Origin of the sequence: Sphingobacterium sp. NGMCC 1.201703 (genome assembly GCF_047784615.1) — a bacterium.
In the GTDB taxonomy this organism is placed as follows: Bacteria; Bacteroidota; Bacteroidia; order Sphingobacteriales; family Sphingobacteriaceae; genus Sphingobacterium.
On record NZ_JBLOHD010000010.1, the window covers coordinates 1 to 57,671 of the forward strand.

Sequence of the window (57,671 nt, forward strand, 5' to 3'; positions counted from 1 at the left end):
AGGTCGGTGCCTTTTTTTACACGGAAGCCCTTGCTGGAAACAGTCAAGGGCTTCTTTCGTTTGCATACTTTTGCTCCTGCTTTTCTGCGGGCAGCCAACAGGGCTGGATGGAATGTTCCGTACAGTCACATTATTCCTGCATTTTCTTCTGCTGTCTAACTCACTCTCTTGCACTGTTAATGTTATGGTAGTTTTACTGGTCGTTCTGGTATTGAGATTATTGGTATTGACGATGATGATAGCAAACAGAAAAAATGGCACAAAGCGGTAGAACCAGATGAAATTGGTATTTGGAAACATGTTCTTGGGGACTAAAGTTCGCTGGTAAGAACTTTTACAAATGTCAGGATGTGACAGAAGGTTATGGCGTAAGTTCGCTTGCAACAAAAATTTTGATCGATCCGCAAGGAATTATTATTGGTCGGAAAGCTAATGGAAGTGATGGCGCCGATGCCGAACTGGATGCTAAGTTAGTTGAGGTTTTGAAATAATATCTTACCTAATATCACCAAGCAGGCTGTAGCAATGTACTTTAGGATTATGGATAATAAGCACGAACAAGGGCGCCTACATAAGTCTTGCAGGCCCCTTTCTTTATTTTTCCGATTTAGATCTGATTTCGTTTTGAATCCGACAGGCACGGATGTTGGGCTTATGGGCTGATAATTGCAGCACAATCTAGCAATGGCTAAGATGTTAAAATTTGTACGAATCTTGTTAGATTAAAAGGCTTGACCATGACCCCATCAAACTGATGTATCTGCCCTTGAGGGCTCTGTACGCTAACCTGTGATTCATCCGATGTTAATGCAATTACTTTATTGTTTGGACCATGGATTGTGTTTTCTTCTTTGACCAAATTCAAAATATCCCAGCCGCTGGGACCATTCATATTAAGATCAGTGATAACTATATCGCTGCCATTGTTTTGAAGATACGCCATTGCTTGCTGCGAATCCTGGAAAATCTTTACATCTTTAAATTTTTGCAATGCTTGCTTAACAAATAGGTTATTGATCGGGTTATCATCAATCACCACAATGCGTAAATCCTCAGGTAGATTATCCTGTGTGGCAGCCTGTTTTAAGCTTTTCTTTTCATCAGCAATAGGAATGATCAATGTAAATGTCGATCCACTACCTTGTTTGCTTGCTACACTTAATGTTCCATTGAGCTGTTCCGCCATAAGCTTGGAAATATGCAACCCCAGTCCAAAACTATTTTTGGACCTGAGATCAGTCATGTAATATTGTTCAAAAATATGTTCCTGATCTTTAACCGAAATACCTTTTCCAGTATCTATAACCTCTATCTGCAAAGTTTTCTTTCCATCCCGGTTGATGAATGCCCTAATCTCGATCTGCCCCTTGTCCGTATATTTAATGGCGTTGCTCAGGAGATTCGATACGATCTGACGCAGACGATAGGCACCACTTTTGATTAAGGTATCGCGTTCAATTGCAATATTGCTGATCAATTTGAGGCCCTTTTTTTCAGCTTGGCTTTGTTGCATCTTTATCAGATTGGCAAGCAAGCTGGCCGGCGAAAAATATTCTTCCTTAATCTCCAGCATTCCTGATTCTAATTTACCCAGATTGAGTATATCTTCGACAGTATCATTGATGACATGAATATCCTGTGTAATGGAATCCAATAGTGCAGGACTAACGCGATTGTTGGACGTATTGTTCTTTAAAAGATCTATAACGCTGACCAACGAATTGACAGGGGTGCGCACATCATGACTTACATTGGCTAGTATGCTGGTTTTCTCTTTGGCGGTACGTAATGCATAATCCCTTGCGGCTGTGATTTTACGCTCATAAATGATGGTATTATAGTGATAGGACAGAATTAGTGTCACCATAATAATCATCAAAATGATTGAGGCAATAACCTGTTTCCCAAAAATGGCGGAGTTTTTCTTATAGAGCGTGAAATCCTGTATTTCGGCCGCCCGCAAGGACTCGTCTTCTTGCGTTTTTATCTTTAATAGGGCAGTACTGATTGTATTAAAAAGAGCATAATTTGACTGCAGAAGCTGCCTTTCCTTTTCTTGAAGCGCGACAAAAGAACGACGGATTTTGCTGAAATCTTGTTTATAAAATGACTCATTCTGTTCAATTAATGTCTGTATCTGGCTGTGAATTGCCTTGATCTGATTAACATTAAATTGTTGTTCAAGCCTGTCTGATACTAAGGTGTCATTTTTGGCTTTGAAAATCCGGGAGAACAATTTTTCCTTTTTTCTGACGATCGTATCTTTTTTATGAACTGTTAACGCGGTATCGCGTAATATTTTGCTGACAACTGAATCCGCGTTGATCCGATTGGTTGTCGGACGTAATGTTCGGCTGGTTTTCGTTAACAAAGAAAGGGAATCCTTTGCTAGGAAAATCATATTATCAACGGATTGCTTAATACGGGCGAATTCATCAGAGAGATGTATATTTTGTTCCAGTGGTGCATTGGTTGAAAACGAAATCCCTTTTTTTGAAGAAAGAGTCGACAGCGAATCGATGTAAAAACGAAGGCTGTCTAAGCTTTTTGTATAATTTGTCAAGTTTTCAGCGCTGAAATCTACCGTGTATGAACGGAATGCATTCCCTGCAGCATTATAAGACGCAAACAACTCATAAAACAAACTTGTTAGCTGATTTTTGGAGCTGTAGGCTTTATTTAGACGGGCTTCTGTTTTTTGATATTCAATATATTGGTAGGTAAATATCGAGCCGATATACACCAAAGAAAGAATCAGAAAAGCGATTAAAACTGTCCTGAAAATAAATATTTTTTTATTATTTTTCACGTTGTACTTCTTTCAACCAATAAATTAACTATAGCCTCTTTGTTTCGTTTGGAAATCAAATTTAAGACTTAAAAATGAAAGCTGTTGAATATCACTGTCAAATAATAGCTACTTTTTGAAAAACTTACACAATCGTTTGATTGAAGAAGCAGGTCTGTAGTTACGATTTTTATTTTCTATTTTACAGATGGAAACCTAAAAATGGGGCAAATTTTGACCCGAATTAATTCATCTTCATTAAAAGAGCAAATTGTAAAACTGATGAAAAAACTATTTATTTCAGCAATATTGTCATTGATTATCGGACAGATAAGTCAGGCGCAATCTATTGTGAATATCATTCCAAAACCACAGGAGATCACTTACGGCAAAGGTGTATTCCAATTAGATAATCTGACAACCATAAGCTTTAAAAATTGTAGCGTTAAAGATGTGGGCCTGTTTATTCAGCAATTACGGCAGGCTAGCCATTATCCGATGATAGAAAAAAAGCAGTCAAGCAATACTATTGAGTTTATTTTGGATAAAAAATTGAATGTTCCCAGTGATGAAGGTTATCATTTGGATGTATCGGCTAAAAAAGTAACTGTTAAAGCAAAGACCGCACATGGTCTTTTCAATGCCTCACAATCCTTGCGTCAGATTCTGCCTTCCGCAATCGAAGCAAATAATGAGACCAATCGTGAAACTGCTTGGTCTATCCCGGCAGTTGCGATCAAAGATTATCCCCGATACCACTGGCGAGGCTATATGAAAGACGTAAGCCGTACATTTTATTCAATAAACACCGTCAAGAAATATCTGGATGTAATGGCTTTGTATAAAATGAATACTTTTCATTGGCATTTGACAGATGACCAGGGATGGCGCATCGAAATAAAGAAATATCCAAAGTTAACAGCTGAAAATACAACTGTCTTCCATCGTACGGAGAAGCAACCGGCTGAACGTAGTGGTTTTTATACACAGGATCAAATTAAGGAAGTGATTCAGTATGCGAAAGAACGAAATATTACCATTGTTCCTGAAATTGATGTCCCGGGGCACTCCTGGCCAACAATATTGGCTTATCCCACATTGGGGGTAAACAAAAATTCTTATCCCAATCATATCTTTCCTTTTGTATCATCCTGGGGCTATTGGGGTAACCAGTTTACACCAAATACACTTGATCCTACAAAAGAGACGACCTATCAGTTTTTGGATGATGTGTTTACGGAGATTGCCGCGCTATTTCCGGGAAGCTATATTCATTTTGGAGGAGATGAGGTTCGTCATGATCTGTGGGAAAAAGAACCCCACGTGCAGGAATTTATGAAACAACATCAGATTACGGATGTCAAAGCATTACAAAGTTATTTTGTACAGCGTGTATCAGCTATTATTGTTCAGAAAGGGAAAAAGCCGATCGGTTGGAATGATATTTTGGCCGATGCTAAGAACCTGCCCAAGAATACCGCAATTATGAGCTGGCTAGGAGAGGAGGCAATAAAAGAGGCTACCAAAGACGGATTTAAGGCGGTGGCAACACCGGCTTCACACTTGTATTTTGATATTACCCAAGCAGACCGCAACGATGGAACAATGACGGATCTAGCTTATCCGCAGATTAATTCTTTGGAAAGGGTTTATAATTTCGATCCATCAAATGGGCTGACAGCCCTGGAGGATCAATTGCTGCTCGGTGTGCAGGGGAATATGTGGTCAGCGCTCGCCCAGGATGTCAAGGATATGAACGTGCAGAATTTTCCGCGCTTGTTGGCAGTCGCTGAAATAGGATGGGCTGCCAAGTCAAACAAAGATTATGTAGAGTTCTGTCGTAGACTGGAAGCCAATCTCCCTCGCCTGGATTCCATGCGGATTGATTATTATCATTCTGGGGGCTATATTGCAGGTACTTGGACAAGTAATGACATACGGGAGGAGTATGGTACACTAACCTTTGATGTAACCAAAAAGGTCTACGACAACGGCCGGGCACAAGCCGGTTTTTTCTTCACAGAGGGCAAGAATTTTCTGGAGATTGATGCTGTCCAACTGCTGCAAGATGGTCATATTATTGATGAGGATGGACATCATGCCCTTGCGGATAAATTTAGAGGGACGAATAAGGTTAAACCCTTTTATTACAATTTCACTGTTAAAGACTATAATCCGAATGCAAAATATGAAATCAAAGCTCGGGTTAGAGGAGCCGGTGGCGTAGATTCAAAAGGTAATTTTACATTTAATCTGTCACCAACTCTTCCTTTCAGCAAAACGGAGAAAAGATAGTCTATAGTATCCTACAGCTCCTTAAGCAAAAGCAGCTACTCCAATAGCTGCTTTTGTGGTTAAAAATATCCCTACTACTGCCTGAAATCTCCTGTTTTCTGAAGAACTAATCCCTAATATACACCGTTTTTTACCAAAAATAACCGCTTATATTCCAATAACCTGTTGGTAAAATATTAAAAATAAGCTATTTTTCAGTTTGTTTTGTTCAATTTCATTTTTATTTTCGGATTCTTTTATTTAATTTCCTATCAAAATCAACTGTCTTTTGTTATTTTTTTACAAAAGATGAAAAAACCAGTAAACCTTTAGTAATTGTTTGTAAACTATTATCTAAAAACCTCCATCTTAATTATGAAAAAGAATTATCTTTTTTACAGCAAAGCCAGACCTTTAAGTCTTTTAGGTCTTGGTCTTCTATGCTCGTCCCCTAATCTATTTGCGAGCAATCTGAAATCGAAATTGAGCTATTTTCATGTTGAACAACAGCAAATTTCGGGTTATGTAAAGAACGAAAAAGGCGAGCCGCTTGCTGGTGCCACCATTACAGTAAAAGGTACTACGATTCAGACCTCAACTGATGCCAACGGTAGCTTTTCCATTCGTGCCAAACAGGGCGATTTTTTGGTGATCAATTATCAAGGGTATGCGCGGCAAGAAGTCGTGGTGAGTAGCGGAACGCTCGCTGTGACGATGATTGGCAGTACCGAGTCCCTAGAAGAAGTGGTTATCGTGGGTTACGGTAAGCAAAAGAAAGGCAATCTAACCGGAGCGGTCGCAGCGGTGAACTCTGAACAACTGAAAAATATCTCGCCATCTAATCTGTCCAATACTTTGGCCGGAAGGGCGGCTGGTGTCAATGTGACCAATACCTCAGGGATGGCCGGAGCTTCCTCCTCCTTACGTATCCGTGGAGCCGCTGTAGAACCTTTGTATGTGATTGATGGGGTGGTGCGCGACAAAGCTGCTTTTGACGCCCTGGAAGCCAATGAAGTCGATCAGATGAGTTTCCTGAAAGACGCTGGAACTGCCGCTGTTTATGGGACTAGAGCCGGTAACGGTGTTGTACTGGTGACGACAAAAAAAGGAACAGCCCAAGCAGCGGTGTTTAATGTCCAGAGTAATTATTCCTTTAGTTCACCCACACAGACTTTATTGGCCAATTTGACTACCGCTACGGATGAACTGATCTATCAGAATCGGGTTTCTCAATTCCGTTGGGAACAGGGAAAGAAAACTGACCCCTGGGTGGCTCCAAATGGACAACGCGAATTTGATTATTTTAAGGATAAAAACTATAATACCAATGATGTGATCTGGCGAAATCCTTTCAGCCATAGGCAATCGATCGCCGTTAACGGTGGTGGCGACAGGATTACTTATTATGCCTTATTGAGCTATCGTAAAGAAAACGGATCTTATAAATCGTTGGACCATGAGAAATTTAATATTCGCAGCAATATTTCCGCAAAAATCAGTGATGCATTTAGCATGGATTTTAATATTTCAGCCAATCAGACCAACTCCAACAGGTTCTTCTGGCCATTTAGTACATCCGCCAGTGATGATGATTTTGATGTCTCCGATTTTTATCGCGTTACATTCAACTGGCCCAAGATGTATCCATTTTATCTGACCGCAGACGGCACTCCAAGCAATACTCCAACAGCTTATCCAGTACAGACACCAATGGGAAGCTGGCAGGCCTGGAATGTGATCGACCAGGTTATTGGCGACCGGTATATCGACCGTAAGGTGCGCCAGGTAAATCCCATTATGACACTTAATTTAAAATTGGATAAGTTGCTTGAAGGCCTGTCAACAAAATTGGTGGGAAGCTATGTTGCGGAAGATTATATGCGTAAGCGCTATATGAGTTTCCAGAAAAATTATACATTCACCTCCTTGAATCCTAATGGAAACCGTTTTATCCCAGCACCACCGTCTGAAGATCGGATAAACGTATTCACTTTTAGCCAAGCACAACCTTTTATGGACTACAATCCACAGCGGAAATGGCAGTATCAAGTGGATTGGTTCCTCAACTATAACCGCAAGTTTGGCAAGCATACAGTGGATGGCCTCGTGGTTTATGAACAGTTTAAATCGGGGAATACCAACATTACTTCGCGGGCAGAAAACCCAATTATTCCATTGGACCAGATGTACATCTATCCGACAGACAGAAGCATGCGGTCGACAGATGCTTTTGAATTAATGGACGCACGCCGAGGGGTGATCGGTCGGGCCAACTATAACTATGCGGATAAGTATATTGCTGAGTTTTCTTTCCGTTACGACGGCTCGCCTCTATTCCCGAATGATAAGCGCTGGGGATTTTTTCCTTCCATGTCCCTAGGTTGGCGTATGTCGGATGAGAACTTCTTTTCGTCCATCAAAAATACGGTCAGTGATCTAAAACTACGGGCATCGTACGGTAGCTCGGGCAACTTTGTGGATGTGGAAGGCTATTCGATATTGCCCTATTCGTATATGGAGAAATATAGTTCGATCATCACTTCACGCACAGGAAGCAGAACACCTGTACCGGGCTATATTTTTGGGGATAGTTACTACACCGGGGTAACGTACCTGGACAACCCGACCACAAACCTCACCTGGACAAAATCAAAGAGTTACAACGTTGGGATAGACTTTGGTTTCGTCCAGAATAAACTGACCGGTAGTGTGGATGGATTTATTCGCAAAGAGACTGATATTCTCGGTACGAGGGGAATCAAGGTTCCTGATAATTACGGCCGGGGATTGGCTCCCGAAAACTATGCGGCCCGAAGCTTTCGAGGAGGTGAACTTTCCCTCAACTGGAGTGACCGGATTGGCGAGGTTTCGTATGGCTTGAATGCGAATATGGGCTATGCAAAAGACCGCTGGGATATTTTTGACGAGGAACCTTCTTACGCTGTTGGCGGAAGTCAAAATTTCCGCTCCAAAGTGGGAAGGCCTGAAAACCGTATTGTTGGTTTAGAAGCTTCAGGATTGGTTCGTACACAAGCCGAAGCGGACGCATTGAAAGCAAAAGGATTTAAGACCTATGGTCGTGACCCTTATCCGGGGATGATTCTGTATAAAGATATCCGTGGACAAAATTACGTAAACCAGCCTGATGGCATTATCGATGACAATGATATGCAATTACTGTCGGAAAATAACACACCGCGCATTAATTATGGATTTGGATTTAACGCAAGCTGGAAAGGTGTATATGTCTCTGCTTTATTTCAGGGCGTACTGGCATATGACCGGGTGATCAGTAATCAGGAAGGGGCTGGAATGCGCCAGCATGGGGATACTTTTAGACCTTATTATCCGATCTGGACATCGGATGTCTGGACACCGGATAATACAGATGCCAAGTACCCAAGGCCAGTCGGCTATAACTGGCAGGAATCGGGGGCTACTTCGTCAACTTTCTGGATCCGAAATGGAGCTTATATGCGACTAAGGGATTTAAATATTTCGTATACGCTGCCGCAGGCCATGATGGAGAAAATCAAAATGAAGAGCGTCAACGTATTCTTAAATGGTACCAATCTATTCGTTTTTTCACCGATGAAGGAATTCCACGATCCGGAGCAAAAAATGTACGATTCCTATCCGGTGATGAAAACGTTCACATTGGGCTTAGATGTTAAATTTTAATTGATTTTAATGATGAAAAAGATATTTTATCCGCTGGTTGCCCTGTTGCTGACAACGGCTTCCTGCAAAAATGTACTGGATATTGAGGATCTCAATTCGGTAAACGAAGATAAGGTCTGGAACGACCCCAATCTAGTTAATGCATATTTGGCTAATTTATATACCTTATTCGGCAATTGGAACAGTGGTGCTGACAATAATTCGCAGCAGCTAGCGGGGATCAACTTTCCCCTCAATGCGGTGACGGTCAATAACTCGGCCTATAAAGCCTGGGACTATACAACCATGCGCAAGATCAATACAGCTATTCAAAAGGTATCAGCAAGCACAGGCTTAAATGATCCAGCGAAGAAATCGGTCTTGGGGCAGGCACTTTTTATGCGTGCCTATATGTATTTCAATATGGTCAAACATCACGGCGGTGTGCCCTATATCACAAAGCCTCAGGACCTGGAAAGTGATGAATTGAAAGTTCCGCGCAACAGCACCAAGGAATGCTTTGATTTCATTGTAAAAGATCTGGATGAGGCGCTGAGCTATTTGCCGATGACCATTGGGAAGGGTACGGCAGATTATGGACGTATTGACGGTAATTTTGCCCTAGCTTTTAAAGCTAAAGTATTGTTGTATAAAGCATCACCACAATTTAATCCTTCCAACCCATATGGAAATGCCTATTGGGCGGAAGCTAATGCAGTGAATAAAAAAGCTTATGAACAGCTAAAAGCTCAGGGATATAACCTGACTGCTGATTACTACAATATCGCCTTGGTAGAGAAAGGACCTGAGGTGGTTTTTGCAGTCATAAACTCCTATCCCAATAAGATTGCTAACTGGGATAATGGGGTACGGCCGGGCTCCGAAAGCCGTGGAACGGCCAGTGCAGTCCCGACCTGGGATTTTGTGAAAGAATTTCCAATGAAAGATGGTAAACTGTATACTGATCCTACGGGTAAATACCATAAAACGGAGGAACAGTTCTTACAAAGTTATTGGGAAAACCGTGATCCCCGTTTTGACAAGTCTATTGTATGGAATGGTAAGGTTTATGAGGTTTCGGGCAAAACAGGGAAAAGACAATATACTTCACTGGGTATTGCGGATGCGCTGGACAATTTCGGCGAAAACCCGAAAGCTGGAACAACATCTTCTAACAGGGATCGGTACACTGGCTTTTTTATCCTGAAGAATTCAAAACTTTCACTGCGACAAACGCAGGTAGAGACCCAATACGATGTGGATTTTGTACTGATGCGTTATGCGGAGGTGCTATTGAATTATGCCGAAACAGCTAATGAAACAGGGGATTTGGCTACAGCAATGTTGCTGTTAAAACAGATCCGGATGCGTGCAGGCATCGAGCCGGGTGGGGACAACAGTTATGGAATTACCGCAAATAACAAAGCCGAAATGCGGGAAGCGATATTGGCTGAAAGAAACATTGAGTTCTGCTTCGAAGGGCACCGTTTTTGGGACTTGCGTCGTTTGCGTAAGCTTGACGTACTGAACAATAAAACCAAACAGGGCGTTGAAGCAATCGCGATCAATGCCAACGGAACTGATATGGATCTAAAAACGGCAGCAGATTTAGCAAAAAATTATCAGCTAAAGGAAAATCAGTTTAAATATAATGTGCTGCAGGTTCCTAGCACCGGAAATAAAGTCAATCTGGTACCAGATACTTATTATTTCTTCCCGATTGCGCAATCTGTAATCGACAAGAACCCGAATATCAAACAAAATAAAGACTGGGGCGGGGAATTTAATCCTACCTTAGAGTAGCGTATTTGCCGATTACTATACGTATATAAAAACTTAACGGGATGTCCATTGCTGGACATCCCGTTTATGTTAAGCTATATCGTATATAGCGCTTACTTTAGTTCAATCATTTTTTGTTTTTCTTCCTCCTGTTTATCCTCTTGTAAGATGGCTAGCTGGAGGCTGCAGACCAAAGTAAGAATAATAAGGACCACAAATGCTACCGGAAAGATAATGCCAATGATCACCGCCAGCAGTAATGATATGTTTAGGTATTCCTGTCCATTTTTGGAAGAAACCTTTAATCGCGAGCTTTTAAATGAATCAAAAAGATCTTGAAAAGCCTTTGTGATCGTTTTGCTGTTGATGCTGAATGTTGTTTTAGTTGCCATGATGTTTATTTTTTAATGTTTTTATTTCTTATTTGATAACTCAAAGGTAGGGGGGATTTGCTGAAGGAGGGATAGCCTTTAGGCTAATCAGGAAAGAATCTCGGTGAACACTCGGCTTATGTCGGTCAATGGTTTTCCAATTATTGTATACAAGCTAATGGGACTCCGGTGGAGACAGCCTGATGATCGGGTAAGCCGAAACCCTTATTACATAAAAAAACAACACTAGTACAGGGAATAGTGTTGCTTTTCTTTTTTATCTAGCTCTTTATTAAAGTCCTACGTGCTCCGTTTTGGATTTGGTCGGTCCTGTTGCATCTTGTTTGTAAGATGGATCGTAATTCCAGTGAATACTATCCGTCAATACTTTTCCGTCTTTTAGTATGATCTTCGCTTCTACTGTGTTTGCACCTTTTGCAAGTTTGACATTGTCGAAAATGTAATGCACATCGGTTTGCCCCTTTTTTACAGCTTTGATAATGTTGCCATTGACTGTTAGGGTTGGTTCGCCTCTATTGGAATAGATCGTTACCGGAGTAATTTCATTTCCACGATTGATCATACGGCGTTGAGTGATATACAATACCGGATCTTTGCTCCAATTCGCTTTGTACCAGTAAAATCCGTCTTTTTTCAATTTTCTGTCAAAAGAAACCAATCCTTTATAATTTCTTGGATTCACGTTCAGCGCTGTAATTGGTGTGGCAAAGTCAAACGTATTCCAAACATAGGATCCCAGAAAAATTGGGCTTTTTGAGATCACACCCCAATGGACTTCGTGGAATTTTGTCGCATATTCTTCAGGAAAGAACGATGGGTTGCTCCATTGGTTCCCGAAATTGCCTACCTCTTCGGCCTGATCTTCGGGGACTGCTTCTGCACCGTACTCAGAGAAGATAATCTTGTAGTCTTTGAACTCTTTACTTATACGTTGCGCCCAAGTGGCTACATCGTCATCTTTATCCGATTTGTTTTCCAGTTCGCCGTTATACCAGCCGAAATAATGGTTGATGCCTTGTACATCGGCATTGTTGTTAACCGGATGGTCAATCACATTATAGCCACTGACGGATACGGTATAACGGTCTGGGTCTTCGGATTTAGCCAGATCATTTAGTTTGGTCGTGAGTTCTACGGTATAGGCAGATGGGGAGTAAACTTCGTTATGCATTCCCCAGATATAGATGGAAGGGTGATTGAAGTTTTGACGAATCAGTTCCTTCAGCTGTTGCTGGGCATTGTTATCCTCAAATGTGGTCACGCGATTTACAAATGGGATTTCGGCCCAGATGACAAGCCCGATACTATCGCATTTGGAATAGAAATATTCGGACTGCTGATAGTGTGCCAAACGGATGGAAGTGGCTCCCATTTCTTTGATAATCGATAGGTCTTCGTCGTGGTCGGCATTGCTCAAGGCTGAGCCTTTGCCCCAACGATCCTGATGCCGGCATACACCATATAAGGGATACTTGATGTCATTTAAAAAGAAACCTTGGCCAGTACGTAATTCAAATTTGCGTATGCCTAAAGCTGTCGTCACCTCATCAATGAGCTGACCATTTTTTTTGATCTGAGTCACTACACGATAGAGATAAGGATCATCCAATCCTTGCCATAAATGCGGATTTTTGACCGCAATTTGTTGTGATAATACCTGACGGCCCTGTGGCGGCAATGTATAAGCCGTTTGTTGTTTTGCTTTTACGGTTCCATCTTTTTCAAAAATGGTCGTTAATAGTTCGATAGGTTGTATTTTTCCGGACTTGTTATCAATTTTTATTTTTAAGGCTATATCAGCTGCTTTCTTCGAAACATTTTGCTGAGTGATATAGATCCCTGTGGAGGCAAAGTCATTCACTGCAACATGAATGTCATCAGTAACAATAAGTTCAACAGGACGATAAATACCACCGTACATGGGGAATAGCGTGTGGTTGACTGGGATCACCTGTGGACTGGCTTCATTATTAACCTTGACCAGCAGTTCGTTTTCTATTCCGGGTTGCAACATATTGGTTAATTCAAACACAAAAGCTGAATAACCACCCTGATGCCGGCCGACAAAATTGTAGTTGCCATTTCGTTGCGAATTATCGTAGGTAACATCATTTTTCCCTGTTTTGGCAGGGAGCGGTCTATTATTTAAGTAAACTTCGGTATTGGTATTTACCCCTTCAAATCGGATGAAAACACGCTTACCTTTCCAATCTGATCCGGGGACAAATGTTTTGCGGTAATACGCATCACCGGTATAAAAGCGTTCGTTTTTTCCGAGGCTACCGGGTTTGATCTCGGCTGTCTGCATGTCTGTTGCATTCCAGGTATGGGGTAGGGTAACCAATTGCCACTTTCCATCGAATGTCTGGTTATAGTCTAATGCCGAGCTGGAAAATGGACCTTTTTTAAACGACCAGTTTGCATTGAATGGAATGACTGTTCTGGCTTGCAGATGCAGTATTGTTATTCCAATAAAGAAGAGCGTATAAAAAATCCTTTTAATCATATGGTTTTTAACTTAGGGTATTTGTTTCGTTTTCAAATATAACCAACAAAAACACAATGCCTAATCCACTTATTTTTCGAAAGATAGTTAGTTGAAAATAAATTTATTATATGTAATTTATTTTTCTCTTACCATTATTTTAATTTCTTTATTAGCCTATTTGTAGGATGTACACTACAACGTTTTCGAGAATTGCGCAAACGATTGTCTGGATTTGACCTGGGGTAATAACTTAATAATTTCTTTACAATTGTATTGCGCAGAGCTACAATTAGAATCGATTAAACACAGTAACTATTTGGTTTGGTTTAAGGGATACAGCAAACTCAGAATCGAAAATAAAAGTTTTATAATAATGTAGCCAAATGATGCTTAAATAATTAATTTTAACACCTTCTAACCAAGGTAAAGTCTTCATTCATGACATGAAACGTAAATTAGTATTTATTATAGCCTACTTACTCATTCAAAATGTGACAGCACAAATTGCAATTATTCCACAGCCTTTAGAATTTAAAATGGGGCCGGGAGAGTTGAGGCTGGAGGGTAATTTTGGAGTTACTGGAGATGCGGTGTTTAAATCGTCTTTGCACTATTTTCAGAAGCTGATGTTGAGCCGTTTTGGAATTTCAACTTACACTTCTTTGGAAAAGGATGCAAAAATGATTGTAAAGCTTGATAGCAAATTACAGCATGAAGCATATCGTCTAAAGATCGACAGCAAAAGTATTGAAATAGATGCTTCCGATCGATCGGGTATTGTTAATGCAATTGCTAGTTTGGAACAATTGCTTTCCTGTGCTGAAAGAAAAGGGGAGGCATTCCTATTACCTGCATTGAATATCGAAGACAAACCACAATTTGCCTGGCGCGGGTTTATGCTGGACGAATCGCGCCATTTTTTCGGTAAGGAGAAAGTGAAATCTCTACTGGATTGGATGGCTTTTTATAAGTTGAATAAGTTCCATTGGCATCTGACCGATGAACCGGCATGGCGTTTAAGTATACAAAAATATCCCTGGTTAACCCAGGTTGGCGGGATAGGCAATTATCTTGATCCTTATGCCTCGGTACAGTATTATAGTCAGGCGGATATCAGTGAAATCATTGCTTATGCAGCCGAAAGGAATATTGAGGTTATTCCTGAAATTGATATGCCGGGCCACGCTACAGCGGCCAATCGTGCATATCCTTTCCTGTCCGGTGGTGGCAATGAAAAACATCCTGATTTTACATTCCATCCCGCTAAAAATACAACATATACATTTTTGACCGATGTTTTGCGAGAAGTGAAAACACTTTTTCCTTCACCCTATATTCATTTGGGCGGAGATGAGGTGGCCTTTGGCAGTGATGCATGGGATAATGATGCCAAAGTTCAGGAACTGAAAAAGACAGCAGGTCTAAAGTCCAACAAAGAAGTTGAGGAGTATTTTATTCGCCGTATGGCTGATTCGGTGGCTGGGATAAATGGGAAGATTATGGTTTGGGATGAAATGGTGGATGCAAGATTACAGAAAGATCAAACCGTCATGATGTGGTGGCGTCATGATAAACCGGAGCAGCTAAACAAAATATTGGATAAAGGTTATCAGACCATATTAACTCCCAGATTGCCCATGTATTTTGACTTTGTTCAACAAGAAAACCATAAGTATGGCCGTAAATGGGGGAAAGGCTTTAATCCTTTGCAGGATGTATACAATTTTGCTGGAAGCCAACTGGATAGTTTGGGCAAAAGGAAAAAACAGGTTTTGGGTATTCAAGCGAATCTTTGGACTGAGACGGTGACCAATGTCAATCGTTTGGATTATCTTGTGTTTCCCAGGATAGCCGCATTGGCAGAGGCAGCATGGGTACCTGGAACAGGACGTGATTTTGAGGAATTTACAAGGAAATTAAAAAAGCATTTGCCCTTGTACCGCGATCAGGGGCTTTATTACTTTGACCCCTTTAAGGATAGTAATCCAGAACCGGCAGTTATCAAGAAATCACAAAAACAATATATAGATAGTCCAAAGTGACGATTAGATCGACTACCTGTATTTGCTTCGTCAGCACAGTACTATCAGTCATTGGGCAGAGTGGATTAACAGAAATAATGATAAGATGAAATATAATAAATTAATCACAGCATTGATTCTCGGCGGCATATTGCTGGGAGTAAAAACGACTTCGGCGCAATGGACAGGTCCGCGCAAGAAGGTTGAAAACAAAGTGGAGGTGAAATATGGACCTTTGACGCCCGCGCATCGGACAGATGAGGCCATGGAACGGTTTCGCAATTATGGATTGGGACAATTTATCCATTGGGGACTATATGCAATTCCCGGTAATGAATGGGAAGGGGTAAGTGCTCGAAAAGGAGCAGCAGCATCCGAATGGATACGTACCTGGAGTGGGCCAACAGCACCGAAAGATTGGAAGAATACCTATGACAACCTCTACAAACAGTTTAATCCTACAGGTTTCGATGCAAAAGCCTGGGCTAAACAGGCGAAAGAAATGGGTGCGAAATATCTTATTTTTACGACAAAACATCATGATGGGTTTGCCCTATGGCCATCTAAGTATACAGACTATACCGTCAAGAAGAGCCCTTATAAAAAAGATATTGTCAAACAGGTCGTAGATGCTTATACGGCAGAGGGAATAGATGTGTTTTTGTATTTTTCGATCCTGGAGTGGAATAATTCAAACTATATGGGGAAAGCCCCTTCTAATCCTGAGGAAAAGGCTAAATTCAATAAATTTTTGGAATATACACGTAATCAGTTGCTAGAGCTCCTACAAAATTATCCACAAATAAAGGGTTTTTGGTTTGATGGTACCTGGGATCAATCCTGGATCCAAGCGTATGATTTTACATATAAATTAGAGAAAGAGTTACGTGAAAAACACCCGGGATTGATTATCGGAAGCCGGTTTAGAAATGACGAATATGGAAAGCGACATTTTGACTCCAACGGTGAGATGTTAGGTGATTATGAACAGGGCTGGGAACGAAAAATGCCGAAGGAATTTGAGTGGTTGGAAGGACGCGACTGGGATTGTGTCATGACGATTCCACCGAATGGCTGGGGGTATATGAAAGACTGGTCGGGGATTTATACCAAGACCTCCGATGATCTGATTGATATGCTGATGAACTGTGTTTCCATGAATGGCAATTTTGTACTGAACTTTGGCCCTGATGGGAATGGCCACATGCATCCGGGAGAGGATAAACTGGCGAAGGAAATCGGAGACTGGATCAAGATCAATGGTGAAGCGGTATACGGTGTCAGACATGCTGGTCTCGCTCCATCTAAATTGGGTTATTTTACGAAAAAAGCGGATAACCTTTATCTTACTGTTTTTAATCGTCCCGTTAACAATATTGTACGCATTGCGGTTCCTAAGAATGCAGCGGAGGTCCCAGTTTCTGCTACCCTGCTCCATAATGGACAGTCTTTGGAATTGAGCCATACGGATATGGGGCTGGACCTAGATAAAAATACGTATTACGATATTCTGCTCCCTAATTCGTTTATGGCAAATAAAGCTTTTGTGGTCAAAATGAAATTAGGAAAACCAAAGTCGCAAAGTGAAAAGCTAATGGACGCAAAAATGTAGCTAACTACATCGTTTTAATCAAAAAGCTGAACTTAAACCTTAACGGTATGAAGTTCAGCTTTTTGTTTTATACAATGTCCAGCAATTCCTGTGGAGCATGAATAATATACTTTGCACCATGTTGCCTCAATTCATTCTCATCACGAAAGCCCCAGGTTACACCAATAGCAGTCACAGCTGCATGATTGGCTGTATCCATGTCCACGGAGGAATCGCCTACATAATAGCAGTTTTCTTTTGCTATGCCTAAAGTCTGGAGCGTATCCAAGACAATGTCGGGATCGGGTTTAGCCGGATGTCCTGTTCGATGGCCAAGGATCAGGTCAAAAGCGATCGTGGGAAAATATTTTTCCATCAAAGGGATAACCGCCTCATGATATTTATTGGACGCTACGGAGATAAGATATCCCGAAGATTTAAGCTTCTCTAATAAGGTGACAATTCCAACATAGGGCTTTGTATGGGATATTGTCTGCTGTTCGTAGTTGGTCTTAAATGCCGTTAACAGTGTTGCGATTATTTCAGTGCTTCGTGCGTGTTCCGGAAGGGCCCGTTCGATCAGTTTCTGTACACCATTACCTACAAATTTCTTGTAGGCCGAGAGCGGGTGGGTTGGATAGCCATATTGTTGAAGGATTGCATTGCAACTGTCTCCAAGATCTTGTAATGTATCCAATAATGTCCCATCTAGATCAAATATTATAAGCTTCATGGGCTAAAGCTAATAAAAAACTATGAGGGATTGATCGAGTATTTTAGGGATAAAATGCTGTTTTTTACAAGGATGTCAAGTTCATTACGCATCATGGCTATACCGGTAAGTAAAAAGACAAGGCACCATGAATGGTGCCTTGTCTTTTTACTGTGCAGATCTTCGTATTTTTAAGACTTATCAAGTCTTAAAAAAGCTATCTAATCGGAATAAAATAATACGATAACAATGTTTTATAAATTATTTCCAGATACGGGTATTGATACGTTCTTTTTTCGTGTTGTCTAAATCAGGAAAAAATGTAAATCCGGTTACTTTTTCCAGCTCACTTACCGTTAGTTTATAATTGTCAAAAGTACTTTTGGCAGGCGGAGTAACATTGTCGATCTTATAAGCGATCGTATAATATTCGCTTCCTTTCTTCATCGCTAATGCTTTAAAATAGTATTTTGGTTTTGCGATATCTTTTCCATCATTGTCCTGTGCAAAGTCCAGCAGATTATCGGTATCTGTTGTGGGCATAGCTCCCGTCACCACATACATGGTGTCACATTGCGCGGTCCAGGTTCGCACCTTAGTTTCCAGGTTTGCCCAAAGCCCCTGATTGAGACGGGATGCCTGTGCCGTCATATTGGTAAAATAGAATGTTGTTTTATTGTGCGTGATGTTTAGGTTGCGGTCTGCGCTAGGCAACTGATGCCCCCTGTCATAACCCGTTGGCTGGAATCCCTTAAATAAAACGGGTTGGAATGCTGTCGATAGCGCCGGATCATAGCCCCAGGCATCGGTACGATTGCCCGAACCTAAAATACTATTATATAATGGATAAGCTACCCAATACGCCATTTTTAACTTTTTATTATACAGCATAGCGTAGTTTCTCTCCGCGCTCGCATCCGGAAGAAAATGCTGTATGAATACTTCTTCATTCGTCAAATTGTTCATTTTGGGAATTTCCAGATAAGCCTGGGAATCTCCGATGCTCCCACTTAGTTCACCATTGTCGATTTTGATGTTGAAGTTATAACGATTCCCACCAATCAGATTTTTCAATAGCTGATTTTGTGGAGTTGTCCAGGTATAACGAACGCCATCGGTACTAATAAGTTTAATCGTCTTTCCGGTCATATCTTCCCCGGGAAGAAGGGTAAATTCAACGATGGCAGTATTATTGGAATTTGCCATTACTTTTCCTTGTATATCTTTCTTTTCAGCGAGGTTAACATGCAGTTGCCCTGTTGATAGATCAAATTCCCCTTGTGTGTGTACTGAAGGCATACTGACACTAATCTGATTGGCATCTAAAGCATCCGTATTGCTAATGGAAAGATGAATGGCTATTTTGCTCAATTGTCTTACAAAATTGAGAGGGACAGTAGAATTGGTTTTGGCAATATTTTTTGCATTGCTGGCATACATGAAATCTAATGCCGACTGTTTTGTCTGGTCGCTCAGATCAATTGGATATTGAAAATCAATAATGGGTCTGTAAGGATAATAGGCAATGAAATCTACTTGTTCATTTGGTAAAAAGATGGGCGATTTACTTTGAAATAAGGAACCATTAATTGTAAATACATGATTGTTGACAGCATTCACAATGGAGGCTGATGTTAATTGTTGCCCCGATTTGACCATATAAATGCCGATTTGGTCGCCTTTGTCCCAAGAGATTCCCGTAGCGTCGGTATTAATCTGGCCAACAATGCTGGCCGCAAATTGTAATGCCGTTTGTTCCAGCCTGGACTCGTTTTTTTTGCATGAATTCAGTATAAGCAAGGTAATCATAAAATAGACTATCCGACAAATGCTATACTGTGGAATAGTCTTGGACTTGTAAATCATAGTAATCGTTAGTGTTTGTTAGCAAAGAGGGGCAAAAGTACCTAAGAAAAGTTGAATTTTCCGAGCATAAACCGCTCTTTTTGTGAGAGCAGGAGCTTCGAACAATGCATCTGTTTGATTTTTAGAGATATTTATTGTGGTTATTGAATAACTCCTGGCGAAGACAACTATTTTTTAATGGCAATGAGTATTTGTGCTCAATAACGTATTGTATTTCGAAAAAGACAAGGTAAATAGAAAGACAAGTCTTTCGTATTGGAAGGTTTCGATACTGTACTTTTTTCTAAAATTTTCCTAAAGTGAAGAAAATAGCACAATGTTTGCTGGTAATGCCCGAGCATATATTGATTTGATAAATTATTAATCGGTACTGAAAAGAAATGAAGGGAGTTTTTAAACCAAGAGAGAGGTTGAATAGATTTTTTGTGGTTGTATGTGCATTGTTGATAACTTTTACAATGTCCAGTTGTTTTGACTTTGTAGAACAGATTGACCTTAAACCCAATGGTTCGGGACATATTGCAGCGACATTGAACCTAAGTAAAAGTAAAACGAAAGTATCTTCTTTGATGAAGATGAAAAGTATAAAGGGAATACAGATTCCGACACAGGCTGAGATGGAAAAGGAGATTAAGGCAGCAGTTCAGCTACTTAAACAGACCAAGGGGATTTCCAATGTCCAGTATAAGACTGACTTCACAAATTTTATTGTAAATATATCCTGTGATTTTAGCCAGATCGAATCGTTAAATGCTTTTTCGGACATATTAGCGAATCGGTTTAAGACGAAAATATCGGAATCCAATCGCTACTATTACAACGCTCAGACGAATATTTTTGAACGTAAATTTGTGACTTCAAACAGCTGGAAGTCTAAATTTAATCAGTTGGGAACTGATAATACAGCGCAGTTTGCGGATGCTTTTTATACACAGATAGTGCGTTTTGAAAAAGCAATCGTTGCGCAAGGGAATAATAAAGCAAAATTGGCTGGCAATAAGAAGGGCGTATTATTAAAATTGCCATTTACAGATCTGGTTTATGGGAAGTCTACACTGGCAAATAAAATCACACTAACAAAATAACCTATATGAAATCGAAAATTTTATTGACTGGACTGGCATGTTTCTCTTTAATGGGAAGTGTGAAGTCACAAGATTTAATCACACTCATTCCTGAAGATGCTGAAGTTATTGCAGCATTTAATATAAAAGAAATTGTTCAGAAGGCCAATGCCAACAAATTGAATGAGCTGCTTCAAAAAGCAGGTCTGTTCAAGAAAATTGAAAAATCGGGCGCTTCGGTTGGAAATGATATCAAAAATCTGGGCATCGATTTGTCTCAAACGGCTTATTTCTATAACAGAAAAACAGATAGTGTGAGTTTTCTCGAGTTTATATTTCCACTGTCCAATAAAGGACAATTCGAAAAGCTAATACATGATGCCGGTGAGCCCAAATCTTTTGCCAATGGATATTCAAGCATAGGGATGAAAGCCGGGAGCATATTGGTTTATAACGACCGCGTAGCGCGTTTTATTTCGTCGACGATGAGTACAACTTTCTTTGAGGATGAGGCTGTGGCGAATCGTTATGGGATCAAAAAGGTTTCATACGTGGCGCCTGCGACAGATGTTTCTCATGAACTAGATTATCCAACAGCGGCAGTGGATTCTGCCGTTGCAGTAGTAGATTCGGCAACATGGGAAGAAGGTGAAAAGGTGTTGGAACCACCGACTCCGCCAGCAATTGTAGAAAGTGTTCCAGATACCGTTTTGGCGAATGCTGAAGCTGATGTGCCCATGACTGTGGATATAGCTCCCGCAGAAGTGCAAGATCCAAGTTATTACGATTCGCTTTATACATCATATGAGAATCAAAACCGAAAAAATGATTCGATACGGAATGCCCTCCGTGATAAATGGTTGAACGGAGAAGCGACGCGTTTGCTGTCAGCATCCTATAAGCCCCTCTCCATTTCGGATCAGGGAAAAGTGCTCAAAAACTTGGGACTGGTTCGTTTATATGTGCCGCGTGTAGAGGAGCTCTATCGTGGGCTGATGCCTTATAAAACTATTCCTTATCTCTATATGGGAATTAATATGGATAAATTTAAAACAGGTTATAAGGATGGAATGCTGGATTTGTTGCAAGATGGCGATGTGTTGCGATTGAAAGGTTCCATGGGATTAGACAAAGATCTGGTTGAGATGTCTAAGCGCTTATACGCAAGAAAACCAAATGGGAAATTTCGTAAATATTTGACGGAAAAGACGCTTGGATTTTTTAATGTTAACATCAATTCAGAGGCCTACTTGCGGGATATGCCTGCTTATACGGCAAAATACTATGGAGGGTTACTAGGACCACAACAAGATTTAATTGAATGGGGATTAATGGCATTAGAAGTTGCGTTGGATGAGAAAGCAATTGCTCAGGTGATGCCGGGGGACCATCTATTTGTGGTGAATGGTTTACGCAAATTCAGAAAGGAGTATATAGATTATAGTTATGATGATGATTATAATGCAACAGAGGTAAAGAAAACGAAGGACGAAACCTTACCCGTTTTTATTTGGATGTTTACTTCAAAGGACCAACGTTTGTTCAGAAAAGGACTGGATCTTGCCGTCGCCAAAACCCTTGGTAAAGTACAGGATGGCATTTACGCTTTTTCGTCCAAAAAAGGCATGGATTTTCCGATGTATGTACTTCTAAAAGAAGATCTGGTAATGGTAAGTAATGATTCACTGGCTTTACATGATATCCGTCAAAATAAAAGCATGGCTCCTGCAAATAAAGATTTCATTAAGTTGATGAAACAAAATAAGATGTCTGCTGCGATTGACTTACAAAAATTGCCCGCTATGCTAAAAGAAATGGGGGTAAGCCCAGGAAGACAGTGGGAGCAAACCATGGCACAATTGAATCAATATGGTAGCACGGCAATTACGTCAAAGGGGATTGTAGCTGACCGTATGGAAGCAGAGATATCTACAAAACTTCCACAGACAAAAGATGGGGCGATCAGTTACATGATTGATCAGATTTTAAAAGAGATCAGCAAATAGGAAACTTTGGATGAGCTACGAAACAATTTTACCTGTTAAATTGTTTCGTGTAAAGTTTGTAATATTATGGTTATATTTTTATAATGTTAAATTAATATTACGCTCCTTCGGACGAATAGTGGTATTTTTGTTATTTGTTGTTTACAAAATAATAAGTTAGCTAAACGATTTATACATTATAGGATATGGGGATATTTTCAAAACTGTTTGGAAACAAAACTCAAGAGTCGAAAATCAAGGTTGTAGGTGCCCTCGCTTTTTTAGAGGTGGATATGCATAATCATATCCTTCCGGGAATAGATGATGGAAGTCAGTCCATTGAACAATCTATTGATTTATTGAAGGGGCTGGGTAGAATGGGGTTTGAAAAATTTATTTGTACACCGCATATAATGGACGGTGTGCATCCGAATACCATCCGAACAATTGAAGGGGCCAAAAATAAATTAGTGGATGGTCTGAAAGAGCTTCCTAATCGTCCTGAAATCCACCATGCCGCTGAGCATATGATCGATGATGGCATTGCGCGGTTGATCGAGGCAAATGAGCTTTGTGTAATGCCGGGAGGGTATGTGCTGATTGAAATGTCCTATTTACAGGAATCCAAAGCTTTGTTTCAAACGATATTAGATATACAAAAACTGGGATACCAACCTATTTTAGCACACCCAGAACGTTATAACTATTACCACTATAATTTTAATATGTACAAACAGATCAAAGACGCTGGTTGTATGTTGCAATTGAATCTGCTTTCAATCAGTAGGTATTATGGCGTTGAAGTAAAATCGGCCGCCTTGACAATGATTAAATCAGGTATGTATGATTTTGTAGGAACGGATGTGCACCACAGCCGCCATCTCGCAGCATTGGAAGAGATTGTTGCTAAATATCCTGTCCGCGACTTACTAAAAACATGTTCTATTTTAAATCCGACTCTTCAGGATCATTTGAAAAACGATGATAATATAATTGCCGCAGGATAAAGAACGACACGATTTAAGATATAGAGATGCCCATAAGGCATCTCTTTTTGTTTCCCCTTGACACAGTACTTTTTTATCCTTGTACAGCTAAATTATATGCAGCTATTTTGTCTTTTATTGATCCGGGCGGATATCTAAATTATTTTCAGCTATGCTTGTGTTTTGCAATCATGGAAATTTCGAAAATTTGGCTACTTTTGGATTTAGCATTTTTCATATGAGAGGAAACAGAATTTTTATTCAAGATTGGATAGCACACCATACTTATCAGAAAGCAAACGATATAGACAGTTATTATTTAAGAGTTGCCAATCAGATCAACGATAGCTTATCAACGTTGTGGTTTGAAGAACCAGAGACCAATGATCTTATCCATACGGACGCCTTAAAGACATTAAGTATTTACCTTACCTGTTATTTGGAGGACGTAATTGCCAATACAGGAATATTTGCAGCTTTCAGAAACATTCATAAAGACCTATACAACCAGTTTTTGCCTTTTTATAAGGATGCCAGTCTGTTAGACTACTATCCCGAGGATATCAATGGTGAAGATGTAGCCGTATTGACCTGGCTATTTTTTAGTGAGCGTAATCCACATTTGTTTATCGATCCTCACGGACGTTTGATACAGTTGATAACGGATCTGGCCTATGCGATTCTGGAGGAACATTATGAAGTGGCTCCTGAAAATCCAAAGTTAAAATTGGAATACACGCTGGATGAAGCTGCGAATTATTTTGAAGTCCGTAATTTTATCGAGAAACTTGTCGCAACAAACTATCTGACCGCGGGCGAGTATAATACCAACCTTAACCACCTGATGCAAGTGGCAGAATTGGGAAGATATCAACATGATCAAGCGCAATTGCAGCAAATGATCTACCGGGTCCGTGATAACCATTTTAACAATTATAGGTTACATTTATTTGCTCTTAAATCTTCCGAATTTGTTGCAGAGGTAGTGGGTAAGGAGCATGCACTTTATGGTTCTGTTAAAACCTTGGGCAACCGTATCAACAGTTTCTTTGACTATGTAAAAGCGGATGAACAGTTTGTCCATGTCAAACATATCGGTACGAAATCAGCATTCAAGATTTATAAGGATTCGATCCAGGAGTTTGCTGAACCTTCAGAGCCATTATCCTTCTATATGGAAATCGTTCCTTGGAAGGAAGCCTGGAATCTGTCCGGCATTATGACGGTGGTCAATTCGGAAGAGGTGAATTTTGACCTACCGGAGCAATATGAGATGACTTATCGCATTGAGGCGATGAACGGTAAGGACAAGAGCTTGAAAAAGACAGAAAAACAGTTGAAAGATATGGGTAAATTATTCCAGTCTGAGCAAAAAGCGGCGGTAGCTTTTATGGAGGGACGGGAAGTGAAGGAATTTGCAAATGAGTTCTTTAAGAGATATCAACAAAAACATCCAAGCAAGGAGGAATCACCACTTCCGGAATCCAATCTAGACCTGACGGCGGATGCGAAAGTAACGGTTTTCTTTAATCCGAAAACAGGATTAGAGGTCTTTGGTGGAATTGAGGAATTCTTCCCACTACCACATAATCCATTTATTGAAAAGCAAGATGAAGGGGCTGAGGCAGATATTCCATTTGCACGTTATTTCTTGAACCTGCTGGTGGAAGACTTTTTCCCGAGCGAATTGCCAAAGTATTATGCCAACTTATTTAAGACGGAAGTAGACAAGCAGTTCTTTTTCCCCTTAGAGGAAGCTGTACTGGATTTCTTCCTGCGCTTTTATAAAAGGGGGAGTTATTTTCTGGGACCATTTCCGCTGATAAAATAATCTTGTCCTATTGAGCACCTATGTGCAATAAAAAATCCCATTGGAGAATCCAATGGGATTTTTTATTGCATCGACCCTAGTGCTGGAAGCGATATCCTGACCTTGTGGCACTGCTGCTGACCATTCCAGCGGGAGATGACGGTCTGCAGATTAATTTAATGTAAATAAATCGTATTTAAAATGTTATCAGTGCTCTGGTAAAGAATATGCTCTGGGCTATGATCTATTTTCATTCCGATATTTTGGAAAATTCTACCTAAACTTGTAAGGTCAATTACAAGTGATGAAGGATGCCTATCGAAAACAACATTCCCGATTTTAAAAAATTCTTTTTGTCTTACAAAGACAAGGTCTATAAATATGCCTTGTTACATCTGAAAGAAGAAGATACTGCCGCTGACTTGGTTCAGGAGGCATTTTCTCGCATTTGGAAAAAGTGGAGCGAATTAGATGAAAATAAGAACCCGCAGTCTTATTTATACACCATTGCAAAAAACCTCGTATTTGACGAATTGAGAAAGCAGAAAGTACGTTTCCAATTTAAACTTGATGAAAATGATGCCACAAGACAGGTGGATAATTCAAACGAAGAATCTATCCGTTTTAAAGACCTGGAACGTGTCTATCGTGAAGCGATTGAAAAGCTGCCTAAAGCTCGTCTAGAGATATTCCTTTTGAGCAAAGAAGAGTTTTTGGATAATCAGGAAATTGCGGAACGCTTAGGGATCTCCGTGAATACTGTACGCGATCAATTGGTAAAGGGGAACAAGTTTGTACGGCAGTATATCTTGGATAATTTTGAGATTTCGACAGCCCTGTTGATTTTCTTAACTATTTTTTAGCGTAGCGTCGTCTTATCGTCTTTTAGATACGTATATGTATTTAAACGATCGCAAAGATGATGGATCCCAAACTCGCTACCCTATATACAAAATACCTAAAAGGGGAATTGACCCCACAGGAAAACACCATATTTTTAGATTTACTGACTTCTTGCGATAAAGACGATTTACCCGATCTGGAGACGGTGATAGCATTGGAGGAAGGCACTTTCGATTTAGATCAATCTACCGCTGACCATATTTATTATACGATTACCGGCACGGAATTAAGCCCCGAAGTGAGACCTATTTGGAAGAGATGGCACGTTATAGTCCTAGCCGCTGCAGCCTTACTGTTGGTCGGTTTTGCATTTCTTTTTTTGTATAAGACGCAACCACTGCAAGGCGACTCAGGATACAAAGTGGTCAAATACAGCAACCCAACGAAATTTGTCAAACAGCTTACGCTTTCCGATGGTACACGTGTTTCCCTTCGCCAAGGGGCATGTATTGAAATTCTGTCTGATTTTAATGTTGACAGTCTACGACGGGTCAAACTTTCGGGCGAGGCCTTTTTTGAAGTCGCTAAAAATCCTGACCAAGCTTTTGTGGTTGTTAATTCGGGTGATTTTGACGTGCGCGTATTAGGGACGGCATTTAATTTACTCTGCTCTCCACAGCGTAGCCGTTTGGTCTTAAATCACGGAAAGGTGAAGGTGTCCCATGGGCATCAGTTCTCTATTGTTCACCCTGGACAGCAAGTGGCTTATGACCGAGATCAAGGGCAATTTGATGTATCGCCTGCGGATACCGTCGTTTCTTCAAATGGGAAAGGTGATTTATTGTCTTTCAAGAACGTACCTCTTTCGCGGATTGTTGCCGATCTGAATAACCTATATCCGGATCAAAATCTACGATTGATCGATTCATTTCAAACTGCAAGTTTTACAGGATATCTACCAGCCAATGATCTTGACAAATCATTAACAATTCTTAATACAGCATTTAATCAAATAATTATCCATAAAAAGTAATTTATGAAAAGAACCAATTACTATTTAAAACTTATGGGCGGAGCGTTGCTGTTTCAGTCTCTAGCGCTTCAAACCATGGCTTCCCAGTTTACAACTGGGGAAGGGATCGGGAAAATTCTTGCCAAAATGGAACAAAAGTTCAACGTAAAATTTGGCTATGATGCTTCTATCGCCGATCAAAAAATCAATGAACTCGCTAATCTTGAAAAGCTGAAAAAGGAGGGAATTGCCCAATTCATCCAATTAATTTCTGATGGACATCTCGAGGCGAGAAAGATTGATGATAAGCTCTATGTTGTGTCAAAAAAAGAGGCCATTGAATCTGCAAATAAAAAGATGTTTGCGGCACAAAAGGAATTGCGTGGAAAAATAGTGGATCAGGAAACCAACCTACCTATTGCGGGAGCCACGATACGTGTCAAGGAGTCTACTATAGCGGCAACGACGGACCAGATGGGGGCGTTTAAGCTCTCCGGGGTTTCAGATCATGCGATACTGCAGGTCTCTTATATCGGATATGAGCCTGTTGAGGTGTCAGCAAATAGCGCAAATTTGATTCGGATTTCCAAATCGTCAGAGGCTTTGGAGGAAGTCGTGGTCACAGCTCTCGGTATCAAGCGCGAGCAAAAAGCCCTTGGGTATGCCGTTCAGGACATCAAAGGTGACCAATTGGCCAAAGTTAAAGGTGTTGATGTGGGAACAACATTAACTGGTCGTGTATCGGGTATGCGTGTGATGAACAGTACTGAATTTAATCGTGCGCCAAACATAGAACTTCGGGGAAAAAACCCTTTGTTGGTGATCGACGGGGTTGCTTATGAAAACATGACTCTTCGCGATATAGCGGTTGACAATATTGAAAATATTTCGGTGTTAAAAGGCTCTACGGCGGCGGCTCTATATGGTATCGAAGGGGCAGGCGGTGCGATTATGGTAACTACAAAAAAAGGACTAGGTGAAAAAGGGACGGAAATAACAGTAAACTCCAATAATATGTTCTTTTCCGGCTATTTGGCACTCCCTAATGTTCAATCATCCTATTCGGCGGGATATGGTGGTAAATATAATACCGATGATGAGGTATGGGGCGATAAATTAGACATCGGTCGAAAGTATAAGCAATGGAATCCGTTTACCAAGCAGCTGAATGATGTAGAAACCGAATTGACTTCAAAAGGTAAAAACAACTTTCAAAACTTTCTGGAGCCTGGTTTTATCTCCAATAATTCTGTTAGTTTTACCAATCAAGGAGAAAATGGGAGTATCCGTACCTCGATAAGCCACGTCTATAATAAAGGTCAGTATCCGAATACGAAATTGAATATGACCAATATCTCGGTGTCCGGAGAAACTAAAATATCCAATAAGGTGAATCTAGAGACCCGTTTAGGATATAACAGAAGGAACGCGCCAAATGATTTCGGCTCCGGATACGGTAATCAGGGTTACATCTATAATATCCTGGTATGGACGGGACCGGAATACGACCTGACACAATATAAGGATTATTGGAAGGTAAAAGATGTGAGCCAGAACTGGCATTATGGTGCATGGTACGACAACCCCTATTTGTCGGCTTATGAAAAAATAAGTTCTGAACTTATTAATAAGGTTAATGCAGCAGTTACACTGAACTACAACGTAACCGACTGGGGAAAATTGATGTTGCGCAGTGGGTATGATTACTATGGTAATACCAGAGAGCAAACCAACCCAATGGGTATCTACGGAACCCGTGGAGGTTTTGATGGATCGGGCGGTTATGATAACAGGGGTAAATATTGGGCCAGAAAACAAGATGGCTTTAGTACCACCAATGACTTTATCTTTACGGCAAAGAAGAAATTTGGAGATTTCGATATTGATGCACTTGCCGGAGGGTCTATTTTTTACCGCCGGGACAATACAATGACAGCTTCCACGGTAAATGGCCTTGCAATTCCGGGATTCTATTCTTTGCGTAATTCCATTGGTCCTGTCTCTGCGTTAGAGGGTAAAACCAAAGAAATGCGTAACGGTATCTACACGCGTTTGTCATTATCTTGGAGGAATGCGGTGTTTATTGAAGGTACAGCCCGTAACGACTGGTATTCTATGCTTCCGGACAAATCATATCTTTATCCATCAATATCGGGGAGTGTTGTGGTGTCAGACTTAATCCACAAGCCAAATTGGCTCAATTTATTGAAGGTAAGAGGTTCTTGGGCATCTACGGTATATCCACCTGACCCGTACGAAATTAACCAAACGTTTGTCGTGACCAACAATGTTTGGGACGGTATGACTACTGCCTCTTATCCGAATGTAATAAAAGATTATTCTATCAATCCTACCAAGGAAGATATGACAGAAATCGGTTTGGAATGGGCTGTTTTAAATAATCGCTTAACAGGTAGTTATACTTACTACGCCAGAAGGACTTATGACCTCAAAAGTGATATCACAAAAAACGATTACAACAATATATCCCATGCGACCGGTTTTAGAGCTCGTTTGATCAATTCGCAGGAAGAACATATGACCAGGGGTCATGAAATTTCTTTAGGGGGTGTTCCGATCCGGAAAGAGAATTTTGAATGGTCTGTCAACGGTAATCTTTCACAGAATCTGAAGTACTATCATAAACTTGATCCCGAGTATTCTGTAGACGCACTGCACGTTAAGGTTGGGGAGCGGACCGACCACTATGTTACCCGTGATTGGGAACGTGCTCCGGATGGACAAATTATCCATAATAAAGATGGAATGCCGATCGGTGCAGTACATGCGGCACGCTTGTATGGGTATACTGCTCCGAAATGGTTCTGGGGAATCACCAATCAATTCCAATACAAAGATTTTAGTCTTTCTTTTAGTTTTGACGGTCGTATCAAAGGCTTGTCCTATTCCAATATGAATGCACGTCTATGGCAGACGGGAGCACATCCTGATTCGGATACAAAAGAGCGCTACGAAGAAGTGGTTAATGGCAACCTTACGTTTACCGGTGGTGGTGTAAAGATTGTATCAGGTGAGGTCAGTTACGATAAATACGGTCAGATTACAAAAGATACCCGCGTTTTTGCGCCGAATGAGACGCTTGTATCTTACGAAAACTATTGGAAGAGAGCGTATTCAGGTACACGAAATATCTGGGATGAGACCTTTATTAAACTTAGAGAGGTGTCATTAAACTACAGTTTGCCAAAAGATATCGCATCCAAGTTTAAGGCTAAAAAGGCTAATATTGGTGTCACGGGACAGAATTTGTTTTTATGGACAAAAGAGTACCGTTTCTCTGATCCGGATGCAGGTTCAGAAGATTTGAACTCCCCATCCATGCGTTACATCGGGTTTAATTTTAGTCTTAATTTCTAACCCTCAATTTTTAACACGGATTACACATGAAAAAAATAGTCACATATTTATTAATCGGACTCCTTGGAACAACCTCTTGCTCCAAATTTGAGGAGATTAATACGAATCCTGAAGCAACAGAAAAAGTAACTTCGGCGATGATAGCCACGCGGATTATCCTGAATTTGGCGAATCAGCCTACACAAAAAGGTTTTCTACAGCCTTATATGCTCAATAAAAGCATTGTTTGGACGGAATTTCCGGAAAGCTTTCAGTATAATGGTTTTGGAGCGGGATCATTGAGTTTTACTGCAATAAATGATGCACATTTTATGCCTCAGTTTGCTACTACAGAGAAATTAGCTAAATCATACGAAGGGTTGATGTATTTCGCTCGAGCAGTTAAATTCTTTGAAGCAACAATGGACTTGGGCGATATTCCATATAGCGACGCCTTAAAAGGAGAAACGGACAAACAGTACTTTCCGAAATACGACACACAGAAAGAAGTATTTATCGGTATTCTCAAAGAACTGGAATTAGCAGATCAAGCTTTTGCTGCTGGCGATAATTTTGCTGGCGATCCTATTTATGCTGGAAATATTACTAAATGGCGTAAACTGGTTAATACTTACACACTGAATGTGTTGTTACAGCTGAGTATAAAAGAGAATGATGCGGATCTAAAGATTAAAACCCGTTTCCAACAAGTATTGGCCAACAAACCTATCTTTACAACAAATGCAGATAATTATCAGCTGATACGTTCGGATAAAGCAGGGCAACAATATCCTTTTTATAAAGTAGGCAATAACTTTACGATCTATCCAACCATGTCTGCTGAAATCGTAGATCGATTGAAAGCCCGATCTGACCGTCGTTTGTTCTATTATGGCCACCCTTCTCCAAAAAAGATTGAAGGAGGAATGACAGCGGCGAACTTCGATGCCTATGTAGGCATTGATCCCTCAATGAAATATGATAATATCCAGAAAATTAAAACATCCAATGACTATTCCAAACTGAATGATCGCTATCTGGAAATCGCTACGGGTGAGCCTACGCAACAGCTTTCTTACGCACAGCTGTGCTTCATGATTGCTGAGGCTGCTGCTCGTGGTTGGGTCAGCGAATCTGCATTGGCATGGCATAAAAAAGGTGTGGAGGCCTCTATGCAGTTCATTTATGAGAATACACCAAATACAACGCAGTTCCATCATGGAATGCCTTTGGATGCGGCTTATATAAGTACTTATGTCGGCGGTCTGACATTGCCTGCCGGAGTAGAGGCTCAGATTGAGGAAATCATTACTCAGAAATATCTGGCAAGTTTTCTTCAATCCGAATTTAATACGTATTATGATTATAGAAGAACAGGTTACCCGAAATGGAAAATCAATCCGGAGTCAAGCTTGAATTCAGAGGCACCGACCAAGATACCTGTTCGCTGGCGATATCCTGCAACTGAATATGAATACAATACCGAAAATGTGGATGCTGCTGTCAAACGGCAATTTGGTGGTAAAGATAATAGTGGTGTAGACGATGTCAACAGGCTGATGTGGATCCTGGATCCTCAAAAATAAGTTCTACGAAAATAATAATACATCCCTGCGTACGATATTCATCATACGCGGGGATTTTTCTTAAAAACGTTACATAAAAAGCGCTGGCGAATGAATATATTCGCTGATAGACCATTGAATTTATAAGAGATATAAGAGATATTTTTATGGATAGTAGAAGAGACTTTATTAAAAAGGCCTCCTTGCTGGCTGGGGTTTTTGGCTTACAGAATGCTGTACCGGATGCGATACAGCGTGCTCTAGCGATTGAACCAGTTGCGGGGAGTTCTGTTTTAGATGCCGAGCATATTGTTTTGTTAATGCAGGAGAATCGTTCCTTTGATCATAGTTTTGGTACACTGCGAGGGGTGCGGGGATTTAATGACCCTAGGGCTATCACACTACCTAGCGGAAATCCCGTATGGTTGCAGGCATCCGATTCAGGTAAGACGTATTCGCCTTTTCGATTGGATATTAAGAATTCCAATGCAGCCTGGACAGGAAATCTTCCCCATTCCTGGGAAAATCAAATGGCAGCGCGTAACCAAGGAAAACATGATAATTGGATAGAGGCAAAACGTCCCGGAGGAAAAGTGTTGAGCGAGATTCCCTTGACTATGGGCTATTATACCCGTGAAGATATTCCCTTCTATTATGCATTAGCCGATGCGTTTACGATCTGTGACCAGCATTTCTGTTCCTCCATTACAGGTACGACAACCAACCGCCATTTTTTCTGGACAGGTACCTGTGTGCCACATAAAGGGGCAAAACCGTTGATCCGTAATTCAGATATTTACTTCAACCGTTGGGCGCATTGGAAAACTTTTCCAGAACGTTTGGAGGCGGCGGGTATCTCATGGAAGGTCTATCAGAACGAAGTCAGTATGGAGACTGGCCTTAATGGAGAAGAATGGTTAGGTAATTTTACAGACAATAATTTAGAGTGGTTTTCACAGTACCATATTGAATTCAAGAAAAGTCACCTGGAATTTATGCGCAAGCGCGTAGCAGAACTTCCTGCTGAGATCCAGGAGCTTGAAAAAGCATTGGCTGATAATGGAACTGAAAGCGTACAGAAAACCAAAAATAAGCTCAAGCAGAAACAGGAGCAGCTCAGCAGCTATAAGAAAAAGTTGGAACGACTTACCGAACAGGCTTTCCAACAGCTTCCGAAAGAACAAATTGCATTGCATGAGCGTGCGTTCCAAACCAATGAGGATGATGCATTTTATCGTGAAACAACCTCAGTATTACATGAAGGAGAACAGATTACTGTACCAAAAGGGGATGTATTACATCAGTTTCGGAAAGATGTGAAGTCGGGGAATTTACCTACAGTATCCTGGTTGGTTGCGCCACAATGTTTTTCGGATCATCCTAGTGCACCAATGTACGGGGCTTGGTATGTATCTGAAATCTTGAATATCCTGACAGAAAACCCGGAGATTTGGAAAAAAACTGTTTTTATGCTCAATTACGATGAAAATGATGGTTACTTCGATCATATCCCACCGTTTGTAGCGCCAAACCCGGCAGATGCCCGGTCGGGAAAAACTTCAGCAGGATTGGATTATAGCGATGAATATGTGAGTTTGGAGCAAGAACTGGCCAGCGGAGAGAAGAAAGAGCATGCCACCGAGGGACCAGTTGGTCTGGGCTATCGGGTACCTCTGATTATTGCGTCTCCCTGGAGTAAAGGCGGCTGGGTCAATTCGGAGGTCTGTGATATTACGTCGACCATTCAATTTATGGAGTATTTCTTTGACAAGAAACTTAGTAAGGACGTAAAAGAACATAATATCAGTTCCTGGCGCCGTGCTATTACGGGAGATCTGACTTCGGTATTCCGGAAGGCGGAAAGTGGAACTGCTGTGGAATTACCATTCTTGGACCGTAATCAACAGATCTATGCAATAGATCAGGCTAAATCCAAGCCACTACCGAACAACTTCCATGTATGGACTGCAGATGAGATCCAAACGTTACAAAATACGGGCAGGGCAGCACAATTGGCAAGACAGGAAAAAGGTCAAAAAAACTCCAATGCGCTGGCCTATGAGTTATATGCAAATGAATCTGTCGATAAGGATACGGTAAAACTGGTGATGTCTGCGGGGAATAGCATTTTCGGTGCTAAATCCCTGAGCAGCCCTTTTAATGTGTATAGTGGCCCGAGTTATAAAGATGGTGTAAGTTTTTGGCCATTTGCGGTTATCGCGGGGGAGGAGTTGAGTTTTGACTGGAACCGAGCAGACTTTAAAGATGGTTATTATGATTTAACGGTATACGGCCCAAATGGGTTTATGCGCAGCTTTAAGGGAGATGCGGAGCGTCTATCTATTGTTGCGAGCTATGAAATCGGGAAGAAAGGAGTTCCCACAGGAAACCTCATCCTGGAAGCGAGCAATAAAGGTGACAAGACCCTTCACGTGCAGGTGAAAGATAATGCCTACAGCACCTGGAGGAAAAATACCGTATTGGGTCCTGGTAAATCCATCAAGTGGGTTGTAGAATCCCAGAAAGTAAGTGGTTGGTACGATGTGACTTTACAGATTGTTGGAAGTAAATTTGTTCGCCAATTTGCTGGTCGCGTAGAGACGGGTAGCCACTCGAAGACTGACCCACAGTTGGGCTAAAAATCAAGAGGTGTAAAATGCTGATATGAATTTGGCTAACCCATTTGCAATATAACAAAAGCCCCTAGTTTTAGTTGAACCGGGGGCTTTATGTTTTTGGTACGTTGATATTCGGTATTTTATTTTTTAATCCATTCTTCCAGCAGAGCTTTTAATTTTGGATCGCTTGGTCTTGGACTATCCGCCGTGATTAGATTTCCGGCTTTATCAATGAGTATATAGCGTGGAATAGAATTGACTTTGTAAGCATTGGAAAGTTCATTGTCAGCGCCTGCATGCAGCTGAATTCCTTTTAGCTTTTTCTCTTTCACATAGCTGTCCCATTTGGGTTTGTCCTGATCTACTGATATGCCTACAAAGGCTACTGGTTTTCCGTTAAATTCTTCATTTAATTTTTCCCAATGGGGTTCTTCGGTACGGCATGGACCGCACCAGGTCGCCCACATATCCACCAAGACGACTTTGCCTTTTAATTCGGCAAGACTAATTTTTTTCCCGGTAATATCTGAAAAAGCAAATTGAAATGCAGGTACACCTGTTTTTGTTTCCACCAACCGTGCCTCGACAACTTTTGATCGTTCGATTTGCTCAGGAAGCGTAAAATATTTTTTGTATTTCTCATTCATTTCCTGAAAGTCACCATAGGAACGTGCACCCTCAAGACGTTGCAATATATATTGTCCTTTAAGTATGTCTGGTCCGATGGCTGCAATTTGTTGATCGAAAGTTGGTTTAGTGGATAGGTCCAATTTCCGATAAATGATATTGCTCATAAAGCGGTCGCCGTAGGGAAATTTTAATAGTTCCGTTGTTAGGTAACGATCTGCATTGAATTGCGTATAGAAGTCGCTCATTTCCTCTTTGCTCGGGTGGGCTGTACGCGGCATGTAAAGATAAGAGATCGCATAATAGGCAAAATCATAATCGACTAGCTCGGGAAAGAATTTGTCGAAAAGAACGTTTCCTGTTTTTGCGCTCTTTTTGATGGCATCAAGTTTTACCTTAAACTGTTCAACCTCGGGGAAGAAATCGACATAGGTGCTCATACCTCCGGGAGTGGTTCCTTTATCACGAAAAGATTTCGATTGTTTGTCCCAGGCGTATAAGGTTTCGTTTTCTGGACTGTTTTTACCTGTTAATTCGTAGTCATTTTGACTTAGTTTTAGGCTTAAATCCTCATTTCCCTTGAAGTAAAAACGAAAAAGTCCCTGTTGATTCTGTGCATTCCCGCTACCAACGGAATATAGTCCTTCATATTCAGGAGTAAAGCGAAATGCAAATCGTCCTGAAGCATCTGGGATGGATGTGGCAATTTCCTTCAATCGGCCATTCAGTACTTTAAATAGGCCGACGCGTTTTACTTTCGAGGGGTCTGTCGTTCCGGTAATGTTGCTTGCTTGTTGTGCAAATGCTACAACTGAGCAAAGCACAGTAGTGAGCAATAAAATGGTTTTTCTAATCATGAGAAAGATAGTTAACTTAATTTAAATGGTATAATTTTCTTAATATCTTTTGCTTTAAATAAATTGGCATCTTTTCTTTTTATGGCCTCTCTTAAGTCCTGTAAGTCTTTTTTGTTGATGGCAAGAAACGGAGATGTTGAATCTGATTTCGACAGTTTTTCCATCTCTTTGGAAGCCTGATCAAAATCTTTTAGATAGTAATGTAATAGCGTCAGCCGATAACTATCCACTTGATCCAGTTTTTTCCGTTGTTCTGCTGCTAGATATTTAGCTCGTATAGATTTCAGGATTGTTGGATTTTTTGACTGATCAATAATGACCTGTCCGAAGGCATTGCTACGTTCATCCCAAGTAGGATAGAGTTTATATTGGTCAATCAACGCAAAATAGGTGGTCGCATTTTGGGAGCCAGCATAATAGCTAGCAACGAATCCGGGTAAAAATACCTCCCATAATTTGTCATTGAACGTGGGACGTATATAAGCTAGCATTGTCGTTAAACTATCCAATTGTTGTGCTGTCCCGTATTGTTTACTTTTTGCTTTGGCAATTGTTGAAATCTTGTTGCGGAGTAGATTTCCGCCGTATAGTTTAATCAATTTTGGAAGATTGTCATAAGCCCAATTATTGTATTTCGCAAAGTAAGTGACACTATTGGCCAAGAAAGCTGTCTCATTGAACAAGTCCTTTTGTTGCTCGAGATATCCTTCTAGTTCCGCAAAATCATGTTTTTCTCCGGTTTTAATAAAACGCTCGCTATAAGCTGCAGGATAACTGTTGTCCAAAGTATTGTTAAATGCGAGGTACTGGTTAGATTTATTTCGTTGGACAGCTTCTTTTAACAAAGGGACAAATCGGTCTACGCCAAAAAAACCGGATTCAGTCATTATGGTTTTGCCTTCGGGGCTTACAATGACATAGGTTGGAAATCCTGGGGCAGCGTACTTACGGGCTATTTTCTTCCCGTCTTCCTCTTTCATCACATCTGTTTTGTACAGAATATAATTATCGTTGAGTTCTTTAGTAACATCCGGATCCGGAAATACTTGTTTGTCCATTTCTGCACAAGGCATACAACCAACAAAGTACAGATCGATCAGAATGAGTTTGTTTTCCTTTTTTGCTTGAGCTTGGCATTCCGCATAACTCCCTTGGAAGATTTTTTCCTGGGCAATTGCTACGTTTGAAAAGAATATGCCGTAATAGGCTATAATAATATAAAAAATAAGCTTTTTCATATGATTTGTTTTGAGAATTGAAGGTATTATGTTTTAGCGTGATTAGATATTTACGGTATTATCATCAGTTGTTGTTATAGAAATGGATCCTCCCGTTGCTTTTAATCGAATCTCATCTATGAGGGATGGATTTTTTTTCAATTGATCGGCTGTATAACTGTCTATGCGTTGGATCAATGCACCTGTTTTCAGACCACCTGGGGCGTCGGCAGCACCTACAGCGCCAAGTACTTTCAGCTTTCCGGTATTATCCCAGCCAAACTGATAATTCTTGACTAAAAAATCCTGCGGGTGGTCGTGTAATCTATTGGGGGAGAAATAGACCTCACCTTTCGCCAGATTTATGGTGATATTATAGCGGCTTAATAGGCGAACCCCAATTGAGCCATCAAAACCAGGTTGCCAATGTTCATTGCCAGCACTGCCGCCCATGAGTGTTACCGGCAAACCCTGCATGGGTGGGAGGGGAGAAATGGCAAATTTATAGCTTTTGCCCGAAAAGGTGGGCGAGGAAACACCCATGCTTACGGTTGCGGCCTGTGCCTCGGCTTTGAAGCCGCTAACAAGCAGTTTGTTTTGACGTACAAAGGGACGGAAGCAGATCAGATCGTATGAAGCACCAGTGTCGAAAACGAAATGTCCGGAGTAGCTCTTATCCTTGATAATTTCAAGCTGCCCGGGTAGTATCATTACCCCCGCAGGCATTGTAATCGGTACGGCAGTTCCCTTACCCTTGTATTGAAAATCGCCAAAATCGTACAATGAAATCGTATTTTTATCGTAATCGATGTGTGTGATAAATTGGCGTATCAGGGTATTACCAATAATGCCATCACCTTCTTTGCCCATTTCAGGAAAGATCGCAATACCCTGTCCTGCCAGTTTAAGCGTGTCCAATAGAATACTATTGTTGTCAGATACCTGAATTTTTGTGTTTCCGCCGACGACAGAAGCGTTGTTCTCACGCGTTACCTTTAGGCCAATAGCATCGGCAAGTTGCTGGTTTACCGCCATTCCGTCTGCCCCAGTGTCAAACAGGAGTCTTAATGGCCGTTCATATCCATTGATTTTGACCTGCAGGTAAATGGAGCCATTCTTGTTTTCAAAAGGAATAACCGCCCGTAATTTGGGAGTGTTCTCTCTTTTTAACCCATATAGTTGATCAAAAAGACTGAAATAGATTAATTTCCCCTTATGATCAACTAGCGCTTGATTGCTTGTTGTCTTGCCCTTCGTATCGGTAACCTCTATTTGAAGTAATGTTCCTTTTTTAGTTTTCTTGTCCGATAGAATATTGACTGCTTTTAGGGGGTAATTTTTGATAATTTGGTTTAAGCGGAAGCTGGCTCCAGCACCAGTATGTCCAGCTATGGAAAAATTTGGCGCCAGCTCAGTGCTTATGAAAGAGCTGTCTTTTTGTTCAAAGCAGGTGAGTAGTTTGGCCGGCAATTGGGTTGCGAGCTGAGCTTTTGACCACGATGCAAAGGCTGTTAACAGCAAGAGAGCTCCGGCTTTTATAATGGATTTATAAGTCATGGTAATACAGAATAAATTAGCGTATTTAGTGAAGGATGTAAAAGGATTAGAAGCCGTAGATCTTTTTCAGCGTAATGTCAATGTCGTCTGTTGCCGAGGCTACAACGCGCAAAATGATTTTTCCATTTTCATCCACGAGGATTTTTGTTGGAAAACCACTGATCTGATATGCTTTCACAATATCCATTTGCTCTTTGTTCTCGTTGTTTAGCACATTTGTCCAGGATAAGTTGAGTTCTTCTATGGCTTTGTGCCAGCTCGCTTTGGATTCTTCCAGTGTTTTGCCTCTTTCTTGTGCGATACCGATGATTTCAAAGCCTTTATTTTTGTAGCGACTGTAAAGTTGCTGGAGATGCGGCATACTTGCCCGACAGGGGCCACACCAACTGCCCCAAAAATCAAGTAGTATGATGCGCCCTTGCATCTTTTCTAATTGAAAAGGCATGCCGCTAGCAGTGATCCGCGAAAAGAGTGGTGCTGCTTTCCCTTTCGCGGTCACGCTCTCTTTTAAGATTGTTGAAGCTATTGCCATACCCATGTCTGTTGATTTGTAGTTGGGATCGAGACGGTTAAATGCTAATTTATAGTCTTCAGAAGTATAGCTAGACTTCATTCTGTAGAGCAAAAACAGACTTACATAGGATGTAGGATGATTTTCTATAAATTTTTTCTGAAGAGCAATTTCCTTTTTGCCCAATTGACTAAGCTGCTCGAGTATGATTTTGCCCTCCGTAGATTCGGGGCTAATCTTTCCCTGGAGGATTGGACTGTATAAAGTATTTTTTTGCTTTACAAATCCCGCTGTAGACTGACGCAGGTCATTGTATTCATTGTTTTCTTTCCCGCCTTTAACCTGAGCTAAATCAAGTTCCTCGGCATTGGCGTTTATAAGGATGTCATCTTCAGAAATGAAAATATTGAGCGGATAACGCATGGCTTGTCGTAATGCGCTGGCATTTGGATCTTTGCCAATAGTCCTTAAGGTAGCATCAACTATTTGTGTTTGTTTTGGGATCTTGATTTCAAATAATCCATCATGTATTGGAGCTGCAAAACCTATCCTTTTGCCTTGATAGTCAATAAAAGAAACACTTAACTTCGCGGCAGGGTCTGTTACAGATGATGTAATTTTTCCTTTGATTGTAACGCTATCCCCCTGCGCAAATAGAAGCGCGGGAGATAACGTTAAAAATAAGAAGTAAATCCAAAGTTTATTCATGCCTATTTCGATGCTAATACTTTTTCAAGGAGTTGCTTTAATTCTGGGTTCGATGGTCGTGGTGAATCTATAGTGATTACTTTTCCCTGTCTGTCAAAAACCATGAAGCGCGGAATTCCCGTAATTTTGTAATATTTGGTAAAATCTCCCCATCCGGAAGCAAAAAGTTGCAAGCCACCAAGTTGCTCATCCTTAATCATTTTTAACCACTTCGTTTTATCTTTTTCTTCATCAACCGAGATGCTTACCACCTGAACATCTGTACCCTGCATTTCTTTTTCAAGTTTTTTGAGATGCGGTATTTCTGCTTTACAAGGACCACACCAGGTTGCCCATACGTCGATTAAAACCACTTTTCCTTTTAAATCGGTAAATTTTATAGTCTTCCCGTTATTGTCAGGAAAAGAGAAATTAAGTCCTTGGTCTCCACTTTTTAGTTGAGCCATGTCATTCATGATACCAATAGCACGTTTCTTTTGACTTGCAGTCATAAAATATGACTGGTACTTATCCGCGGCTTCCTTATAACTGGAATAATCTTTTTGTCTTGCTAGATAATTCAGTATAGCATCACCCTTTAAAGTGTCATTGGGGAGGAAATCCAGATCTTGCTGGAGACCAGTGATGCCTTTTCCCGGAGGAATATTCGCCGTACGGCGAGATACAAATGAGATAGCGTTCAAAGTACGGTTTGCCCAAGGAGTTTGATAGACCAATGCTGCGTTTCTTGCGAAGCTGGCTAACGTTAGGGTTTTATAGTAATCCGTATATTCTTCTACTGCAGGATGTGCTGAACGTGGCGTATTGAGGAAATTTGTCGCGTTGGCGGCAAGATCCCATTGGATATAATCCTGCAATTTACTGTCAAACTTGGAGTTTCCACTTTTATTATTTTTAGCGAAGGTATTTGCTTTGGCAACAACATTCTCCAGGTCGGGGAAGAAATCGACAAAAGTACTTTGAGCTTTCATCCAGTAGAATGCCTTTTGTTCTACTGGGCTTATTTCGTCGTGCCAACGGCTGAGGATCTGATTTTCTTTGCTGTTATTAGTTCCGGTCAATTGGTAATTTTTTTCGGAGATGGTAAACTCAAGTTGGTCGCCCGGCTTGAAATAAAAGATATTATTATCGGTTTGACTGCCTGTTGTTCCCGAACCAATGGCATAAAATCCTTCGTATTCGGGGTAGAACGTGAAACCAAACTTTTTATCCAATTGAGGTTGAGCTGAAGCAATCTCAACCATATCACCTTCGACAACCTTAAAGAGTTTGACCGGTTTGACAAGTTCTTTATCGAATCTCCCCTTGATCTGAACGGGTGATTGAGCGACAACTGTACTTGCCGCAAATATTGTTATTGAAGTTAGGATATGTTTTTTCATTTGTGTTTTATAAGTAATTGTGGATTAATAAGACCAGGGATAAGTATAATCGGAGACGGACGGCGCGATGTAAATGAGTGATCGTGCTATTCCGGTTCCTTCGAGCGTCTGTACAGGATTTGAATCTAAATTACCCGAGTTTTTTGTAAACATTCTAATTTTATAATTCGACCCGATTTTTGTTCCAACGACAACGAAATTGAAAGCATATCCCGATTCTGAGTATTTTAGATGTTTAATAAAAGTAACCTGTTCACCTCCAGTGGCGCTAAACTGCAATTGTTCAAAGCCATTGCTAAGATTTCTACTATATACTTGGTTGTTGTTGACAAAGTAGAGGAGATTTTCGTCTTCGAATAACAAAGTATGCAGGCTCGCTTCATATAATTTAGAGGAAGGCCCTATGCTATCTTTTTTTATTTTTAGGACAAACTTGTTCTTTTCTAGTGTACATAGGGATTTTAAACTAGGGTCAGTTTTGTCCTGCAATATGGCATAACCAACCGTTTTGTAATAGTAATCGGGGGCCGGTAAATAAATATTAGACTTCATTCCCAAAAACAACGCTTTTTGATTGTTATTTGTCGTGCTGAAATCATTGGTAGCATCATTTGAAAATATAGTCATACTGGAACCGGATCCATTTGCGAGCGTGACGAAATTTCCGCCTAGGTTGTCAAATAGAATAGGGTCATTGCTAGCACCAGAGATCATAAATTTTGATAATTCATAGGCGCTATTCTTTCCATCAATCATCGCTTTGTTTCCAAACTGACCAGTATTAGCGCTCATAGCATAGATATTATATAGCTGTCCATTATTAAGAATATAATTAGCGCTACTTCCTACAAAAGCTCCTGTAGTTCCAGATATCGTTTGTGGTCCTCCTAAGAATAAATTCTGCTTATCCCTTATTTTCTTTAGATTATTGACATTAATGGCTTGTATATCTTTTTCTGTTACAAGAAATAATGCCCGGGTATTAGAATAAGAGCTGGGGTTTAACACATTGCTTTTGTAACTGGAAGAAAAGCTAATGAAATTTGCCTTTCCTGCTATTTTTTGATTATTTGCAGTACTGTATACATTTTCGATTTTTCCATTTACCACATTATTTTGCGGGGTTAGGTGTAGATCTAAATCCGAGTTATTACCATCGTCTTTAAGGACATACCAACCCCGCGTAAACTGTGTACTTACAGTTACGGTGGCATTCTTGTATTGGGTATAGCCTGTTTTTTTGTTTTTCACAATACAAACGACAACCCAGTCCTTGGCATCCTCGGTGATATAATAGCTTAGATTTTGGTTACGGGAGATTGTGTCCAATGGTTCGCTTCTACCTTGTACATTTGTTTCGTAAAATCCCCATCTATATTCTAACTCACCTTCTTTATTTGATTTTGCAGAGGGGGATATTTTTAAAGTATCTTTTAGTGAAATGACTGTGTATTTTGACTCAATTCCTTCAATATCAATGTGCTCCTTTTCGCTATAGTCATAGTTGCTTTTATCTTTTGAACAGGATAAAACCAATAGAAATCCTAGGAGTAATAGGTAAATATTTATCTTTTTCATCGCTTCTGATTAATTAGGGAAAGTAATGAGATCACCGTTTTCAGCGCGTAAGGGCGCATCAGGATGTTGCTTATTGTAATCTATCACAGCCATCCCAAGGACAGATTTATAATAGTTCATTTGATCTAGAGGTAGGGTCGCTATAAAGTTTTGATCCCAACGCTGAGCCGTAACCTCGATCATAAATTCATGTTTTCGAACGCTGTATGCTCCGAAATAATAGGTGGAATAGGAGGCTGTCCAAGCATTTGGCTGGCTAAGGCGATCAGTAAACTGTAGCTTTCGCCAGGATTTGGTGGGTTCACCGATAGCAAAGTTAGCGTTAGCGACAATGGAAATACCGAGATTGACGGTCTTACTTTTTAATTCGCCATCTCTTAAAATAACGATCGGTACCTTTGCGTGTACAGAGTCGGATTTGATAACGTAGAGATCAGCGACAGCAGGATCATCAAATGGGATAAAGTGTTTTCCAGGGACAGCATTTTCCATGCCCTGCAATTGGACTTGTTGAAGCTGGTATTTTCGATCTTTTTTTGATGTTTCGCCCACGGTGTAGATATCAAAATATACGGTATCTTGCTTCGTGTCCTCTGATTCATAGAAGAATGTTTCAGATTTTAACGAGTCGGTATATTCATTGAGTTTGAGCGTCGAAACGGGTGGCCCAAATTGTACTCTTGCAATATCATTAAATATATAATATTGGTCCTTTTTGCAGCTAATGAACGAGATGCATGCGATACCAACTATAATTAATATAAAATATGGTTTCATAATGGAGGTTAATTAATAGATTCAACTGTTGGCATGGGCAAGAGGTAATTGACCACTGCATTTGAAGGAGCAAATAATATTTGCGGTTTTGGGATATTCAGTCTTTTGTAAGCGTAATACGCCTGTCCTTCCCCATAGAATTCCTTTCGATATTCCTTGATAATCTCGCTCTGTAGGGTTGGCAGGTCTGCGGGTATTGATAGTCCGGAGATATTACGGTTCGCTCTAAAGGTTTTTAGATATTCCAAGCCTTCAGTGAAAGGAGCTGTTTCAGCCAATATCAAATAAAGTTCACTAGTGCGTATCATTGGCAGTTGTTTGTAATCGCTTAAAACGGTCACATTGTCGGCCGTAACCCAAAACTTTTTAATCACATTGTATCTGGAACCGTTGGTCAATGTAACAATATTCCAAAGTGAAGATTCTCTAAAATCAGTTCCGGTATTGCCGTATAGTTGATTTGTGATGGTTGTTGCAGATGTACCTTTGCGATAAGTTGCGTTGCCAAAGTTATCTGTATAGGTTTTTGCTAAATCAAAAGCGTACAGTCCGAATATCTGTTCAGAAGTGAGGATATAGTTGGTTGTTGTAAAGTCTTTCCCAGTGGCTAACTTGAATTTAACTTCTCCATCCGCATCTTTTGCGTCAATCACCTCCTTAGCGGCTTTATACGCATTGTCTTTGTCTCCATACCATAAACTTGCACGAGATTCTAACGCTTTCATCGCATAATAGTTCATGCGCATATTGCGATATGACATGAAATCATCTAGTGGCTTGTAGTTGCTTGCGAATCCATTGGGATTTCTAACATCGTTCATCGAATAGGACAGCATGGGGTCAAATTCTTTGATAAGCTCTTCGGCTTGTTTTAGATCTGTGAAAATTTTGCTTTTATATTCTTCATAAGAAATATGTTGATGGATTTCTCTGTTAAATTCAGTTACATAGGCGAGCTGATTTCCGATCTCAGATTCAGTTGGTATAGGGCCATAAAGGCGCATCAGATCAAAATGGATGTAGGCACGTAAGCCTAGGCATTCTGCTTTAATGACCTGATATACTCCTTCCGTCTTAAAGATGGATTTATTGGATTCTAGATTCTGCAGAATAGCATTTATTGAGGCAATTGTTGCATATTGTTTGGCAAATATCGCATTGAATTGATCAATTACGCGATTGTCGGAATAATTGAAAAGTCCGAGCTGTTGTTCCAGGGAATTCGTCGTTATATCCCAGCTCGAGATTAAACTTTCTATGGAGCCAAAAGTTAAGGCTTTCCCATAGGTTGTATTACTTTTTGCCGAAATATAAACGCCAGCCAAAGCATCTTTAAACCCCTGTTCGGAATCGAATAATTTATCCGCTGGTATTTGGGTTCGAGGTAAGACATCCAGAAATTTATTGCATGAACCTAAAAATAGGGAACTTACTAAACTCGTTAATATGATATATTTTTTCATTTTATTAAAATGTTGCGTTGAGACTAAAAGTTACCTGCCTTGAAAATGGATAATTTGTTCCTCGTTCTTGGCGAATACTCGAAATGATAAATGGATCAGATACATCCAGTCCTATATTGACGTTTTCGAACCCAATTTTCTTGACCCAATTCATGTAACGGAAATCATACTGGAAGTTGAAACTTCTCGCATAAATGGTGTTTTCATCTTGGACAAATCGCGAAGTTTTATAGGTTGGATTTGTGTTTAAGAGTCCTTTGAATGGTGCATAATCGCCGGGATTTTGCCATCGGCCGGTATAGACGCGTTCATCTACATTATATTTGTAACTGCTGGTTTCAACTCGTTCAGCCAGGGTTCTATTGTATGCCTGACCGCCAAAGCGATAACCCAGCGATGCTGTAAATGTAAATCCTTTGTAGCGTAACATTGTGTTGAAATTCCCCCAAACTTTAGGATCTGTGTTTCCGACAGCAGTAACATCTTTTGACGCCCAGGTGTAAGTTGGTGTGCCGTCAGCAGCGAGATAAAGCTCTTTTCCTGTGCTCGGGTCTATCCCGAGGGATGGAACTACCCAAATGGCGTTACTCGAATATCCCTCGATGTACATTTTGTTGGCATTATAGAGATCCCCCTGAAGTGTTTTTTGCGCGTCTTTTAAAGCTTGTGAGGTTTCAAGTACCTTGTTTTTGTTATGCAATACCGAACCCGATACTGACCAGGTTAAACCGGTGGGCTTTTTCATCAGATAGACTGTTGCATATAACTCGAATCCTTTATTCCGTAATTTTCCGATGTTGGCTGTATAATAGCCTACACCACTGGATGCGGGGGTATTAACGGAGGAAACAAGGTCATTGGTGTTTTCAATATAATAGTTCGCCTGTAAAGTTAAATAACGGTCAAAAAGGTCGACATCTGTCCCAATATTGTATTTAAGCACTTGTTGCCATTTTAGATCCGGATTGCCGAGCCCCATGACATAAGCTCCCAGCCAATTATAATATCTATCGGAAGTGTAATAACCGTAAGTGGTCAAAGCCTGGTACGTATTGAATTTTGTAGACCCGGATGTCCCTACAGATCCACGCAATTTAAGGCGGTTGACGATTTCATTCTTTTTAAAGAACTTTTCTTCGTGTAAATTCCAACCCAGACCTGCTGACCAAAAAGGAGCGAAACGTTTATTGGCGCCAAACTGGGAAGAACCATCCATACGGAACGTTCCGTCGACAAAATAACGATTGTCATAATTATAGTTTGCATTTCCAACAAAGCCAACGGTTCGATAATAGTACTCATTACCTGAAGGTTTTCCATCCTTCATATATTGCAATGCCATCGATGGAAAATCAAGATCACTGTTTGGAAAACCTTCTGCGGCGTTTGTCAGTTGCGAGGTGTTATCCTGGAAAATATTTGCCTCGGTTCCGACAAAAATCTGATGTTTTTCTTTTATTTTTTTGCTATAGGACAGATTTAAAGCCCCTTCGTATTTCATTCCACGATTAAGACCAATCCAATAAGCTCCTTTTCTAAAGACATCAACTCCGGTATAATTGGCAAAGTCAGTATGTTCGGCCGGTTTAAACGCATCGGACTGTTTATCGGATTTTGTAAAGCTGAATTTACCAATTAATCTTAATCCTTCTTGAATCGACCATTCGACAGCAGTCTGATTGGTAATATCTGTTTGTTCTCCTTTGTCAAATGTTTTTAGGCTAGCATTATACAAGGGGTTTGTCGGAAGGGTAGTCCATATATTTGAATAATCAGTTGTACCTGGATCCCCTAACACTTTATTTACATTTCCATCTTTATCATAAGGGCGCCAATACGGATTGAGGTCGAAATAATCACTGAATGATCCATATGGTGACTGCTGATTCTTAATATTATTAATATTTAAATAATTCCTAAATATTAAGTTTTTGTAAGTATAAGATAGGGTGATGGATCCATTCAGCGTATTTCTGGAAGAGCCTTTCATGACACCGGCTGTATTGTTATTTTGGATACCGGCTGAATATCGGAACTGGTTGTCCCCGCCTTCCAGTCTTAAATTACTTCTTAAAGCATAGGATGTGCGCAGTGGAATAGCCATCCAGTCTGTCTCGACGCCGTTATTCACTTCATCTAACAGAAAATTATAGTATCGTTTATTCGGAATGTCTGTACTTGCGTTCGGAGAGTCATAAAGTCCGGTAATACGTTCTAACTCCAGTTTGTCTCTTGCATTAAGGAGGTGGTAAGCCGATAAGTCAGCGTTTTCAACCTTTAGCTCTGTTCCAAAACTTAGGCGTAATTTGCCTGGTCTCGGAAGTTTTGTTGTAATGACAATGACGCCGTTAGCACCTCTTGATCCGTAAAGTGCGGTCGCTGCGGCGTCTTTCAAGAGGGTAATCGAAGCAACATCGTTTTCATTAATATCTATCAATGCCTGAAGCGATGTCTGGAAACCATCTAAAACAATCAGTGGAGTGTTGAGCTGACTTGCGGATTCGCTCTGAATTTCATTCACATTGGGGATACTAGAGTTTCCGCGCATCTGAATTTCTGGAAGTCGATTCGGATCATTACCGAAAAGATTATTCTCAATAATATTAAACGATGGATCGATATTCCGTAAAGAGGTCACGAGATTTCGAGCGCCGTATTGCCTGAGTTCTTTTGTCGTGATTGTACGTGATGCTCCCGTAAAACTTTTATCTTCCTTCTTAAAAATACCCGTAGAAACAACCGCTTCCTCAAGGGCATTTTCTTGTTTTTTTAGGCGGATAACCATTTTCTCCTGATTTAAGCTCGCCTTAATTTCCTGTCTTTCGTAGCCTAAGGAAGTTATCACCAGGATTTCGTTTAGTGAAGATATTGGCAATATGAAGCTTCCATCAGCCTGGCTCATTACACCTTTTCGTACATTGTCTTTGAGGCGAATTGATACCCCCGAAATAGGTTTTCCTTCGTTGTCGATAACTCGCCCTTTTACGTATTGCTGCTGCATAGTCAATACGATCCTTTCGGCGTTGGATGTTATAATGGTACGCTGTTTGGGATGAATTGTATTCTTTTTGATAACTACCGTTTTATCAAAAAAGTCATAAGACAGATTTGCTTTGTTGAGAATCACATTTAACGCTTGTTTAAAAGGGGCATCCTTAATTTCAGCAGTTAAGTCAATGATTTGGTTGATTTCATTCTTCTTGTAAAAGAATGAATAACCGCTCTGTTTTTCGAGGTTTTTCAAGATCGATTCCAAGCTCGATTTTTGCTTTTTCAAGCTAATCTGTTGGGCATAGCTGTGTGCATCTACTTGTGACAGACCTAAACCGATCAGTAGGGTGATTAAGTTGATCCTCATGAGAGATCTGGATAATGGGCGCGCAAAAAGAGGCTTTTGTTTTTCATAAATCCGCCAAATGTTGGACGCTGGGTTAGCATCCAAATTGGTCGAATGAAAATCTTTCTCCTTCTTAATGAACGGAGTTAAGGTAAATTTCATTAAATTCGTTTGGTTTTAACGTGTTAATAATTTAGAAGTTAGACGATACTTTAATACCAATTAAGTTGGACGGGTTCTGCGCCAACAGGATCCGTCTTTTATTGATATTAATAAGCTCTTATTAGGGTGGGAATCTTTCGCTTTTCATTTCGTTAATGGTTTGGTTATGTTATGATTAAGTTAATTCTATTGTTTTTTCCTACAATAGCTTTGGTTTGGATATTTGCATAATTTAAAAGAGCAATGAGCTTTTCTAAGCTTAAATTTCGTGGGATTTTCCCACTATATTGACTGGCATTGCTCGTCCCGTTATAAGTGACATCGATATCATACCACCTTGCGATGTCCTTAAATACCTCTGCTGTATTTGTACCATCAAAGCAGAATTGGCCACTTTTCCAGCTAAGTACCTGATCTATATTGATACGCTTCGACCGGAGCTTTCCATCTTCGGAAAAAGCTTGCTCGTTTGGTCTTAACCTCACCGCACTATTTTGTTTGGAAACAATAACTGCGCCTTCCTCTAGGCTGGTGCGTACCCCGTCCTCTTCCGAATAGGCATTAATATTGAATTTTGTACCCAGGACTTTTGTCTGTTGATCTTTTGTTTTAACAATGAAACTTTTGTGGTCCCTCGTTTTTGCTACCTGAAAATAAGCTTCACCTTCCAATTCAACGATACGGTCTCCCGATTCAAATGAAGAAGGATAGATTAATTTCGAATCAGCATTGAGGCTGACCAAGGTGCCATCTGCTAAGGCAAGCTCATAGGTAGCGCCTTTGGGAGTTTTTAATATATTTTGCTGGCTAACAATGTTTCCGGTTTTGGCATTTCGATAACTAACTTTTCCCTGTGCATCTTTTGTTAAAATTGTCTCTCCGATCTGTACACTTTGATTTAGCGCTAATTCGTCGAGATTAATCTGCTTCCCATTGGCTAGCGTGATAATAGCTTTTTCACTTCCTGGCGGGATGGATGCTAATAATTTATTGGAAGCAGTTTGCTCTGCCGCAGGCCAGTATCTATAGGCGAAAAAACCGATCAGCAATATTGCCGCAGCTGTACTGATAATCTGTATATACTTTATGGTAGAGGATTTTTTTTCTATTAAGCCTACCTCAGCCAACAGCCGGTTTTTTACATTCTTTTGGATGGTCGAAAACTGTGCTTCTGGTATCTGGTCAACCGACTTCTGGTCAAACCAATCAAAAAGTTGTTTACGTTCCTCAGTATTTTCGGATCGGCTCAGAAAACGGGTAATTGATTTATATAATTCTTTCACTTGCTTCATAAATCGCAACGTTATACTGGTTGGTTATAATACAAGTGACCTAAAAGAGGCAGAGCTTCTACTCAAAAAGAAAAAAAATATTTTATTGTAAAAATTGTTGACTAAATGACTGATTAAAAGGCTAAAAAAATAATACAAAGTGAAAAAGGTGGCCTGTTGCGGTGCGTAAATGACGAATAGCCTTGTTAATGTGCTTTTCAACAGTGGATTCGCTGATTCCTAGTTTTATAGCAATCTCTTTATTGCTTAAATAGTATTCCCGGCTCAATTTGAATACTTCCTGACATTTTTGAGGCAGATTTTCGACTTCTTTGGCAACAACGTCGATGATGTAGCGGTAATACAGCTGATACTCGATGGGTATGGATTGATCTTCAAACTCAAGATGTTCAAAACTTTGGGTAAGCTGAATTTTCATCTCTTTGCGGTAGTAGGCGAGAACCAGATAGCGACAAGAACTAAATAGATAAGCGGGTAGAGACTCTATTTCTGTAATAAATGCTCTATTTTTCCATACGGAGATAAATAGATCATGTAGAGTATCTTCGGCTGCTTCACGATTGCTAATTTTTTTTGTTATAAAAGAAATTAGATCGGGGGCAAACAAATCATATAATACCGAAAAAGCACGCTGATCTCCCTGTTGAATAAGAGGCAGAAGTTCTTGGTATTGGTATGATTTGGAGTTTTTCATAAGAAGCTAGCAGCTAGTAAATTTAAAAAAAAAATAATATTTTCATTATAAAGATTGTAAAGTGGCTTCGCTTTTTATATTTACTTTTGAATATTTATTAATATTCGACAAAAATCAGTCGTTTTCAATGGGGATCAACAAATAATTGTTTCAGTCATGCGGTAGGCTTCCAGTATGTTTGAAGTATTGCTTAAGTATTGAATAAGTATAGTTATCGTTTATAATGAAGCTACTTTAGCTAAGCCCGTAGATTATTGTATTAGGTAAATAAAAGCCTAGAAAATATGCTTACGGATAAGCAATAGTTCTGAGCGGCCATATTACTTGTTTGATATTGTGCGTAGACGTATGAACAACGAAATGTCATCAGTATAAAAAACGAACAATTCTCATTTTATTTTCTAATTTCACCTAATTTTATGAAATGCTCTTATGGCCAAATCTATTAAAGAAATCGCACGAGAACTTAATGTCTCCAAATCCACCATTTCATTGGTGATCAATCATAAAGCGGAACAGGCCCGTATCAGTAAGGAGCTGGAACGGCGTGTTTTGGACTATGTTGAGAAAATAGGGTATAAGCCCAATGCTTTGGCAAAGAGCCTCGCTACTGGCCGTTCCAATACAATCGGACTGATTGTCGAAAATATTGGCGATTCCTTTTTTGGCCCTTTTGCTTTGCATGTCGAGGAACTGCTGCGCAAGAAAAATTACCATGTATTATACAGTAGTACTTTGGGAGATCCTCAAAATGCACAAGATATTATTGATTTCATGCTAGAGAAGAGGGTTGAAGGCATTATCCTAGCACCCACGATAAACCTCGAAGAACATCAGCGAAAGATCTTGGAACATAAGGTGCCCTTGGTTGTATTTGATCGGAATTCACCCGACATAGCGACGCATTATGTCCATATTGACAATGGAGATAGCAGCCGTAAAGCCTGTTCCTATTTGCAGTCTATCGGATGTAAAAACTTTGGATTGATCACAATCGATTCGGATCAGCCTCAGATGCTCGCGCGTAAAGACGCCTATCTGAAATTTTGTGCGGAAACAGGTATGCAATCCAGGATACTGCAACTACCCTACCATCGTTTGAAGCAGAAAGGTATAAGTGCTTTGCAGAGTTGGGTAGCTAAAAATGTAGGCTTGGATGGTTTATTTTTTACGACCAATTATCTCTGTATTCTCGGGTTAAAGTCGCTTCGGACTGAAGGAAGGGAAGGTTTTGATTTTCCGTTGTTTTCTTTTGACGATCATGAATTGTTCGATATATTGAATCCTAAAATCTCCTGTATCCAACAACCCTTGGAACCTTTGGCCAAAACCTGTGTACGTGTACTGCTAAAGGAAATAGATCGGGGGATTTCCAGTCCAAAGGAATATGTGATTTCAACAAATTTGATTAAAAGATAGGAGCCACTATAATATGTTATAATAAGTCCGTTTTATCTTGGCGGAATAAAGCCGTATTGTAAAAATCATAAGACCTAATAGACGAAAGCTTATAGTTTTTTTGAATTCATATTCTTTTTTATATCTTTACTAATACGTTTTAGTAGAAATATTTATATATATCCTAAATAATGAAGAAATCATTTAGTGTTTTTCTAGGGTCATTATTGTCCTTGGGTTTGTTTTGCGCAAAACCGGTTTTGGCTCAGAAGTTTAGAGGACAGCAAATGGAAGCCGTGGATCTGGTGAATCCGTTGATGGGTACCGAATCCAAATTTGAGCTATCCAATGGGAATACCTACCCTTCCATAGCGAGACCATGGGGGATGAACATGTGGACACCCCAGACTGGTAAAAATGGTGATGGTTGGCAGTATCAATATACAGCTGATAAAATCCGCGGCCTGAAGCAAACCCATCAGCCTTCCCCTTGGATGAATGACTATGGTGTTTTCTCTATTATGCCGGTTACCGGAAAACCTGTTTTTGATCAGGATGAACGTGCAAGCTGGTTTTCGCATAAAGCGGAAATTGTAAAACCCTATTATTACTCGGTCTATTTAGCTGATCACGATGTGACAGCAGAAATGACACCGACTGATCGTGCCGCGATGTTTCGTATCTCCTTCAATAAGACGGATGATGCTTATATCGTTTTGGACGCTTATGAGAAAGGGTCGGAAGTACAGATCATTCCCGAAAAAAATATGATCATTGGCTACTCGTCAAAATATGCGCGCGGCCCATTACCTGAAAATTTCAAGAACTATTTTGTCCTTGTTTTTGATCAACCTTTTGCTAGTGTTGCTACCTGGGAGGGAAAAGAAAAGAAAGATGGCCAGCTGCAAATCAAGGGTGACCATACAGGTGCTATCGTTGGTTTCAACGTGAAGGATAAATCAAAACCTGTTCAGGTAAAAGTTGCATCCTCTTTTATCAGTGCTGACCAAGCTTTGTTAAACTTAAATGAGCTCGGCAGTAAATCATTTGATCAGATTAAAGAAGATGGCCGCCAGATATGGAATACAACCTTAGGTAAAATTAAGGTGGAAGGCGATGATATTGATCAATTGCGTACATTTTATTCGACAATGTACCGTACCTTGTTTTTTCCGAATAAACTATATGAAATCGATGCGCAAGGAAAGGCCGTCCATTATAGCCCATATAACGGTAAAACGCTACCGGGATATTTATTTGGAGGGACAGGTTTTTGGGACACCTTTAGAGCCTTGTATCCATTCCTAAACTTTATGTATCCTTCTATCAATAAAGAAATGCAGGAAGGATTGCTCAATGCCTATTTGGAGGGTGGATTCTTACCGGAATGGAGCAGTCCGGGATATGCGGATATCATGGTTGGTAACAACTCCGCTTCGGTAGTATCCGATGCCTATATGAAAGGCCTGCGTGGTTATGATATCAACAAGCTATATGAGGCCTTGCAACATGGTGCGAACAATGAAGGACCAATGACTGCTGTTGGACGAAAAGGCGTTGAATATTACAATAGCTTAGGTTATGTTCCCTATGATGTTAAAATCAATGAAAATGCTGCCCGTACGTTGGAATATGCTTATGATGACTTTACCATATACCAATTGGCAAAAGCATTGAACCGTCCTAAGGCCGAGATAGAGTTGTATGCGAAGCGTGCTCAAAATTATAAGAACTTATTCGATCCGTCCACTAATTTGATGCGTGGTAAAAATAAGGATGGTAAATTCCAGGCACCTTTCAATCCATTGAAATGGGGGGATGCCTTTACCGAAGGTAATAGTTGGCATTACTCCTGGAGTGTTTTCCATGATGTAAAAGGGCTGATCGATTTAATGGGCGGCGAAAAAACTTTTGTCAATATGTTGGATTCTGTATTTGTTCAGTCGCCAGATTTTGATGATAGCTATTATGGCGGTATTATCCACGAAATTCGGGAAATGCAGGTTGCCAATATGGGGCAATATGCACATGGAAATCAGCCGATTCAGCATATGCCATACTTATATAATTATGCCGGCCAACCCTGGAAAACGCAGTATTGGGTACGTCAGGTAATGGACAGGATGTATAACCCAACTCCTGACGGTTATTGTGGCGACGAGGATAATGGCCAAACGTCAGCATGGTATGTATTCTCTGCATTAGGTTTTTATCCTGTTTGTCCAGCGACAGATGAATATGTGCTGGGGGCCCCATTGTTTAAGAAAGCTACCTTAACGTTTGAAAATGGTAAGACATTGACAATCGATGCACCGAATAATTCGAATGAGAATGTGTACGTCAATAATTTACAGGTGAATGGAACAGTGTATGGTAAGAACTGGTTGAGTCACAAAGCACTTCATGAAGGTGGAAATCTTCATTTTGATATGACCGCCAAACCAAATTACAATAGAGGCGCAACCTCAAATGCCGCTCCATATTCGATGTCGAATGAATTGAAGACGGTGACGAAATCAACAAAATCAACAAAGAAAAAATAAGCATATTATAAACCTGATTATGAACTTTAATTATCTAAAAAAAACATTGGCTGTCGTAGGCTTATTGTATTCCTGTTCAGTTTTGGCACAGGACAATTGGCAACATACAGAAAACGACCGTAAGGTCGCTGTGGATGTTGATAGTATTAGCAAAAAGGGCTATACCTTGATCTGGATCAATAAAGACAAAAATTTTAGTCCAGCGCTAAAAGATAGATTGATAGCGGCGTATTTTACGAATTATCCCAAGCTGGCAAAAAAATATAATACCAAGACCATTAAAAAAGTGTCTTTTGTCATTGATCCGGATTATAAGGGGGTAGCGGCTACAGCCGGCGGTATTGTCCGCTATAGTCCAGAATGGTTTGCAAAAAATCCGGGCGATATCGATGTTGTTACCCATGAAGTGATGCATATCGTGCAGGCCTATCCGGATGGGGCTGGCCCTTGGTGGATAACCGAAGGGATAGCAGATTTTGTTCGTTTTGATGACGGATTAGATAACGCTGGGGCAAATTGGAAGTTGCCTGAGTATACAGAAAAACAAAAATATACGGATTCTTATCGTACTACGGCACGTTTCCTCTATTGGATTAACAAAAACGTAAAAAAAGATTTTGTTAAAAAATTGGATGCTGCAATGCGGAATAAAACCTATACAGATGATTTCTGGAAAGCGCACACGGGAAAGACAATTGACGAGCTGTGGAGTGCTTATAGTCAAAATCCAAAGATCTAATCCTTAAGTGATGAACATAATAAGTTTAATTTGTTTCGGTTTGCTTTGCCTCCCTTATTTAGTAAGAGCGCAGGAAACCAAATTGATTCAGTATGTCAAACCACTGATCGGAACCGCGCGGATGGGGCACACATTCCCCGGGGCAACAGTTCCTTTCGGGGCAGTGCAACTAAGTCCGGATACGGATACCTTATCCTATGCTGTAAATGGAAGGTACAATGGTGATGTATATAAATACTGTGCAGGGTATCAGTACAGTGACCCGACGATTGTCGGCTTTAGCCACACACACTTTAGTGGTACCGGTCACTCTGATCTTGGTGATATATTGGTCATGCCAACCCAAGGTAAGGTGCAGCTCAATCCGGGCACTGCAGATCAACCTCAGGGAGGGTATAGATCTCCTTATTCGCATGCGAATGAACGTGCTGAGCCCAACTACTATAGCGTTTTGCTTGATAAACATCAGATTAAGGCTGAGTTAACCACAACATCTCGTGTCGGTATCCATCGTTATACTTTTCCACAATCGGATGCCTCACATTTTGTCCTGGATTTAACTGCTGGAATTTATAACTATGATGGTAAAAACGTCTGGACAGTTGTTAAAGTATTGAATGACTCGACCTTGGTAGGCTATCGCCAGACCAATGGATGGTCGCGTACACGTACGGTGTATTTCGCCATCAAGACATCCAAGCCTTTCAAAAACTACGGGGCTAAATACGAGGACGGAAAAACGGTGTATAACGGCTTCTGGCGCAAGTTTGACCAACAACAGAATTTTCCTGATCTAGCGGCCCACAATATCAAATTGCATTTGGACTTCGATACCAAAACGCAGGAATCAATCCAGATGAAAGTTGCGTTAAGCCCCGTAAGTATGAGGAATGCGCTCCATAATATGGAAATCGAAGCGCCAAATTGGGATTTTGAGGCTTATGTGCGCGCTGGACAAACAGCTTGGGAGAAGGAACTTCACAAAATTGAAGTGGATATGTTGAATAAGGAGGATCTGATCAATTTCTATACGGCAATGTATCATGCCAGTCTGATGCCGACCATTTATATGGATCAGAATGGGGAGTATAAAGGACTGGATCAGGAGATTCATCAGGCTAAGGGGTTCACGAATTATACTTCATTTTCACTTTGGGATACGTTTAGAGCTTTTCATCCACTGCTGAATCTGATTAATCCTTCGCGAAATGCGGATATGGTGGCCTCAATGATGGCGCATTACGATCAGAGCGTATTAAAGATGTTGCCGATCTGGTCGCATTATGCGAACGACAACTGGTGTATGAGTGGTTACCATTCTGTATCCGTCATTGTGGATGCCATATTGAAAGGTGTGTATAAAGGTGATCCTGAAGCGGCATTACGGGCTTGTGTACAAACAGCAAATACACGTAATTATGAAGGGATAGGTGCTTATATTGATAAAGGATATGTCCCAGATGATGTATCTGGCACTTCAGTTTCCAATACGCTGGAATATGCCTATGACGACTGGTGTATTGCACAATTGGCCAAGAAGCTGGGGAAAGAAGATATCTACCGTACCTTTTCGAAACGTGCTGAGAGTTGGAAATCGCTTTATGATCCGACAATTGGTTTTATGCGACCAAAGAATTCTCAAGGGAAATTTAAGGAGCAATTTGATGTATTGGATACCCATGGACAGGGCTTTATCGAAGGAAATTCCTGGAATTATAGCCTATATGTCCCCCATCAACCCCGGGAGATGATGGAACGTATGGGTGGGCAAAGGAAATTGGAGACTTATCTTGATTCTTTATTTACAATGGAACTACCCGATAAATATTTTGAGCATACTGAGGATATTACCCGGGATGGAATTATTGGGAACTATGTTCATGGCAATGAGCCTTCACATCATGTGGCTTATCTCTATAACATAACGCAGAGCCCTTGGAAAGCGCAGGCACGTCTACGTCAGATTATTCGAAATCAATATCATAACGGTCATGCTGGTTTGGGAGGAAACGATG

35 protein-coding genes (1 of these 35 running past the window's edge) are annotated in these 57,671 nt (G+C 40.4%); 19 read left to right on the forward strand and 16 right to left on the reverse strand.

Annotated features, from left to right (window positions below; all coding sequences use genetic code 11):
* Nucleotides 1-290: 290 nt before the first annotated feature.
* Entirely contained in the window at nucleotides 291-491 is a 201-nt protein-coding gene (locus ACK8HY_RS18715; protein WP_416134460.1) for a hypothetical protein, read from the forward strand.
* 197 nt (nucleotides 492-688) lie between these two features.
* On the opposite strand, the gene ACK8HY_RS18720 is transcribed toward ACK8HY_RS18715, so the two are convergent.
* Nucleotides 689-2,809 (reverse strand): hybrid sensor histidine kinase/response regulator, encoded by a 2,121-nt coding sequence (locus ACK8HY_RS18720; protein WP_416134461.1) that lies wholly within the window; start codon nucleotides 2,807-2,809, stop codon nucleotides 689-691.
* A gap of 261 nt (nucleotides 2,810-3,070) precedes the next feature.
* Here ACK8HY_RS18720 and ACK8HY_RS18725 point away from each other — a divergent pair, with 261 nt between their 5' ends.
* The 3 genes from ACK8HY_RS18725 (at nucleotide 3,071) to ACK8HY_RS18735 (ending at nucleotide 10,525) form a co-directional block, all read left to right on the forward strand.
* Entirely contained in the window at nucleotides 3,071-5,083 is a 2,013-nt protein-coding gene (locus ACK8HY_RS18725) for a beta-N-acetylhexosaminidase (RefSeq protein ID WP_416134462.1), read from the forward strand.
* Nucleotides 5,084-5,437: 354 nt separating this feature from the next.
* Nucleotides 5,438-8,743, forward strand: coding sequence for a SusC/RagA family TonB-linked outer membrane protein (locus ACK8HY_RS18730; protein WP_416134463.1), 3,306 nt, complete (start codon nucleotides 5,438-5,440; stop codon nucleotides 8,741-8,743).
* Between the two features lie 9 nt (nucleotides 8,744-8,752).
* Nucleotides 8,753-10,525: a RagB/SusD family nutrient uptake outer membrane protein gene (locus tag ACK8HY_RS18735; RefSeq protein ID WP_416134464.1), complete on the forward strand. Its 1,773-nt coding sequence runs from the start codon at nucleotides 8,753-8,755 to the stop codon at nucleotides 10,523-10,525.
* Between the two features lie 92 nt (nucleotides 10,526-10,617).
* On the opposite strand, the gene ACK8HY_RS18740 is transcribed toward ACK8HY_RS18735, so the two are convergent.
* Both ACK8HY_RS18740 and ACK8HY_RS18745 read right to left on the reverse strand, forming a co-directional pair.
* Entirely contained in the window at nucleotides 10,618-10,896 is a 279-nt protein-coding gene (locus ACK8HY_RS18740) for a DUF4342 domain-containing protein (RefSeq protein ID WP_077438291.1), read from the reverse strand.
* A gap of 271 nt (nucleotides 10,897-11,167) precedes the next feature.
* Nucleotides 11,168-13,402: a glycoside hydrolase family 2 protein gene (locus tag ACK8HY_RS18745; RefSeq protein WP_416134465.1), complete on the reverse strand. Its 2,235-nt coding sequence runs from the start codon at nucleotides 13,400-13,402 to the stop codon at nucleotides 11,168-11,170.
* Between the two features lie 425 nt (nucleotides 13,403-13,827).
* On the opposite strand from ACK8HY_RS18745, the gene ACK8HY_RS18750 reads away from it, so the two are divergent.
* Both ACK8HY_RS18750 and ACK8HY_RS18755 read left to right on the forward strand, forming a co-directional pair.
* Nucleotides 13,828-15,426 (forward strand): beta-N-acetylhexosaminidase, encoded by a 1,599-nt coding sequence (locus ACK8HY_RS18750; RefSeq protein WP_077438289.1) that lies wholly within the window; start codon nucleotides 13,828-13,830, stop codon nucleotides 15,424-15,426.
* Nucleotides 15,427-15,511: 85 nt separating this feature from the next.
* Nucleotides 15,512-17,017, forward strand: coding sequence for an alpha-L-fucosidase (locus ACK8HY_RS18755; RefSeq protein WP_416134466.1), 1,506 nt, complete (start codon nucleotides 15,512-15,514; stop codon nucleotides 17,015-17,017).
* A 67-nt stretch (nucleotides 17,018-17,084) separates the two neighbouring features.
* Here the strand turns inward: ACK8HY_RS18755 and ACK8HY_RS18760 are convergent, their stop codons facing one another.
* Together ACK8HY_RS18760 and ACK8HY_RS18765 are read right to left on the reverse strand one after the other, a co-directional pair.
* Nucleotides 17,085-17,729 (reverse strand): HAD family hydrolase, encoded by a 645-nt coding sequence (locus ACK8HY_RS18760; RefSeq protein ID WP_077438287.1) that lies wholly within the window; start codon nucleotides 17,727-17,729, stop codon nucleotides 17,085-17,087.
* A gap of 240 nt (nucleotides 17,730-17,969) precedes the next feature.
* The gene (locus tag ACK8HY_RS18765; RefSeq protein WP_416134467.1) at nucleotides 17,970-19,574 is read right to left on the reverse strand and encodes a DNA/RNA non-specific endonuclease; all 1,605 of its coding nucleotides are present in this window, start codon (nucleotides 19,572-19,574) and stop codon (nucleotides 17,970-17,972) included.
* 458 nt (nucleotides 19,575-20,032) lie between these two features.
* Between ACK8HY_RS18765 and ACK8HY_RS18770 the strand changes: the two genes are divergently transcribed.
* The 9 genes from ACK8HY_RS18770 to ACK8HY_RS18810 all read left to right on the forward strand — a co-directional run bounded on the left by ACK8HY_RS18770 (nucleotide 20,033) and on the right by ACK8HY_RS18810 (nucleotide 34,835).
* Nucleotides 20,033-20,659, forward strand: coding sequence for a hypothetical protein (locus ACK8HY_RS18770; RefSeq protein WP_077438285.1), 627 nt, complete (start codon nucleotides 20,033-20,035; stop codon nucleotides 20,657-20,659).
* A gap of 5 nt (nucleotides 20,660-20,664) precedes the next feature.
* A complete protein-coding gene (locus tag ACK8HY_RS18775) occupies nucleotides 20,665-22,644 on the forward strand; it encodes a DUF4836 family protein (RefSeq protein WP_416134468.1) in 1,980 nt (659 codons plus the stop codon).
* Nucleotides 22,645-22,829: 185 nt separating this feature from the next.
* Complete coding sequence (locus ACK8HY_RS18780; protein ID WP_416134469.1) at nucleotides 22,830-23,630, forward strand: tyrosine-protein phosphatase; 801 nt, start codon at nucleotides 22,830-22,832, stop codon at nucleotides 23,628-23,630.
* 217 nt (nucleotides 23,631-23,847) lie between these two features.
* The gene (locus ACK8HY_RS18785) at nucleotides 23,848-25,440 is read left to right on the forward strand and encodes a DUF3843 family protein (protein WP_416134470.1); all 1,593 of its coding nucleotides are present in this window, start codon (nucleotides 23,848-23,850) and stop codon (nucleotides 25,438-25,440) included.
* 290 nt (nucleotides 25,441-25,730) lie between these two features.
* Nucleotides 25,731-26,282 carry an RNA polymerase sigma-70 factor gene (locus tag ACK8HY_RS18790; protein WP_416134471.1) on the forward strand — a complete coding sequence of 184 codons (552 nt, stop codon included), beginning with the start codon at nucleotides 25,731-25,733 and terminating at the stop codon, nucleotides 26,280-26,282.
* Between the two features lie 56 nt (nucleotides 26,283-26,338).
* Nucleotides 26,339-27,295, forward strand: coding sequence for a FecR family protein (locus ACK8HY_RS18795; protein ID WP_416134472.1), 957 nt, complete (start codon nucleotides 26,339-26,341; stop codon nucleotides 27,293-27,295).
* A gap of 3 nt (nucleotides 27,296-27,298) precedes the next feature.
* On the forward strand, nucleotides 27,299-30,652 hold the full coding sequence (locus ACK8HY_RS18800) for a SusC/RagA family TonB-linked outer membrane protein (protein WP_416134473.1): 3,354 nt from the start codon (nucleotides 27,299-27,301) through the stop codon (nucleotides 30,650-30,652).
* Between the two features lie 26 nt (nucleotides 30,653-30,678).
* Nucleotides 30,679-32,217, forward strand: a complete 1,539-nt coding sequence (locus ACK8HY_RS18805; RefSeq protein WP_416134474.1) for a SusD/RagB family nutrient-binding outer membrane lipoprotein — start codon at nucleotides 30,679-30,681, stop codon at nucleotides 32,215-32,217.
* A gap of 146 nt (nucleotides 32,218-32,363) precedes the next feature.
* Nucleotides 32,364-34,835: a phosphocholine-specific phospholipase C gene (locus tag ACK8HY_RS18810; RefSeq protein ID WP_416134475.1), complete on the forward strand. Its 2,472-nt coding sequence runs from the start codon at nucleotides 32,364-32,366 to the stop codon at nucleotides 34,833-34,835.
* Nucleotides 34,836-34,954: 119 nt separating this feature from the next.
* Here ACK8HY_RS18810 and ACK8HY_RS18815 read toward each other — a convergent pair whose 3' ends face one another.
* The 11 genes from ACK8HY_RS18815 to ACK8HY_RS18865 form a co-directional block, all read right to left on the reverse strand.
* Nucleotides 34,955-36,298 carry a TlpA family protein disulfide reductase gene (locus ACK8HY_RS18815; protein ID WP_416134476.1) on the reverse strand — a complete coding sequence of 448 codons (1,344 nt, stop codon included), beginning with the start codon at nucleotides 36,296-36,298 and terminating at the stop codon, nucleotides 34,955-34,957.
* Nucleotides 36,299-36,309: 11 nt separating this feature from the next.
* Nucleotides 36,310-37,536, reverse strand: coding sequence for a thioredoxin family protein (locus ACK8HY_RS18820; RefSeq protein WP_416134477.1), 1,227 nt, complete (start codon nucleotides 37,534-37,536; stop codon nucleotides 36,310-36,312).
* Between the two features lie 42 nt (nucleotides 37,537-37,578).
* Nucleotides 37,579-39,072 carry a retropepsin-like aspartic protease gene (locus ACK8HY_RS18825; RefSeq protein WP_416134478.1) on the reverse strand — a complete coding sequence of 498 codons (1,494 nt, stop codon included), beginning with the start codon at nucleotides 39,070-39,072 and terminating at the stop codon, nucleotides 37,579-37,581.
* Nucleotides 39,073-39,118: 46 nt separating this feature from the next.
* A complete protein-coding gene (locus ACK8HY_RS18830; protein WP_416134479.1) occupies nucleotides 39,119-40,291 on the reverse strand; it encodes a TlpA family protein disulfide reductase in 1,173 nt (390 codons plus the stop codon).
* A 2-nt stretch (nucleotides 40,292-40,293) separates the two neighbouring features.
* On the reverse strand, nucleotides 40,294-41,673 hold the full coding sequence (locus ACK8HY_RS18835; protein WP_416134480.1) for a TlpA family protein disulfide reductase: 1,380 nt from the start codon (nucleotides 41,671-41,673) through the stop codon (nucleotides 40,294-40,296).
* Between the two features lie 24 nt (nucleotides 41,674-41,697).
* Complete coding sequence (locus ACK8HY_RS18840) at nucleotides 41,698-43,251, reverse strand: PKD-like family lipoprotein (protein ID WP_077438272.1); 1,554 nt, start codon at nucleotides 43,249-43,251, stop codon at nucleotides 41,698-41,700.
* 9 nt (nucleotides 43,252-43,260) lie between these two features.
* Complete coding sequence (locus ACK8HY_RS18845) at nucleotides 43,261-44,028, reverse strand: DUF4843 domain-containing protein (RefSeq protein WP_077438271.1); 768 nt, start codon at nucleotides 44,026-44,028, stop codon at nucleotides 43,261-43,263.
* Between the two features lie 8 nt (nucleotides 44,029-44,036).
* The gene (locus tag ACK8HY_RS18850) at nucleotides 44,037-45,491 is read right to left on the reverse strand and encodes a RagB/SusD family nutrient uptake outer membrane protein (RefSeq protein WP_416134481.1); all 1,455 of its coding nucleotides are present in this window, start codon (nucleotides 45,489-45,491) and stop codon (nucleotides 44,037-44,039) included.
* Between the two features lie 4 nt (nucleotides 45,492-45,495).
* A complete protein-coding gene (locus ACK8HY_RS18855) occupies nucleotides 45,496-48,990 on the reverse strand; it encodes a SusC/RagA family TonB-linked outer membrane protein (RefSeq protein ID WP_416134482.1) in 3,495 nt (1,164 codons plus the stop codon).
* 164 nt (nucleotides 48,991-49,154) lie between these two features.
* Entirely contained in the window at nucleotides 49,155-50,282 is a 1,128-nt protein-coding gene (locus ACK8HY_RS18860) for a FecR family protein (RefSeq protein WP_077438269.1), read from the reverse strand.
* Between the two features lie 121 nt (nucleotides 50,283-50,403).
* Nucleotides 50,404-50,976, reverse strand: a complete 573-nt coding sequence (locus tag ACK8HY_RS18865; protein WP_416134483.1) for an RNA polymerase sigma factor — start codon at nucleotides 50,974-50,976, stop codon at nucleotides 50,404-50,406.
* Nucleotides 50,977-51,408: 432 nt separating this feature from the next.
* Between ACK8HY_RS18865 and ACK8HY_RS18870 the strand changes: the two genes are divergently transcribed.
* From ACK8HY_RS18870 to ACK8HY_RS18885, 4 genes are all read left to right on the forward strand, one after another.
* On the forward strand, nucleotides 51,409-52,395 hold the full coding sequence (locus tag ACK8HY_RS18870) for a LacI family DNA-binding transcriptional regulator (protein ID WP_416134484.1): 987 nt from the start codon (nucleotides 51,409-51,411) through the stop codon (nucleotides 52,393-52,395).
* A gap of 170 nt (nucleotides 52,396-52,565) precedes the next feature.
* A complete protein-coding gene (locus tag ACK8HY_RS18875; protein ID WP_416134485.1) occupies nucleotides 52,566-54,917 on the forward strand; it encodes a GH92 family glycosyl hydrolase in 2,352 nt (783 codons plus the stop codon).
* Nucleotides 54,918-54,936: 19 nt separating this feature from the next.
* The gene (locus ACK8HY_RS18880) at nucleotides 54,937-55,656 is read left to right on the forward strand and encodes a basic secretory protein-like protein (protein WP_416134486.1); all 720 of its coding nucleotides are present in this window, start codon (nucleotides 54,937-54,939) and stop codon (nucleotides 55,654-55,656) included.
* A gap of 10 nt (nucleotides 55,657-55,666) precedes the next feature.
* Nucleotides 55,667-57,671, forward strand: the 5' portion of a protein-coding gene (locus ACK8HY_RS18885) for a GH92 family glycosyl hydrolase (RefSeq protein ID WP_416134487.1). It continues 290 nt past the right edge of the window; the window shows 2,005 of its 2,295 coding nt (coding positions 1-2,005); the start codon lies at nucleotides 55,667-55,669; its stop codon lies off the right edge, out of view.

What these genes read in the sequence shown, in the direction of transcription:
- ACK8HY_RS18800 (WP_416134473.1), top strand. Translation starts at nt 27,299, where the DNA reads ATGAAAAGAACCAATTACTATTTAAAACTTATGGGCGGAGCGTTGCTG.
- ACK8HY_RS18760 (WP_077438287.1), bottom strand. Translation starts at nt 17,729, where the DNA reads ATGAAGCTTATAATATTTGATCTAGATGGGACATTATTGGATACATTA.
- ACK8HY_RS18805 (WP_416134474.1), top strand. Translation starts at nt 30,679, where the DNA reads ATGAAAAAAATAGTCACATATTTATTAATCGGACTCCTTGGAACAACC.
- ACK8HY_RS18825 (WP_416134478.1), bottom strand. Translation starts at nt 39,072, where the DNA reads ATGACTTATAAATCCATTATAAAAGCCGGAGCTCTCTTGCTGTTAACA.
- ACK8HY_RS18815 (WP_416134476.1), bottom strand. Translation starts at nt 36,298, where the DNA reads ATGATTAGAAAAACCATTTTATTGCTCACTACTGTGCTTTGCTCAGTT.
- ACK8HY_RS18785 (WP_416134470.1), top strand. Translation starts at nt 23,848, where the DNA reads ATGAGAGGAAACAGAATTTTTATTCAAGATTGGATAGCACACCATACT.
- ACK8HY_RS18725 (WP_416134462.1), top strand. Translation starts at nt 3,071, where the DNA reads ATGAAAAAACTATTTATTTCAGCAATATTGTCATTGATTATCGGACAG.
- ACK8HY_RS18730 (WP_416134463.1), top strand. Translation starts at nt 5,438, where the DNA reads ATGAAAAAGAATTATCTTTTTTACAGCAAAGCCAGACCTTTAAGTCTT.
- ACK8HY_RS18875 (WP_416134485.1), top strand. Translation starts at nt 52,566, where the DNA reads ATGAAGAAATCATTTAGTGTTTTTCTAGGGTCATTATTGTCCTTGGGT.
- ACK8HY_RS18810 (WP_416134475.1), top strand. Translation starts at nt 32,364, where the DNA reads ATGGATAGTAGAAGAGACTTTATTAAAAAGGCCTCCTTGCTGGCTGGG.
- ACK8HY_RS18870 (WP_416134484.1), top strand. Translation starts at nt 51,409, where the DNA reads ATGGCCAAATCTATTAAAGAAATCGCACGAGAACTTAATGTCTCCAAA.
- ACK8HY_RS18795 (WP_416134472.1), top strand. Translation starts at nt 26,339, where the DNA reads ATGATGGATCCCAAACTCGCTACCCTATATACAAAATACCTAAAAGGG.
- ACK8HY_RS18755 (WP_416134466.1), top strand. Translation starts at nt 15,512, where the DNA reads ATGAAATATAATAAATTAATCACAGCATTGATTCTCGGCGGCATATTG.
- ACK8HY_RS18790 (WP_416134471.1), top strand. Translation starts at nt 25,731, where the DNA reads ATGCCTATCGAAAACAACATTCCCGATTTTAAAAAATTCTTTTTGTCT.
- ACK8HY_RS18750 (WP_077438289.1), top strand. Translation starts at nt 13,828, where the DNA reads ATGAAACGTAAATTAGTATTTATTATAGCCTACTTACTCATTCAAAAT.
- ACK8HY_RS18735 (WP_416134464.1), top strand. Translation starts at nt 8,753, where the DNA reads ATGATGAAAAAGATATTTTATCCGCTGGTTGCCCTGTTGCTGACAACG.
- ACK8HY_RS18740 (WP_077438291.1), bottom strand. Translation starts at nt 10,896, where the DNA reads ATGGCAACTAAAACAACATTCAGCATCAACAGCAAAACGATCACAAAG.
- ACK8HY_RS18775 (WP_416134468.1), top strand. Translation starts at nt 20,665, where the DNA reads ATGAAATCGAAAATTTTATTGACTGGACTGGCATGTTTCTCTTTAATG.
- ACK8HY_RS18865 (WP_416134483.1), bottom strand. Translation starts at nt 50,976, where the DNA reads ATGAAAAACTCCAAATCATACCAATACCAAGAACTTCTGCCTCTTATT.
- ACK8HY_RS18745 (WP_416134465.1), bottom strand. Translation starts at nt 13,402, where the DNA reads ATGATTAAAAGGATTTTTTATACGCTCTTCTTTATTGGAATAACAATA.
- ACK8HY_RS18850 (WP_416134481.1), bottom strand. Translation starts at nt 45,491, where the DNA reads ATGAAAAAATATATCATATTAACGAGTTTAGTAAGTTCCCTATTTTTA.
- ACK8HY_RS18780 (WP_416134469.1), top strand. Translation starts at nt 22,830, where the DNA reads ATGGGGATATTTTCAAAACTGTTTGGAAACAAAACTCAAGAGTCGAAA.
- ACK8HY_RS18835 (WP_416134480.1), bottom strand. Translation starts at nt 41,673, where the DNA reads ATGAAAAAACATATCCTAACTTCAATAACAATATTTGCGGCAAGTACA.
- ACK8HY_RS18845 (WP_077438271.1), bottom strand. Translation starts at nt 44,028, where the DNA reads ATGAAACCATATTTTATATTAATTATAGTTGGTATCGCATGCATCTCG.
- ACK8HY_RS18830 (WP_416134479.1), bottom strand. Translation starts at nt 40,291, where the DNA reads ATGAATAAACTTTGGATTTACTTCTTATTTTTAACGTTATCTCCCGCG.
- ACK8HY_RS18855 (WP_416134482.1), bottom strand. Translation starts at nt 48,990, where the DNA reads ATGAAATTTACCTTAACTCCGTTCATTAAGAAGGAGAAAGATTTTCAT.
- ACK8HY_RS18765 (WP_416134467.1), bottom strand. Translation starts at nt 19,574, where the DNA reads ATGATTTACAAGTCCAAGACTATTCCACAGTATAGCATTTGTCGGATA.
- ACK8HY_RS18860 (WP_077438269.1), bottom strand. Translation starts at nt 50,282, where the DNA reads ATGAAGCAAGTGAAAGAATTATATAAATCAATTACCCGTTTTCTGAGC.
- ACK8HY_RS18820 (WP_416134477.1), bottom strand. Translation starts at nt 37,536, where the DNA reads ATGAAAAAGCTTATTTTTTATATTATTATAGCCTATTACGGCATATTC.
- ACK8HY_RS18880 (WP_416134486.1), top strand. Translation starts at nt 54,937, where the DNA reads ATGAACTTTAATTATCTAAAAAAAACATTGGCTGTCGTAGGCTTATTG.
- ACK8HY_RS18840 (WP_077438272.1), bottom strand. Translation starts at nt 43,251, where the DNA reads ATGAAAAAGATAAATATTTACCTATTACTCCTAGGATTTCTATTGGTT.
- ACK8HY_RS18770 (WP_077438285.1), top strand. Translation starts at nt 20,033, where the DNA reads ATGTCCAGTTGTTTTGACTTTGTAGAACAGATTGACCTTAAACCCAAT.